The sequence below is a fragment of the Actinomadura scrupuli genome, assembly GCF_050971785.1.
Classification (GTDB): domain Bacteria; phylum Actinomycetota; class Actinomycetes; order Streptosporangiales; family Streptosporangiaceae; genus Actinomadura_E; species Actinomadura_E scrupuli.
In genome coordinates, this window is sequence record NZ_JBPCCU010000010.1 from 168214 (window position 1) to 225884 (window position 57671).

The 57671-nt window shown below is 66.4% G+C and carries 51 protein-coding genes (2 of these 51 only partly in view); 29 read left to right on the forward strand and 22 right to left on the reverse strand.

Annotated elements, in window-relative coordinates; genetic code table 11:
* On the forward strand, positions 1-656 hold the final stretch of the coding sequence (locus ACRYCC_RS35095; protein WP_433818207.1) for a helix-turn-helix domain-containing protein. 1621 nt of this gene lie to the left of the window's left edge; 656 of the gene's 2277 nt are visible here — the last part of the coding sequence; its start codon lies off the left edge, out of view; it ends in the stop codon at positions 654-656.
* Positions 657-679: 23 nt separating this feature from the next.
* Here the strand turns inward: ACRYCC_RS35095 and ACRYCC_RS35100 are convergent, their stop codons facing one another.
* The gene (locus tag ACRYCC_RS35100) at positions 680-3184 is read right to left on the reverse strand and encodes a CHAT domain-containing protein (RefSeq protein ID WP_433818208.1); all 2505 of its coding nucleotides are present in this window, start codon (positions 3182-3184) and stop codon (positions 680-682) included.
* A 44-nt stretch (positions 3185-3228) separates the two neighbouring features.
* Here ACRYCC_RS35100 and ACRYCC_RS35105 point away from each other — a divergent pair, with 44 nt between their 5' ends.
* Positions 3229-4188, forward strand: coding sequence for a TIR domain-containing protein (locus tag ACRYCC_RS35105; RefSeq protein ID WP_433818209.1), 960 nt, complete (start codon positions 3229-3231; stop codon positions 4186-4188).
* Between the two features lie 26 nt (positions 4189-4214).
* Here the strand turns inward: ACRYCC_RS35105 and ACRYCC_RS35110 are convergent, their stop codons facing one another.
* Positions 4215-5492, reverse strand: a complete 1278-nt coding sequence (locus ACRYCC_RS35110) for a glycosyltransferase family 4 protein (protein ID WP_433818211.1) — start codon at positions 5490-5492, stop codon at positions 4215-4217.
* Positions 5493-5646: 154 nt separating this feature from the next.
* Here ACRYCC_RS35110 and ACRYCC_RS35115 point away from each other — a divergent pair, with 154 nt between their 5' ends.
* Positions 5647-7971 carry an ATP-binding protein gene (locus ACRYCC_RS35115; protein WP_433818213.1) on the forward strand — a complete coding sequence of 775 codons (2325 nt, stop codon included), beginning with the start codon at positions 5647-5649 and terminating at the stop codon, positions 7969-7971.
* Here the strand turns inward: ACRYCC_RS35115 and ACRYCC_RS35120 are convergent.
* From ACRYCC_RS35120 to ACRYCC_RS35130, 3 genes are read right to left on the reverse strand one after another with little or no spacing between them, the layout of a single operon-like run.
* Positions 7956-8465 carry a hypothetical protein gene (locus ACRYCC_RS35120; RefSeq protein ID WP_433818214.1) on the reverse strand — a complete coding sequence of 170 codons (510 nt, stop codon included), beginning with the start codon at positions 8463-8465 and terminating at the stop codon, positions 7956-7958. The two genes, ACRYCC_RS35115 and ACRYCC_RS35120, sit on opposite strands and share 16 nt — an antisense overlap.
* The gene (locus tag ACRYCC_RS35125) at positions 8371-10824 is read right to left on the reverse strand and encodes a tetratricopeptide repeat protein (RefSeq protein WP_433818216.1); all 2454 of its coding nucleotides are present in this window, start codon (positions 10822-10824) and stop codon (positions 8371-8373) included. Before ACRYCC_RS35125 ends, ACRYCC_RS35120 begins: the two co-directional genes overlap by 95 nt.
* Positions 10721-11122, reverse strand: a complete 402-nt coding sequence (locus ACRYCC_RS35130) for a DUF2637 domain-containing protein (protein WP_433818457.1) — start codon at positions 11120-11122, stop codon at positions 10721-10723. The genes ACRYCC_RS35125 and ACRYCC_RS35130 overlap by 104 nt, the downstream gene beginning before the upstream one ends.
* A gap of 947 nt (positions 11123-12069) precedes the next feature.
* Between ACRYCC_RS35130 and ACRYCC_RS35135 the strand changes: the two genes are divergently transcribed.
* The 4 genes from ACRYCC_RS35135 (at position 12070) to ACRYCC_RS35150 (ending at position 17531) form a co-directional block, all read left to right on the forward strand.
* Positions 12070-13497 (forward strand): hypothetical protein, encoded by a 1428-nt coding sequence (locus ACRYCC_RS35135; RefSeq protein ID WP_433818218.1) that lies wholly within the window; start codon positions 12070-12072, stop codon positions 13495-13497.
* Positions 13498-14651: 1154 nt separating this feature from the next.
* Positions 14652-15536, forward strand: a complete 885-nt coding sequence (locus tag ACRYCC_RS35140; RefSeq protein WP_433818220.1) for an ABC-three component system protein — start codon at positions 14652-14654, stop codon at positions 15534-15536.
* Positions 15533-15799, forward strand: coding sequence for an ABC-three component system middle component 6 (locus ACRYCC_RS35145; RefSeq protein WP_433818221.1), 267 nt, complete (start codon positions 15533-15535; stop codon positions 15797-15799). Before ACRYCC_RS35140 ends, ACRYCC_RS35145 begins: the two co-directional genes overlap by 4 nt.
* Positions 15789-17531: an ABC-three component system protein gene (locus ACRYCC_RS35150; RefSeq protein WP_433818223.1), complete on the forward strand. Its 1743-nt coding sequence runs from the start codon at positions 15789-15791 to the stop codon at positions 17529-17531. Before ACRYCC_RS35145 ends, ACRYCC_RS35150 begins: the two co-directional genes overlap by 11 nt.
* Before the next feature lie 155 nt (positions 17532-17686).
* On the opposite strand, the gene ACRYCC_RS35155 is transcribed toward ACRYCC_RS35150, so the two are convergent.
* Positions 17687-18622, reverse strand: a complete 936-nt coding sequence (locus ACRYCC_RS35155; RefSeq protein ID WP_433818224.1) for a helix-turn-helix domain-containing protein — start codon at positions 18620-18622, stop codon at positions 17687-17689.
* A 172-nt stretch (positions 18623-18794) separates the two neighbouring features.
* On the opposite strand from ACRYCC_RS35155, the gene ACRYCC_RS35160 reads away from it, so the two are divergent.
* On the forward strand, positions 18795-19790 hold the full coding sequence (locus ACRYCC_RS35160) for a hypothetical protein (RefSeq protein WP_433818225.1): 996 nt from the start codon (positions 18795-18797) through the stop codon (positions 19788-19790).
* A 1216-nt stretch (positions 19791-21006) separates the two neighbouring features.
* Here ACRYCC_RS35160 and ACRYCC_RS35165 read toward each other — a convergent pair.
* Positions 21007-21666, reverse strand: a complete 660-nt coding sequence (locus ACRYCC_RS35165) for a hypothetical protein (protein ID WP_433818226.1) — start codon at positions 21664-21666, stop codon at positions 21007-21009.
* Between the two features lie 561 nt (positions 21667-22227).
* Here ACRYCC_RS35165 and ACRYCC_RS35170 point away from each other — a divergent pair.
* The 4 genes from ACRYCC_RS35170 (at position 22228) to ACRYCC_RS35185 (ending at position 28212) form a co-directional block, all read left to right on the forward strand.
* Positions 22228-24501, forward strand: coding sequence for a GmrSD restriction endonuclease domain-containing protein (locus tag ACRYCC_RS35170; RefSeq protein WP_433818228.1), 2274 nt, complete (start codon positions 22228-22230; stop codon positions 24499-24501).
* Positions 24502-24811: 310 nt separating this feature from the next.
* On the forward strand, positions 24812-25348 hold the full coding sequence (locus tag ACRYCC_RS35175; RefSeq protein WP_433818230.1) for a Crp/Fnr family transcriptional regulator: 537 nt from the start codon (positions 24812-24814) through the stop codon (positions 25346-25348).
* A 36-nt stretch (positions 25349-25384) separates the two neighbouring features.
* On the forward strand, positions 25385-26173 hold the full coding sequence (locus tag ACRYCC_RS35180) for a hypothetical protein (RefSeq protein WP_433818231.1): 789 nt from the start codon (positions 25385-25387) through the stop codon (positions 26171-26173).
* Complete coding sequence (locus ACRYCC_RS35185) at positions 26170-28212, forward strand: hypothetical protein (protein ID WP_433818233.1); 2043 nt, start codon at positions 26170-26172, stop codon at positions 28210-28212. The genes ACRYCC_RS35180 and ACRYCC_RS35185 overlap by 4 nt, the downstream gene beginning before the upstream one ends.
* Before the next feature lie 1329 nt (positions 28213-29541).
* On the opposite strand, the gene ACRYCC_RS35190 is transcribed toward ACRYCC_RS35185, so the two are convergent.
* Complete coding sequence (locus ACRYCC_RS35190) at positions 29542-31218, reverse strand: RICIN domain-containing protein (RefSeq protein WP_433818234.1); 1677 nt, start codon at positions 31216-31218, stop codon at positions 29542-29544.
* A gap of 37 nt (positions 31219-31255) precedes the next feature.
* Positions 31256-31849 (reverse strand): phosphatase PAP2 family protein, encoded by a 594-nt coding sequence (locus tag ACRYCC_RS35195; RefSeq protein ID WP_433818236.1) that lies wholly within the window; start codon positions 31847-31849, stop codon positions 31256-31258.
* 83 nt (positions 31850-31932) lie between these two features.
* On the opposite strand from ACRYCC_RS35195, the gene ACRYCC_RS35200 reads away from it, so the two are divergent.
* The 3 genes from ACRYCC_RS35200 (at position 31933) to ACRYCC_RS35210 (ending at position 33659) form a co-directional block, all read left to right on the forward strand.
* A complete protein-coding gene (locus tag ACRYCC_RS35200; protein ID WP_433818237.1) occupies positions 31933-32316 on the forward strand; it encodes a BlaI/MecI/CopY family transcriptional regulator in 384 nt (127 codons plus the stop codon).
* Entirely contained in the window at positions 32316-33239 is a 924-nt protein-coding gene (locus ACRYCC_RS35205; RefSeq protein ID WP_433818238.1) for a M56 family metallopeptidase, read from the forward strand. The genes ACRYCC_RS35200 and ACRYCC_RS35205 overlap by 1 nt, the downstream gene beginning before the upstream one ends.
* Before the next feature lie 288 nt (positions 33240-33527).
* Complete coding sequence (locus ACRYCC_RS35210) at positions 33528-33659, forward strand: hypothetical protein (protein ID WP_433818240.1); 132 nt, start codon at positions 33528-33530, stop codon at positions 33657-33659.
* A 27-nt stretch (positions 33660-33686) separates the two neighbouring features.
* Here ACRYCC_RS35210 and ACRYCC_RS35215 read toward each other — a convergent pair whose 3' ends face one another.
* Positions 33687-33887, reverse strand: a complete 201-nt coding sequence (locus ACRYCC_RS35215; RefSeq protein ID WP_433818242.1) for an integrase core domain-containing protein — start codon at positions 33885-33887, stop codon at positions 33687-33689.
* 111 nt (positions 33888-33998) lie between these two features.
* Between ACRYCC_RS35215 and ACRYCC_RS35220 the strand changes: the two genes are divergently transcribed.
* Positions 33999-34256, forward strand: a complete 258-nt coding sequence (locus tag ACRYCC_RS35220) for a hypothetical protein (RefSeq protein ID WP_433818459.1) — start codon at positions 33999-34001, stop codon at positions 34254-34256.
* A gap of 247 nt (positions 34257-34503) precedes the next feature.
* On the opposite strand, the gene ACRYCC_RS35225 is transcribed toward ACRYCC_RS35220, so the two are convergent.
* Positions 34504-35010, reverse strand: coding sequence for a hypothetical protein (locus tag ACRYCC_RS35225; RefSeq protein WP_433818243.1), 507 nt, complete (start codon positions 35008-35010; stop codon positions 34504-34506).
* Positions 35000-35818, reverse strand: coding sequence for a polymorphic toxin-type HINT domain-containing protein (locus tag ACRYCC_RS35230; protein ID WP_433818245.1), 819 nt, complete (start codon positions 35816-35818; stop codon positions 35000-35002). The genes ACRYCC_RS35225 and ACRYCC_RS35230 overlap by 11 nt, the downstream gene beginning before the upstream one ends.
* Before the next feature lie 77 nt (positions 35819-35895).
* Between ACRYCC_RS35230 and ACRYCC_RS35235 the strand changes: the two genes are divergently transcribed.
* Genes ACRYCC_RS35235 through ACRYCC_RS35245 form a run of 3 tightly spaced genes read left to right on the forward strand, consistent with a single transcriptional unit; the run spans position 35896 to position 40132 of the window.
* The gene (locus ACRYCC_RS35235) at positions 35896-38226 is read left to right on the forward strand and encodes a type IV secretory system conjugative DNA transfer family protein (RefSeq protein ID WP_433818247.1); all 2331 of its coding nucleotides are present in this window, start codon (positions 35896-35898) and stop codon (positions 38224-38226) included.
* Positions 38223-39155, forward strand: coding sequence for a replication-relaxation family protein (locus tag ACRYCC_RS35240; protein ID WP_433818249.1), 933 nt, complete (start codon positions 38223-38225; stop codon positions 39153-39155). The genes ACRYCC_RS35235 and ACRYCC_RS35240 overlap by 4 nt, the downstream gene beginning before the upstream one ends.
* Positions 39155-40132, forward strand: coding sequence for a C40 family peptidase (locus tag ACRYCC_RS35245; protein ID WP_433818250.1), 978 nt, complete (start codon positions 39155-39157; stop codon positions 40130-40132). The genes ACRYCC_RS35240 and ACRYCC_RS35245 overlap by 1 nt, the downstream gene beginning before the upstream one ends.
* A 100-nt stretch (positions 40133-40232) precedes the next feature.
* Here ACRYCC_RS35245 and ACRYCC_RS35250 read toward each other — a convergent pair whose 3' ends face one another.
* The 7 genes from ACRYCC_RS35250 to ACRYCC_RS35280 form a co-directional block, all read right to left on the reverse strand.
* Complete coding sequence (locus tag ACRYCC_RS35250; RefSeq protein ID WP_433818252.1) at positions 40233-40454, reverse strand: DUF932 domain-containing protein; 222 nt, start codon at positions 40452-40454, stop codon at positions 40233-40235.
* Positions 40370-40948 carry a DUF932 domain-containing protein gene (locus tag ACRYCC_RS35255; protein WP_433818253.1) on the reverse strand — a complete coding sequence of 193 codons (579 nt, stop codon included), beginning with the start codon at positions 40946-40948 and terminating at the stop codon, positions 40370-40372. The genes ACRYCC_RS35250 and ACRYCC_RS35255 overlap by 85 nt, the downstream gene beginning before the upstream one ends.
* 350 nt (positions 40949-41298) lie before the next feature.
* Positions 41299-41703 (reverse strand): hypothetical protein, encoded by a 405-nt coding sequence (locus tag ACRYCC_RS35260; RefSeq protein WP_433818255.1) that lies wholly within the window; start codon positions 41701-41703, stop codon positions 41299-41301.
* Positions 41700-41909, reverse strand: a complete 210-nt coding sequence (locus ACRYCC_RS35265) for a hypothetical protein (RefSeq protein WP_433818256.1) — start codon at positions 41907-41909, stop codon at positions 41700-41702. Before ACRYCC_RS35265 ends, ACRYCC_RS35260 begins: the two co-directional genes overlap by 4 nt.
* A gap of 52 nt (positions 41910-41961) precedes the next feature.
* The gene (locus tag ACRYCC_RS35270; protein ID WP_433818257.1) at positions 41962-42303 is read right to left on the reverse strand and encodes a hypothetical protein; all 342 of its coding nucleotides are present in this window, start codon (positions 42301-42303) and stop codon (positions 41962-41964) included.
* A gap of 138 nt (positions 42304-42441) precedes the next feature.
* Complete coding sequence (locus ACRYCC_RS35275; protein ID WP_433818258.1) at positions 42442-43563, reverse strand: hypothetical protein; 1122 nt, start codon at positions 43561-43563, stop codon at positions 42442-42444.
* A 1085-nt stretch (positions 43564-44648) separates the two neighbouring features.
* Positions 44649-45131, reverse strand: coding sequence for an ATP-binding protein (locus ACRYCC_RS35280; protein ID WP_433818260.1), 483 nt, complete (start codon positions 45129-45131; stop codon positions 44649-44651).
* 457 nt (positions 45132-45588) lie between these two features.
* Between ACRYCC_RS35280 and ACRYCC_RS35285 the strand changes: the two genes are divergently transcribed.
* Complete coding sequence (locus ACRYCC_RS35285) at positions 45589-46500, forward strand: restriction endonuclease (RefSeq protein WP_433818261.1); 912 nt, start codon at positions 45589-45591, stop codon at positions 46498-46500.
* Positions 46501-46504: 4 nt separating this feature from the next.
* Entirely contained in the window at positions 46505-46810 is a 306-nt protein-coding gene (locus ACRYCC_RS35290; RefSeq protein WP_433818263.1) for a hypothetical protein, read from the forward strand.
* Positions 46811-46886: 76 nt separating this feature from the next.
* On the opposite strand, the gene ACRYCC_RS35295 is transcribed toward ACRYCC_RS35290, so the two are convergent.
* A complete protein-coding gene (locus ACRYCC_RS35295) occupies positions 46887-48329 on the reverse strand; it encodes an NsdA family TPR-like regulatory protein (protein ID WP_433818264.1) in 1443 nt (480 codons plus the stop codon).
* A 748-nt stretch (positions 48330-49077) separates the two neighbouring features.
* On the opposite strand from ACRYCC_RS35295, the gene ACRYCC_RS35300 reads away from it, so the two are divergent.
* The 6 genes from ACRYCC_RS35300 to ACRYCC_RS35325 all read left to right on the forward strand — a co-directional run bounded on the left by ACRYCC_RS35300 (position 49078) and on the right by ACRYCC_RS35325 (position 51918).
* Complete coding sequence (locus tag ACRYCC_RS35300; RefSeq protein ID WP_433818265.1) at positions 49078-49413, forward strand: hypothetical protein; 336 nt, start codon at positions 49078-49080, stop codon at positions 49411-49413.
* 137 nt (positions 49414-49550) lie between these two features.
* On the forward strand, positions 49551-49811 hold the full coding sequence (locus ACRYCC_RS35305; RefSeq protein ID WP_433818266.1) for a hypothetical protein: 261 nt from the start codon (positions 49551-49553) through the stop codon (positions 49809-49811).
* Positions 49789-50310, forward strand: a complete 522-nt coding sequence (locus tag ACRYCC_RS35310) for a DUF6879 family protein (RefSeq protein WP_433818268.1) — start codon at positions 49789-49791, stop codon at positions 50308-50310. Before ACRYCC_RS35305 ends, ACRYCC_RS35310 begins: the two co-directional genes overlap by 23 nt.
* A 15-nt stretch (positions 50311-50325) precedes the next feature.
* Positions 50326-51177, forward strand: coding sequence for a helix-turn-helix domain-containing protein (locus ACRYCC_RS35315; protein WP_433818270.1), 852 nt, complete (start codon positions 50326-50328; stop codon positions 51175-51177).
* Positions 51178-51274: 97 nt separating this feature from the next.
* Positions 51275-51547: a hypothetical protein gene (locus ACRYCC_RS35320; RefSeq protein WP_433818272.1), complete on the forward strand. Its 273-nt coding sequence runs from the start codon at positions 51275-51277 to the stop codon at positions 51545-51547.
* A 44-nt stretch (positions 51548-51591) separates the two neighbouring features.
* Positions 51592-51918 (forward strand): hypothetical protein, encoded by a 327-nt coding sequence (locus ACRYCC_RS35325; protein WP_433818274.1) that lies wholly within the window; start codon positions 51592-51594, stop codon positions 51916-51918.
* Positions 51919-52179: 261 nt separating this feature from the next.
* Here ACRYCC_RS35325 and ACRYCC_RS35330 read toward each other — a convergent pair whose 3' ends face one another.
* Positions 52180-52773, reverse strand: coding sequence for a dihydrofolate reductase family protein (locus tag ACRYCC_RS35330; RefSeq protein WP_433818275.1), 594 nt, complete (start codon positions 52771-52773; stop codon positions 52180-52182).
* A 243-nt stretch (positions 52774-53016) separates the two neighbouring features.
* Positions 53017-54114, reverse strand: a complete 1098-nt coding sequence (locus tag ACRYCC_RS35335; protein WP_433818277.1) for an AfsR/SARP family transcriptional regulator — start codon at positions 54112-54114, stop codon at positions 53017-53019.
* A gap of 1354 nt (positions 54115-55468) precedes the next feature.
* Between ACRYCC_RS35335 and ACRYCC_RS35340 the strand changes: the two genes are divergently transcribed.
* Entirely contained in the window at positions 55469-56464 is a 996-nt protein-coding gene (locus tag ACRYCC_RS35340) for a hypothetical protein (RefSeq protein WP_433818278.1), read from the forward strand.
* 232 nt (positions 56465-56696) lie between these two features.
* Positions 56697-57671: the 5' portion of a S9 family peptidase gene (locus tag ACRYCC_RS35345; RefSeq protein ID WP_433818279.1), read on the forward strand. It continues 783 nt past the right edge of the window; only the first 975 of its 1758 coding nucleotides appear in the window; it begins with the start codon at positions 56697-56699; the stop codon falls past the right edge of the window.

The following is a 57671-nucleotide window of genomic DNA, read 5'->3' on the forward strand; positions in this document are numbered from 1 at the left end:
TCCGGCTTCATCGGCTCGCGCTGGCCGCGGCCGAACGATCCGCCGATGCCGCACATCGCGCGACGGGCAAGCGGTTGCTGGCCGACGGGCTGGCTCGCACCGGGCACGCCGACGAGGCGATCGGACTGCTGCTGGAGGCATTGACCGAATGCGACGCGCTGGACGACATCCGCGGCGGGTTCCAGACCCGGCTGTCACTCGTACGGGCCTACGAAACTCACGGCCGGTTGACGGACGCGTTGGAGCAGGCGGAGACGGCGCTCGCCCTGTCAGCGAACCTGAGTGACGTGCTGGCACGGGCCGACGCGCTCAACGCGCTGGCCAGAGTGGAGCGGCGAATCGGCCGGCCGGAGGCGGCACTTCCGCACGCGGTCCGGGCGGTGGGCCTCTACCAGCGGGTCGGCTTCTCCGAAGGGGAGGCCGACGCCCTCCGGACCCGGGGGCACATCGAACAGGACCTCGGGGGACACAAGCGGGCGATTCCGTACTTCGAGCGGTCGCTGCTGCTGGACCGGAAGGTCGGGGACCGGTTCTGGGAGGAACGGGTGCTGGCCGATCTCGCCGACGCCCAGGAACAGGCGGGAGATCTCACGGGCGCGGCCGCCAGCCGTCACGCGGCTCGTGCCCTTGGCGACGTCCTCGGTGACCGGCGGTGACGATGACCGGCCGGGGGCGACGCTCACCTCGGTCCGGCGCCGATACCGACGACGCACAATCCGGCCCACTCGTAGGGCCCGAGTTCGGGGTGGGCGTCGCGTACCGTGAGCTGCGCCCGCCGGAGTGCCGCGCGTACCGGATGCCCCTCGCCGATCAGCGCGAGCGCGACCTCGCACACCAGCACCGAGGCCGCCGCGCCGATGGCACCGGTACCCGCGATGACGGTGTCGGCCCCGCCCAGGAGAGCGCCGACCGCCAGACTCAGCGGGTCGGCGCCGTATCGGGTGGCCGCCGCACCACTCCAGCAGCCGTTCAGCACCACCAGGACCGGTAACGAAAGCCGCGCGAGTTCTTCGAGAGTGACGCGGCCCGGCCCGAACGCCGGCATGCCGCCGGGGCGGTCACCGAGTCCGCCGAGATAGAGCAGCGCTCCCGGGCCCACGCTCTCGATATCGGTCAGTGGCCGGTGCCCGCCCGGCCAGGCGGCCAGCGCGGTCCGCTCCGCGTGATACTCCGGCAGGTCCGGGTCGAGCAGGCTCAGGGCGGGGCCGTCGGTGGACCACCCGCCGTTTCTCCGGCGCAGCAGCCCGATGGTGCGCAGGTTCGGTGTGAGAGTCAGCTCGGCCACATCCGCCAGGTGGATGCCCTGGCGGCGCACGGCGGCGAGCGGCAGCTGCCACAGCCGCGGATCCGGGCAGATCACCACCGACCGAGGCCGTTCGGGAGTGCCCGCCCAGATGTCGTCCGCGGGCAGCAGGAGATCCCCCAGTCTTTCCCAGACGGCGGTCGAAACTCCGCGTTCGGGAAGCACGCCACCTTCGGCGAGCGCGGTCAGCAGGCCGGCCACGGCGGGATCCGCGTCGGTCACCGAGGTCCGCCAGCCCGTACGTGCCGTCCACACCGTGCATGAGCAGGACCAGTCCGATGCCCCTGGACGCCGCAGGAGCTGCGTGAACACGACCACGTCACCGAGCTCGGCGAGCTCGGCCGCGGTGGGGAGCTCGCCGGGAACGGGCAGCTCGGGCAGCCCTTCGGGGAGGGCGCCGGTGCGCAAGGCGACGCCGACGGCCTCCGCCACGACGAACACCCGGCTCATCGAGGCCGGATCGGCGGGCGTGTCCGTGATGGGCAGGTCGGTCAGCCTGGCGGCCATCTCCCCCGTGGACAGCACGTGGTTGAGCAGGTCGGCGCGGCCCGTCTCGGCTATCGTCGCGACGGCGGGCGCGTCACCGTCCGCCGTGTGCAGCAGCAGCGCGGCGGCGTAGAGATCTTCACGCTGCGCGTTCATCGCCCAGCGGATGGGCGGCCGTTCCAGCGAGGTGCGCTGCCAGTGTGCGGCGACCAGCGCCGCACCACATGCCACACGCGTGACCACCGGCGCCACCCGCGCCGACGGCGGCAACCTGAGCACGTCGAACAGAGCCAGCGTCGTCCGCGTCGCGTCGCGGCGAGCCGCCGACGCGGCCGTCTCCAACACACGCGACAGGTGCAGGGCGGCGCCGGAACCGTCGCCTGCCTCGATCAATCTCCGTGCCATGTGCCGATGCCATCGCAGGGCCTCCACCCCGGTGGCATCGGCGTACAGCGGCCGCGCCTGTTCCAGGATGCGTTCCACCGCATCGTGGTCGCCGAGCTCCTGGGCCACCTCGGCCTGTTCCAGCAGCACCTGTCCGCGGCGGTAGTCATCGCCCGCGGCGTGATACCGCTCGGAAAGCCGGTCCGCCAGCTCCATCGCCTCACGAGGACGACCGGCCGTCCTCAGCCCCATCACCTGCCGCAACCGGGCGATGGCGGCGTTCTTCTCACTGACGCCAGCGAAGATCGTTTCTGCGCGGGAGTAGGCACGGAGGCCGACGTCGGTACGGCCGACGGCCAGCTCCAGGGCGCCCTCGCGAAGCGCGAGAGTGCCGGCCACGAAACCGTCGGTCTCCCCCGGCCCCAGCATGCGGCGCGCGTCATGCACCAAGGCGAGTGCCTCCCGAAGGGACCCTCGTTGCCGGCTGAGCGTCGACCGCTGCAGCAGCGTGTGGATGTGCACGTCCCGCATTCCGGGCTGCTCGGCATAGCGGTCGCAGATCTCCAGTGCGTGGTCGGAGTACGTCAAACCCGCGTCGTATTCCGCGCTGACCTCGCACAGCGCCGCGAGCTCGCGCCAGGCGCGCGCGTGGAACGGGACGGTGACGCCGGTCAGCGGCATGCGTAGGAGCGTGCGAGCCCAGAGCTCCGCGGGCACGAATCGCGCCGCGACGCGGTGCTCGAGTGCCAGGAAGTACGCCGTCTCGGCTTCCCGCCGCAGGTCTCCCATCCGGCGCGCGGCGCTCCGCTCCGCGAGCAGCAGGCGCACGGCCAGCCGGTCCTCGTTCCGCAAACGAGCCACTTTGTACAGCTCGGCGTAGCGTCCGGCCAAACCCTCGTAGTCACCGGCCGTGAACCACCGGCGCATCTCCTCCAGCTCGGCGTGCCCGGCCAATGCGACCGCCGGATCGAGCAATTTGTCGAGCAGTGTCGCGACAGGACCGGATTCCACCAGTCCATGCAATCAGGTCATGACGCGGGTGGCATCATCGTCGGGTGACCGCCCGACCGACCACGAGCATCGTCGCCAGGTTCTCCGACCAGGTCGATGACCTCGCACGGGACGATCTCGCGGCGGCTCTGCGAGAGGACGGCTTCACCGTTGGAGCCGGGCTGCCGCTGGGGCATCGCGGCGCGGTTGCCGACGTCGTCTTCGCGGCTCTCAACTGCGGGTTCGCGGTCCCGGAGGTGATCACAGACCTCGCGGTGGTCGTACGGGAGTGGCTGCGCACCCGGCCTCGGTACACGACCGACGGCGGCCGAATCGTGGTCGAGATCGAAGATCGTGCCACCGCCGTCGTCGTCCGGATCACCGCCGACGATCCAGACGATGCCCTGCCGTTGCTGAGGGAGACGTTACGAGACACCGGCGGCGGGACGGCCAACGAGCCGATCGGCTGGCTGGGTACCTCGTGGGGCACGGGACGTCCTGAGGTCGAGAGGCGCCGCACCGTCTTCGTCGTGCACGGGCGGGACAAGCGAGCCCGTAAGGAATTGTTCGTCTTCCTGCGCGCGATCGGTCTGCACCCGATCGAGTGGGCACAGGCTCTCGCCGAGACCGGCGAGGGCGCCCCGTACGTCGGCCAGGTCCTCGAAGTGATCCTCACCGTCGGGCGCGCCGTCGTCGTGCTCATGACACCTGACGACATCGCCTATCTCAAGCCCGAGCACGGCGACGACGCGCAGGACCCGGACCTGACCCCCTGCGGCCAGGCGAGGCCCAACGTCCTGTTCGAAGCCGGCATGGCCTTCGCTTCGTTCGGCCGGCAGACCGTCGTGGTGCAATCCGGCAAAGTGCGCCCCTTCACTGACATCGATGGCCGTAACGTCGTGAGGCTCGACAACAGCCCCCAGAAGCGCAAGCTCCTCGCCCAGCGCCTCTCCGACATCGGGTGCGCGGTCGATCTGCGCGGATCCGACTGGTTGTCCGTCGGCAACCTGACCCCACCGGCCTGATCCTCCGCGCCGGCCCGTCGCGATCCTCATGCCGCGCCGTCCTCGGTCGGCGAGCACCGCAGCGCATCGAGCAGCGCCTCCGCGGCCGACGCCCAGGTTCGCCGGCCTACGAGGAGTCGCCGGAGATGGGCCGCGGCCGTGAAGGACGCCGCGGGATCCCGCAGCACGTCCACGACACGGTGCGCCCAGCGAGGCGTGTCGACGGTCTCTTCCAGGGTCATCGGCAGGACGACCTCGGCGGCCACCGACGGCGGCAGGACCTCCCGTAGCAGCATGCCGAGCCCGCTCCGGGCGCTGACCAAGGCGGGGACGCCGGCCGCGATGGCCTCGGCGCCGACCATGCCGAACGCCTCGGCCCGGGACGGCATCACCATCAGGTGCGCCCGGGCCAGATCAACCCGCAGCCGGCCCATGTCGGTCGAGTACGGGCGCACGGTGATCAGCAGATCTGAGCGACCCGCCCAGGCCCGGATCCGGTCACGCAGCGGTGCGCACTCGTCGTCCGGCGCCCCACGAACAAGGAGCTCGAGCTCGGGCGCGTCCCGGCCCCGCAACTCCATGGCCCGACCCAGGAACCGGGCGGCGAGGTCGAGACCCTTGTTCTGGTAGTCGGCCATCCGGCCGAGCACCAGAACCTGGACGGGGCCGCCCGGTGCGGGACGATGGCACGCCACGTCCGCCAGGTCGAAGCCGGGATCGAACCGCAGGGGCACGGCAGGGGCGTCCATGGCGTGGAGGTCGCGGACCAGTCGCTGGTGAAGCCGCGGCCCCACGGCGGCCATCCAGGCGGCGTCCGCCCCCAGGGCGAGCTCGAGAGACGTGCGTTCGTCCGCTCTGGCACCCGCGCCCTCGGTACGTCCGGGCCGCCACCATTCCGTCTCGTCCGGCGCCACGTGAAGGAACTGCAGGCGGGCCGCGGCGGGGAAGTGATTGGCGGCGACGAATCTGGCGGCGAACCCGGTGATCCGACCATGCCCGATGACCAGATCGGGCGTGACGCCCGCGGCGAGCGGCGGGCGTTGGAGGAGGGCGGTCCGCGCGTCGCCGCCCACCAGCGGAAGCGCGGGGAGAAGGTGAACGCCCTCGGTGGCCGCGTGCTCCCATTCGGCCGGGGAGACCTGAGGCACCACGCAGAAGACCGTCGCGCCGGCGTCCGCGAGCCCGGAGCACAGTCCGCGGTTGAAGGTGCTGATCCCGCCATGGCGGGAAAACCACTCATCGGCCAGGACGAGGATTGTTTTCCGTGGCTGTGATACCTGCCGCCCGGTACGGAGGATTTGGAGACTTCGTTTAGCGGTAGACATGGTGTCGAGAGTGGATGGCACCAGTCCCGACCGGCATCACCGTCCGGAGCCGTCCGGCCGCCGGACGCGGCGCTCGGCAGGCGAACACCGTCACCCGTCCGGCGAAAGGGTCCGGTGCCGGACACCGGCGGCGGGTCGTGGAGGAGCTGGTTGCATGCGAGCTGAGCCGGGGTCCCCGGGCAGGAGACGGTTCCGCACCGCCGTCGCACGAGGGGTCGCCGAACTCGGCGGGGATCGGGCCGCCGAGCAGGCCAGCGGCGTCAAGAAGGCCATCTGGTACGACGCCAAGACGGGACGCGCGATCCCCGGCGAGCCGAACTGGGCCCTGATGCGTACCGTGCTCGCGTCCCTCACCGGGCCACACGTCGGCGCAGTCGACTGGGACGATCTCTACCGGGTCGCCTGCGCGGAGGCCGGGCGCACCACCCGGCCGGCCACGGCATCCCGGCGGCGGAGTGATCCTGATCTCCCCCGGCGGCCCATACCGCGGCAGCTGCCACCGGGTACCAAAGGATTCACCGGGCGCGCGACCGCGCTGGCCTCGCTGGATCGGTGCCTCGACGCGCAGGACGCACTACCGATCATGGTGGTGACCGGTCCGCCCGGGGTCGGGAAGACGACGTTGGCGGTGCACTGGAGCCGTCGCCGGGAGCCGGACTTCCCGGACGGCGTCCTCTTCGCCGACCTGCGCGGGTGGGGTCCTGACCGGCCCGGCTCGGCCGAGGAGGTCCTGGCGGGGTGGCTGCGGGCGCTCGGAGTGGCCCCCACGGAGATTCCCGACGGCACCGACGGCCGCTCCGCGGCGCTGCGCACAGCGCTGGCCGGCCGCCGGCTGCTCCTCGTGCTCGACAACGCCGGTTCAGAGGACCAGGTCCGGCCGTTCCTGCCCGGGATCGCCACCTGCCCGCTCCTGGTGACCGGCAGGCGGAAGCTGCCGGGCCTGTCCATCCACCACGGAGCGGAAGGGATCCCGCTGGGCATGCTGACCAAGCCGGAATCGGTGCAGTTGCTGCGCGGCATCGTCGGAGACCGGGTCGACCAGGCACCTGACGTGGCAACCGGGCTCGCGGCGATCTGCGGCCATCTGCCGCTCGCTCTCCGGATCCTCGCCGAGATCGTACGGTCGCGCCCCGACGAGCCCTTGACGGCCTTTCTCTCCGAGCTCGCGAACAAAGAGGATCGCCTTGATCTGCTCAGCATGGACGATCCCCGATCCGACCCGCGGGTGGTCTTCTCCTGGTCCTATGAGCAACTCTCCGACGAGGTCGCCATGGTGTTCCGGCTGCTCGGGCTCTTCCCTGGCACGGCCTTCGGACCGGACGCCGTCGCGGCGCTGACCGGCGCCTCCAGGAGAGCCGCGTCCGCCGGCCTGAAGGAGCTCGCCCGCCGGCAACTCCTCCAGGGACCGGAACACGAGCGGTACCAGATGCACGACCTGCTGCGGCTCTACGCCGCCGAACTCGCCCGCGACGCCGAAGGCCCGGATGGCGTCGCGGCCGCGCTACTCCGGCTCATGCACCACTACCTGGACACGGCGCGCCGTGCCGACGAACTGGTCGTGCCTCAGCGGTATCGGCTCCCTGGCGCCGTCACCGCGGAGATCGTCACTGACCTCGACGGGTACGACCAGGCGCTGGACTGGCTGAACCACGAGTGCGCCACGATGGTGGAACTCTGCCGGGTGGACGGACCGGGGCTCGATCCGCTCCGCTGGCGCCTGGCGTTCGCACTGCGCGGCTATTTCTTCCTCACCAAACGTCTCGACCCGTGGATCGACAGCCACGAGGCCGCCCTGACCGCGACCGTCCGCATCGGCGACACGGCCGGCGAGGCGATGACCCGCAGCAATCTGGGAGTCGCCTTCCACGAGAACGGCGACGACGACCGTGCCATGGAGCAATACCGCATCGCCGAACGGCTCTTCCGGGAGGTGAACGATCCTCATGGAGTGAGTAACACACTCGCCCACCAGGCCGCCGTACTGCGCCACCGCGGTGAACTCCCCGAGTCCCTGGAGCACAGTCGCCAGGCCCTCGACTTCTACCGGGGGGCCGGCTCGCGGCGGAACGTCGCGATCACGCTACGCGGAATCGCGCTCGTCGAGATCGAGCTCGGCCGGTATCCGGAGGCGGAGTCGCACCTGGCGGAATCGCTGGCGATCTGCGCCGAGCTGGACATGCACATGGACGCGGCACGAGCGCACAACAGCCGGGGACGGGTACTCGGTCTCCTCGGGCGTCATGAGGACTCCGGACGCGCCTACCTGGAGGCGATCAGGGACAGTGAGCGCTGCGACAGCGACTGGGAGAAGGCGCTGGCCATGCAGGGGCTCGGGAGCACCGCGCGGGACCAGGGCGACATGGCTCAGGCCGCCGCCCACTGGACCGAAGCCCTCAGTCTGTTCCGACTGCTCGGATCGCCCAGGGCCCAGGACGTCGAGACCGCCCTGGCGGAGCTGGGCGATCAGTCGCCGCCGTAGTCGATGAGCTCACGGATCCAGTTCCATACCCACAAGGCGATCCCGACGTCATACTCGCCCACCTCTGGATGCCCCTCCTCCGCGGCGTCGGTCAACCCCTCCCACGCACCCTCGATGAGCAGCCCGGCGGACTCTACCTGCCCGTCGAGTTGATCCGCGAGGGCGAGCGCGTAGGCCAGATACACGTCCGCGCGGAGTTTGCGCGGATCCTCGTCTCCGTAAGCGTCGACGCATCGCTGCTGGTGGTCGATCGCGATCAGCAGCAGCTCGGCCTCCGGGTCGACGTGGTCACCGTCGAGCCGGACCCCGTCGCCGGTCACGCCGTCCGGGAGGTCGGCTGGTTCGGGTAAGACCGTCGGCAGAATCTCCCGAACGGCCTCAGTCTCGTTCAGGATGGTGTTACGCACCGTTCCCCTCGTCTGCGGATGGCCCGGGCCCGTCCCCAGCAAACGCTTCATCAGGATCTGCCGGAACAGCACGTCTGGGTCGTCCACGAAGGGCCTCCATGATCACTAACATGTTCTCCAGCGAGCCCAAGGTGTCCGGATGATCCGGACCGAGTAGCCGTTCACGGCGGTGGTACAGCTCGTCGGCGCACTTCAGTGCCTCCTCGAGCTCACCGAGCGCATAGTGACTCAGGGCGAGCCCGTTCAGGGCGTCGAGAGCGCCCGGATCATCGGCCGGCGCGATCCGCCTCCACTGGGCGCGGGCTCTGCGCCACAGGACGTGCGCCTCCTCCTGGTGGCGCCGTCGCGCTGCCGGGCCGTCCCCGCGATGGCTCTCCGCGATCGCGAGATTGCTCAACGCCTGCAGCGTCCGCCGGTGCGCCGGGCCGAGGTTCTCATCGGTACACCGTGCCTCGTAGACCTCGAGCAACATGGCGAAGGCCCAGTCGTACTCGCGGAGGCCGAGACGTGCGACCGCCGCGTTCTCCAGCGCCGTCATGGTGTCAGGGTGATGCGGTCCGCGGTCGCGGGCGAGCCCGGCCCAGGCCTCGTCCGCCAATCCGGCCGCCACCGTGTGATCACCAACGCTGTCATGCGCCGCGCCAAGGGCCACCAGAAGCACATAGCGGGTCTCGGCGTCCAGCGACTCAAGCCCCTCGCACTGCCGCCAGAGCTCGCCGAGCGCGGCGAGCGCGTCACGGCCCAGACCGGCCTCGAGCTGGGTCCGTCCCGCTTCGACGACGAGATGGCGCTCGTTGAGACCGATGTCCCAGGCGTCGCCGCCCGTCATCAGCCCGGCGACGGCTCGCACGTGCGGGAGGTGATTCAGCAGGTGACGGTGCGAGTGACTACGGCGCGTCCGTTCCACCAGGTCGGTGAGCTCCTCGATCGCCGCGAGCCGCAGCAGCCTCCGGCGCTCCTCGACCGCGACCACGACCCGCAGGGCCCGGGCCACCAGGGCGTGCATCAGGTAGCCGCCGTCGGCGGAACCGAGCATTCCCCGATCGAGGATGGGGGCCACCTCGTTCTCGGAGACCTCGGCCCCGGACGACCGGCGCACCATGCCCGCCAGCAGGTCATGCGGGATGACCGTCGGGCCGAGCACGCTCGCGGCGCACAGGACGTCCCGGCCGGCGTCACCGAAGGAGTCGAAGCTCCTCAGCAGTGCGCGCGTGAACGGGCGCGCGCATCCCACCGGGAGTTGTCCCTCGAGTTGGGCCGCGTTCTCCAGCCGGTCGAAGTCCGCCGAGGACAGGTCCGCCAGGAGGTCCTGGTAACCGCGGAAACCCGGAAGGGTCGTGAGGCCGGCCGCGATGGTCAGGCCGAGCGGCAGGCCGCCGAGCAGCTCGACGATGGCGGACACCGCGCGCCGCTCGGCGCGGCCGGCCCGGCGGAAGGTGGTCAGCACGGCTTCGGCGGGCGCGCCGTCGAGCGGGCCCAGTGCCAGGTTGAGCGGCGCATCGCGAACCACGGTCGCGCGGGTCGTGACGATCGTCTTGCCACGACCGGTCGGGGCGCGTAACCGGGCGAACAACTCCGGGCTGGTCATCGTCGGCAGGTCATCGACGATCCACAGGTAGTCCTCGTCGAGCGCGTCGAGACCGGCCTCCAGCCCGGCCGCGTCCGGCAGCCCGAGGCTTTCGGCGATCACCTGCCGCTGTTCCTCCACCCGGTCCATGATCCGGCCGTCACCGGGCAGTGATCTGCCGTCGCTTCCGCCGAGTTCGAGGATGAAGATCCCACCCGGGTGGTCACGGGCGAACAGCTTGGCGAACTGCATGCTGAGCGCGGTCTTGCCGACACCGCCCGTACCGTTGATCACGGCGACGGGGGGTCCTCCGTCCGCGGCCCGTACCCGCGACCGCAGGGCGTGATGGAGTCTCCACACCTCGGCGAACCGTCCACGGAACGGCCCGGTGGAGCGTTCGCCCGGGATCCAGCGCGGCCGCGGCCGGCCGGGCATATCGCCGAAGACGCCATCGTGTCGCTCGACGTTCTCGATGATTCCCGCGACCAGTTCGTCCTGCGGTATCCCGTGCATCGGCAGCCGGATCCAGCTGAGCCGGTACGGCTCGACGTCGTCCGGCGAAACGCCCTGAGCGATGGCCATGACCCGGGCCGATTCGTCGCCGTCCAGATAATAGGACGCGAGCAGCGCGGTATGGAGTTCCTCCCGGCAGTGCGGGCTTATCGGGAACCGCGGGGTGATCAGCGCGACGAGGGTACGGGACCGGTTCAGCGCGTCACGGATCGAGTCGCCCAACGGCGCCCAGATCGGGCCGTCGATCGCGTCGAGAAAGACATCAAGGCCACGCGAGACCAGCGCTTCGTACAGCGCCCGAGCGGCCTCGGAGTCCTCCCACTTGTAGCAGAGGAATACGTCGTGGATCCGTTGCCGGGCATCCATGCACACGATGGTAGACGCGACCGCCCGGACCTTTACAGGACCTGGACTGACCTCTCACCACGCCGGTCCGATCACCGGTCGCCAACAGCACGGACATCAATGCCGTAACCACCATCCCATCCACACTCAGCGGGATCAGCGTGCCGCTCCACCGTGCCTCGCCGTGCCGGAGCGCGAGTTCACGCATGTGACCAAAACTCACGGCAGCCGCGATCACCGCGAGCAGCACAACGCTGATCACGGTCACGAGGTGGATACAGCGGTCAGGAGAACGCAGCGGATCTCGTTGGTTCGCCACGGTCAATCATCCGCTCCCCAGGAGGAACGACCCGGTGAGTACAAAGGGATGTGCGTTTGGTTCAAGTCCCCCCACCGACTTGGACCCCCATCCAGACCGCAGGATCACTCCACGTCGAATTGGCCAGCTATCGTGATCATGCAGCCGCCGACATGGCCCAGGTCGAGCACGGGTCTGCCTGGCTCCCCGTTGACGAGGCGAACCCGCGCAAGCGTCACTTAACGGCAGATTAGAGACGCCCTCAATAGAGCGTGCATCTCGCCGGAGCCCAACGTTTCGCCGGTCTGAGAAGCGCCTTGGGGGCTGTGTGCGGCACTTGGCACGGCGTCACAAGCCAAGGGCTCGATTCGCGAGAGCAAGATCACTCGCCAAGTGTGCTCGGCGCTGCCGCTCTCATACTGGCCGAGGTCGGCCATATATGAGCCATCACAAGACATGGATCCTTTGAGGCCGATCTACTGTTGGAATCATTCGTCAGCACGGGCGGAACGGGAACTATGGAAGACGACAATCGGTCATCGAGGCCTGGCCGGCGCCGAGTCACCTCAGAGATGGCCGTCCAAGCAGCACGTACTGCGGGACTCGAGCCGTTGGAGCCCTACCCCGGTAATACCAAGTCCGCTTGGCGGTGCCGGGCAGTCGCGTGCGGGCACGAAGTGATCACGAACTACAACAAGATTCAGCAGCGCGGCCTTCAGTGCAGGGAGTGCAGCAGGGCGGTGCTCGGTAAAAGCCGCCGCGTGCCGGCCGAGCAAGCAGGCGCTGCCATGACCGCCGCTAGCCTCGAACCTTTGACGCCATACCCGGGTGCTCACAGTCCCTGGCCCTGCCGGTGCACCCGGTGCGGTCACGTCGTGACGCCTGCCTACAGCTCGGTCCGAGCAGGGCAGGGAGGCTGCTCCTACTGTGGAGGTAATCGGGTCGACCCGGACGAAGCGTTCGCCCGGATGCGAGAAGCCAAGCTGGAGCCGCTGGTTGAGTATCCCGGAGGGGCAGCCCCCTGGAAGTGCGTCTGCCTGGGCTGCGAACGGATAGTGACACCCAGCTACGGCAGCGTGCGGTCGGGCCAGCGCGGCTGCAAGTTCTGCGCCCAGGTCCGCGTTGATCCGGAGGCCGCCGCCGATGTGATGCGGGACGCCGGGCTGGAGCCCATGGAGCCGTATCCAGGGCAGAACAAGGCGCCCTGGCGATGTCGGTGTCTGGGCTGCGGAGCCATCGTGTCACCTCGGTACAACACGATCCAGCAGGGCACCGCCCTGGGCTGCAACCGCTGCGGCATCGAGCGCCGCGGACTCGCTCGGCGCATCCCCGAAGACCAGGCCGTTGCAGCTATGCAAGCGGCAGGTGCGGAGCCCCTTGAGCCGTACCCGGGCTCCATGCGTTCGTGGAAATGCAAGTGCCTGAGCTGCGGCCGGGAGATCTCACCCACCCTCCACAACGTGAAAGCCTCCCAGAACCCCTGCGGCTACTGCTCAGGCACAAGAGTCGATGTCCAGCAGGCGATCCAAGCCATGCGCGACGCAGGGGTGGAACCCCTGGAAGATTTTCCTGGATCAGACGAACCGTGGCCCAGTCAGTGCCTGCGCTGTCACCGTAAGGTGGCACCCCGCTATAGCAGTATCAAGCAAGGACAGACGGGCTGCGCCTACTGCGCCGGCAGATTGGTCGACCCCGCCGAAGCAGTCGAGCTCATGCGCGAAGCCGGGGTGGAACCCCAAAAACCTTGGCCCGGCTCGGACACCGACTGGCCATGCGTATGCCTCACCTGCAATCGCGCCATCTCTCCCCGATACAACAACGTCCGCCGCGGAAACGCCCCCTGCGCCTACTGCGCCGGAGCGGTGGTCGACCCAGTGCTTGCGATCAAGCTCATGCAGGACAAGGGCTATGAGCCGCTGGAGCCCTATCCCGGCAGCGGTGTTCCTTGGGAGTGCCGACACCTACCCTGCGGCGGCATCGTCTTCCCAAGGTATTCCGGCATACGGGCTGGATACGGCGGCTGCACCACCTGCGCCAAATACGGATTCACCGACAGCGAACCCGCCTACATCTACCTCGTCCACTCCGCCGATCACCGCGCTTACAAGCTCGGCATCTCCAACAGAGGCGACTACCGCTTGGCCGAGCATCGACGCTACGGCTGGCACCTATGCACCATCGACGGCAAAGCCTGCCTATGGCCCGTGACAGAGGGACGTATCGCACGGAAGATCGAACGGGCCATCCGCGACTGGTGGCGTCTCGACCTCACCGCCCCACCAGCAGTGGGAAGCAACGACATGCCACAACGCGGGTACACGGAGACCATCTCTGATTCATTCCTCAGCGCCGAGGAGATTGCCCTCAGAGTCCGCGAGCTTATCGAGGGATTCTGAACTAATTCTGGCAGAGATGCTCCAACGGGCCGGGAGCAAGCCGCTGGTGCAGGTCGCCCCTCCTTTACAGATTTCCGCTATATCGTCCGCTGGGATGGTGATCAACTCGACTTAGTGCCCATTCCCAGAAACGAGTCTCCATGGGCGGTAAGCCCATATAGATATATGTTTTAAGCGTACAGCCAGGGCGCCTAGCATCTATGAGATGCTTGCGGCTATGATGCTCTTACTGGAGTGAGCGTTCGAGGTGCTCTAGTATGGGAAGCGCCGTGATCAGCGGTAAACTTGGCCGGTAATCGGTCTACAGACATAGAGGAAGGCCCCCGCGCCCGCTCCTGGCAGAGTATCTGAGCGCGAAGGCCCCCTCGCTACCGGCCCTGTTGCCGCCTCGTTAGACGAGGGGCCCAGGGCCGGACTCTTCTCCGGAGATCACCTCCCAGGCCCAACGGATCACCAAGATCGTAATCCGCGCGAGTCCAGTCAGTGCCGCCAACTTCTGCCAGCGGTCCGGGGGCTTACTCCTTCCCCCACCATAACGGCGTTGTCGGGACATCCACCACTTCCCCTCGGTGCGGCCGGCGACCGGGTGTCGGCCGACTCGCGAGATCGCCCGACTTGCACCGAAAGACACCCCCAAAGATATACCCCGGCCCTTGAGGATGACAATTCAACACCCAGCAGGAGTTACTCCCAAAGTACCCGTTACGCAGCGTAATCACCGGTTTCTGAACAGAGGTGATCAGGGTTTGGTGTTCACGCTGGTGGCCTGGTTAGTCGAGGAAAACTGACGAATGCCAATGGCAGCGGTTGGAGTAGTTGCAGGTGCGCGTGGGTGGTCGGGGGGCCAGCCGCCGCATGATCATCCAACGGGGGGCTGCCCCAGGCGTCTACCGCGGTTGACACTCGCTGAGAGGGCGCGAGTGATCGATGGGCAGCTTCGTCCGGCTGTGATCTTCTTGCGGATCGCCGAACATGACCGTCGACGGCGTGCGAGGAGGGGGCTTGCACATCAGCACCTACGGAAGCGGGCTGTTTCGATACGATCGCCAGGCGAAGTTTGATCGGCCATACCGGGGAGCGGCATGCAAACCTGCGTCCTAGAACTATGGCAGCGCCTGCTCGTCCGGGACATGCTCAGCGCGAGACTCAACTCCTTGTACGGCAACGGGTTCGAGGAGTTCTTCCTTGACCTCATGACCCAGCGCGACCCCGGATTCTTCGACATCCGCACCCGCGGCCGTCTCGGAGACCGCGGTGCAGACGGGCTGATGATCGACAAGCGCAACCTGTTCGCCTGCTACGGGCCGCAGACCATCGAAGAGAAGGAGATCATCAAAAAGATCAACGGCGACCTGGCCAGCGCCCAGCGGCAGCGTCCCGGCGCCTTCGATACCTTCACGTTCGTGCACACCGACCGGCGCGGCATGGACCCGGTTGTGTCGATCGCCCTGAGCAAGGCCAAGACTTCCTTCCCTGACCTTGCCTTCGCTAACTTCGGCTACCGAAGATTCCTCAACGAGATCCTTCGGCTCGAGCGGCACCAGATCGAAGACCTGTTGGGCTGTCAGTTCCCTGCGAAGAAGGTGGTGACAGGGGTCGCGCTGCGGGACGTGCGGCCTCTGCTGGAGCACCTTGCCGAGGAACGCAAGCCACACTTCGGTCTAGGCACCATCCCCGTGCCGTCACACCAGAAGATGGAGTTCAACGCGTTCTCAGCGGATGTGATGACCCAGATGACTCTTGCCATGACTTATGTGCCGTGTGTCGAGACCTACTACACCAACGTCGTCGACCCGGTTGAGCGCGATGATGTCGCGGCAACGTTCCGCGAGCACTACCTGATGCTGGCCGACCTCCATGAGAACCCAGATCAGATCCTGGAGGATCTGATCTTCCATATTCTCGGCAACGAAGCCAGGGGCTTCGCTGAATCCTTGAACGCGCTCGTCGTCCTGATGTACTTCTTTGGGGAGTGTGACATCTTCAAGATGCCGCCAGCGCCAGTGCCCGCCGTCCCCGTGCCGAGAGCGAACCGATGATCGTGCCCACGAAGGGAGTCGCGCCTCAACGAGCGCTGCTCGCCGTGGGAGCTCAGATCATTCTCGCCACCGGCACCCAGCCTGTCACCGTCACTCAAGCCTGGAGGCGGCTGCTGGCGTGGCGGGAAGAGCACCGGCACCAAGCGCCCGTTCCATTCTGGTGGTTCGCGTTGGCGCTCGATGTGCTGTACGCGATGGGCCTGGTCGACATGGATGACCGCAACGAGCTCCTGATGTTCCGCCCTCGGGCAGATGCTGCGTAGTCTCGGGGCCGACGATGAGCGGTTCAAGACTCTTCGCTTCCAAGCGGGCCTGAATCTCCTAATCGCTGACCGCACCGACCGCTCTGCCGACACCGACAGCCGCAACGGCGTCGGAAAGTCGAGCATGGTCGAACTCCTGCACTACCTGTTGGGAGCCAGCACACAGAAGAAGTCGCTGTGGAGCGAGGAAGCCCTAGCCCGCCATCGTTTCCGACTAGACATGGACTGGCCTGGACAGAGTGAGGCCATCACCATCGAGCGCCGGCCAGCCTCACCCAAGGTCTACCTCCAACCTGACGTGTCACGGCGCGCCGACACCGGCTTGTTCGGTGAACAGTTCGCAGCGGAGATCACCCTCAAGGACTGGCAGTGGACCATCGCACGTGATCTCTACCGGGTGCCTTCTCCGGAGGCACCGGTCAGCGGGCGCACCTTGACCTCATTCGCGATTCGCCGCGTCGATGCAGGCGGCTTCCTGCAACCCACCAGCACCTTCTCCGGGCAGTCACCCCACGAGGCAATGATCTGCCTCAGCCACCTGTTCGGCCTCGACGTCGGTCTCGCTACCGAATACCGGACCCTTTCCCAGCAGGACGCGACACGCAAGAAACTCGTCGAGGCGGCCAAAGATCCCGTCTGGGGCAAGATCGTCGGCCGGTCCGCCGAACTACGCGGCGAGATCAGCGCCGTCGAACAGCGCATCACCGAGCTCCGCCAACAGATCGAGCAATTCCAGGTCGTGCCGGGCTATGAGGACCTACGCCGTAAAGCCGACGCACTTGACCGTCAGATCCGCGAGCTCCGTGATCTGGATGAAGTCGAACGTCACAATCTCCAGCAGATGATACGGGCCACCACAGACGCCGAAGAACCCGATGATCGCTACCTGGAACAGGCTTACCAGCAACTGAACGTCGTCCTAGGCGGCGAGGTGAGGCGCCGTTTCGACGACGTACGCGCCTTCCACCAGACCGTCGTCCGTAACCGCGACAAACAACTCCGCGAAGAGACCGACCACGTCGAGCGACGGCTGGCCGAACGCGAACGCGAACGCGAACGACTCGGGCAACACCTCGCGTCACTCCTGCAAACCCTGAACGCAGGCGGCGCCCTCGACGCGCTGACCGCACTCCAATCCGTCCTAGCCCGGGAACAAGCAACACTCGAAGCTCTAAGAAACCGCTTCCAAGCAGCACAAACGCTAGAAGCCAGCAGACGAGAGATCGAAAGCCGTCGCCTAGCTCTGGAATCGGCGATGACCGACGACTTGAACGACCGATCGGAGATCACCTCCGAAACCAGTCGGCTGTTCAACGTCTTCGCCCGCCAACTGTACGGCCACTCCCACCACCCCTACCTGGCGTTCGAAGCCCGCAAACAGCGTCTAGAGATCGAAGCCAAGATCGACGCAGACGGCAGCCGCGGCATCCACAACATGGTCATCTTCTGCTTCGACCTCACCGCCGCAGTGATCGCCCACCGCAACGGCCGTGGTCCTGACTTCCTCGTCCATGACAGCCACCTCTACGACGGTGTCGATGAACGCCAGGTCTCCGCAGCTCTCCAACTCGCCGCCGACGTCATGAACGACGAAGGCATGCAGTACATCGTCACAATGAATTCCGATGATCTACACAAAGCCGAAGCTAAAGGCTTTAATCCCGATCCTTACGTGATCGAGCCAATCCTCACCGACCAACCCGACGGCGGCCTCTTCGGCTTCCGCTTCTAATCCACCTCCACTATGTGTGGCCCTTCCCCGTCGAAACGCCACACGGTACGGCTGTGAGTGGGTCACGCCAAGCTGATGCGGGAGCTCACCCGTCCGCAAGCACAGCAACCGGACATCCGTGAGGACACGCAAGTAGAGCCGTTCGGCGGTTCGGCCTATGCGCATGCTGATGTGAGCTTTTCTTGCATGACATAGCCGGAAGTCCCTCGGCCGGTGACCGTTCCGTAGTAGCGGTAACGCATGGTGGGATGCGTATTCGAGGTGTCTCGGATGAAAATGTCACCGGGGACAACTTGGTCGATACTTTCGCCGGCCTCGTTGCGCATGTCGCCTACCCGATCGACCTTGTAATGGTTGCGCTGGCACGTTGCCGTCGCGGTGGTTGGCGGGATGGGGCGAGTCGGTGGGGGCGGTTTCGGCTGGGGTTCTCGTTGGGCGGATGGCTCTGGTGACTGGGTGTGGGGAGCAGGCGGGCGAGTCGTTCTTGACAAAGGGTGAGGACTGGACAAGGCCGTTGTGCTGTCGTGGCCGGGATGGGTGGAGGCGGAAGCCACGGTAGGACGACTGCGGTCACCGGGCGGCAACACGAAGTTGATGACCGCGGTAGCCACGCCGAACACTACGATGACACCGATCAAGCTGGCGCCTATGGCGCGTGCTCGCCCGGACCGCGCCTGCGGAGGGGCCGCAGCAGGTCCTTCTGTCTGCTCAGGCGGCGGGATCGGCGCCGGGTCCTGCTGCGGGGTCAGCGGCGACGCAGCAGTGTCCGTGGTAGCGGGCAGGTCGGCGGCGGGGGCAGCCGAGACCTCGACTGCCCCCGCTACGGGCTGCCTGGCGTCTTTCAGCTCCCTCAGCAAGTGCTGAGCACGGTCGGTCAGGTCGGTGGGCGCTGAGCTGGAGACTTCCAGCAAGGCCCCCAGGGCCGCCTGGGGGATTCGACGTTTGTCGTTCTGATAGGCGGACCAGGACTGAGCCGAGTAGTGGGTCTGCTCGGCCAGCTCCGCCAGTTTCAGCCCGGTGGCTTTTATGAGCGCGCGGACCACCCCTGCTACCTCTTCGCGAGACGGCTCTTGTCCATTGGCGCTTGCCATGCGCTCTCTCCTTCCGCATCGGAATCCACAGATATATAAGCGCGAGACGCCGCAGGTCAGCAGGTGTGGATCCCGGGATGGGTCCCGAAGGCTGCGGGACGCGCAGCGGCCGAGGATCCTCGCTGATCGCGGGCGAATCGCCCGCTGCGATTCATCCAGAAAGAGAGATCCCATGCTCGGCAAACGCACCAGTAACCTCGCGCCTCGTATCTCGACGCCCCCGAACTCCCGTGTGCGTACCCGGATCATGCTGGGTGTCGGCACTGCCCTCGCGGCCATCGGCGGCCTGCTCGGCACCGCTTCCCCGGCCGCTGCCGGAGGCCCGCTGCTCCGCGCTGATGGGAACGACATCGGGAAGCGCTGGACAGTCTGCGCCCAGGATCTGACCGTCCGCTCGACCCCAGGCGGTCCGGTGATAGGTACGCTCACCGGTCCCCGAGCCGATGGCCCCGCTCAAACCTTCACCATCACCGACGCACACGGCGGCGAGTGGATAAGCGGCCACGCCTGGGGCCGGGTCAATCAAGACGGCTACGTCCAGAACGGCTGGTTCTGCGCGGACAACCAAGCAGGGACAACGGCCTCCCCTGCCGCTCCTGCGGTTCCCGTGCCCGCTACCTCGTCGCCTCCATCGACCGGCCGCCCTGCCGCTACCGCCCCGCCCGCTGCTGCTGCTGCTGCTGCAGCAGCAGCAGCAGCAGCCGAGTGCTCCTCCCCCTTCTACGCCTCCGCCACGCCGACGAAGGACATCGTCGCACCCATTCCCATCGCCGATAATGGCTGGCGCAGCTATTCGGTAGGAATCAGCTCCTACCTAAAACGCTGTGGGGGTTATGTCTATGCTCGCCACTGTGTCTACATCGACACCCGTAACCTGCCGCGCGGTCACAAAGTCTGGTTGACGGTGTCAACGCAACGCAGCGACGGCAAGTGGGCCCGAGCCCACAAGACACCCATTCTCCAAATCGCTGGAAAGCAAGAGATTCAGGAGGTTTGCCTACGACAACGGCGCGGCGTCGTAGTCCAGGGCCAACAACTAACGATCACCCGGGTCCGCGTGTGGCATACAGCCACCACCCCCAGCAGCGGGGCACTGATCCCCAAGAGCTCTACGCTCGAGGGCATCTACAAGTCCTACTACGGGCCTGAAGCCAAGCCCGGCCACTAGCCAGATCTCCAGCGTCTCACGTTCGGGTGTCCCGGCACACGCCGGGACACCCGAACACCACCTGGATAACGACCGCTCCCGATGGGCCAGCTCGTCGGCCTAGTCTATGAGAGGGACCCGGAGCCGTGGCAGTATCAGCAGTGATCATCTGTATGCTCGTCGGTGGCGGCCTCATGCTGGTCGGCGCCATGGTCGGCTTCCTGGTCGGCCGTTATGCACCCGCGCGACGGCGTACACCCAAGCCGGTGGAACCAATCTGCGGATGTGGCCACAACGTGTCCTTTCATGACCTGTCCGCGAGTAGGTGTCACAAGCGGGCGAAGCTCATTCAGTGCACGTGTCGGCAATATACCGGACCGGTCTCGATCGATTTGGTCTACGCACCCGAGCTCAATGGCTGAGTGAGCGCGTACGCCCGATCAAGCTCACGCCCAGGTCATTCGCTCGACAATCAAGATGCGGCTAGTTCAACTCGCTGCAGGACGCTCAGTCAAAACAGATAGAGCCGGGCCGCCACGCCATAGCCATTCCCGCCTTCGCCACCGCTGATACCATCTGTCAACGGTCAGGTGCGTGTGGCTCTGACCCACTTTGCGTGATCGGTTCGGTCGGTCCCCGCGCAGGACGCGGATGCGGAGCAGGTCAGGATTGGCGCGCCAGCATTCGTAAATGAACTCGCTGGACGAGCCCGCAGGAGACGAGGCAGGTCTCGATGATGCAGTTGTTTGCTGGTAGCGATTCGGGCCGCGCAAAAGAACGACGCGCAAGCTCAACGAGCGGACGCGCCGGAGATAACCTCGGTGATTTTAACTGACCCTGACGCGGTATATGTCACCGATTGGGTAGCCGGGCCATGTGCGTTCGGTAGTGATCCCCCCGCCGACCTGAACCCCCATCCAGACCACAGGGATCACTCCACGTCGAATTGGCCAGCTATCGTGATCATGCAGCCGCCGACATGGCCCAGGTCGAGCACGGGTCTGCCTGGCTCCCCATTGTCGAGTCGAACCCATGCCGTTTCTTGACCACCGATTGAAGATCGAGCTTTTTCCTGTGGCTGGCGGATCGCAAGGCAGGGGCTCTTGATGGGCTCCGGGCCAGCTCAGCGGCCTCTGTGTCGGGATTCCGTCTGATGCTCGCGCTCGCTACGCGGCGGAGTAGTGCGTTGTTCTCACCCCTGCTGACGAGGCGACCGGAAATCCCACGTGCGACCGGCCTATGCCGGGTAGCCGAGAAGGCGCGTCCAGGGTCCTCCAACGCGGGTTCGGCTCGCGCTGTGGCCGGGCGGCAGGTCAAGGACATCAACCAACGTCGGATCTTCGTCCACGGCGTGGTGAAGGTGTCCGATCTCGCCGGTGCTGCCCGCGCCCGTAGCGCCGATGAGCTGCCAGAGCCCATCGTCAGCGTCGTTCCCGACCAGCAGGACAGGCTCGCGACGCTCGAAGACCTCGATGGTCTGGATACAACGGGTGCCCAATAGCCAGTGCCGCATCCACCACGCCCGTCGATCACGCTCCATGACGCGGTCTGCGACCCACCACACGAACGGGAGATCCTCGTGGGTGCGAGCCTGGTCCGCCGCGAGGTCCGGGCCGCCCTGTGGTACGTGCTCGAACGGTTCGTCAGCGAGAGAGAACGCGTGGCCGCCCTTGTGCTCGAACATGACGGCGTGAAACGTGCCGCCGCCTGGATTGCCGGCGCCGATCCCGATCGAGAGCTGGGCGATGTGAGGCTCCGACCCGGTGGTCCAGCCAAACGCGTACGAGGCCAGTTCGCCCTGAGGGCCGACGAACTCGCCGAATGCACGGCGATCCATGCCCATGGCCTCGGCGGTCGGCACCTCGACGAACGAACCCTCCAGAACCTGGATATCCACGCGGCCAACCTAACCGATAAGGATCATGCCCGGGCCGTGGGAGAGACGTGCGGCACCGCCGGCACGGCCGCGCTCCAGTATCGCCAGCCACGCCGTGCCTATCGCGCTGATACCGGTGTGCGCGTGCAGTCGCGCGTCTTCGGCTGCCGCCGCGAGCAGGGCGCACAGAATCACGCCGATCAGCGCGAGAACCAGGTGCCGGCGATGAGGCCGTCGTCGAAGCGGTAGACGTGTGTGACGACAGCATCAGCGAGGTGACACGGGCCCTGACCCGCACGACCTGGTGGACGGGTCACGGCAAGCCCCGACCATCGTGCTCCTGCGCAAAGCCGCACCACAGGTGTCAGTGCTACGGGGGAGGATCAGGACGAGCTTTGCGCCGTCAAGATCAGCGACCTGCCAGCGGTGTGCGCGACGCTTGGAATGGACGTCCCCGCCGTTTGGTAGGAGCCACTGGCCTTCACGATTCTGTGGCTTCACGTGCTGGATAGCGTGTAGAAGTGGTGAACTACGCGAAGCGTTGTCTGTTCACGTCGAATGTCTGCCCGAGGAGCTCCGGCCGTGCCGCCCACTCTCTACCGTGATACCGGGTACTCCCTGAATCACCTGATCGAGGATATTAAGGTCGGTCGCATCGGTCTTCCGGACATCCAGCGCCCGTTCGTCTGGTCGGCCACCAAAACCCGAGACCTATTCGACTCGATGTACCGCGGCTATCCCATCGGCACCTTGATGTTCTGGGAGACCGGCGCGGAGGTCGGCACCCGCCAGATCGGAACGGAGTCCTCCAGCCGGTCACCACAGCTGCTCATCGTTGACGGCCAACAGCGCCTGACCTCCCTGTTCGCCGTGCTCACCGGCCGGCCCGTGCTGACCAAATCGTTCGAGCAGCGCCATATACGGATCGCCTTCCGCCCTGAGGATCAGACCTTCGAGGTGGCGGACGCTGCCATTGATCGCGACGCGCACTTCATCCCGGACATCACTGCGCTCTGGGCGAACGGTTACAAGACCACGGTGCGTCGGTTCTTCGAGCGGCTCAGCAAGGCTTCCGATCAAGAGATACCGAACGCTGACAAGGATGAGCTTGAGGAGCGCATCGATCGAGTCCGTGACCTGCGCGATTTCCGGTTCCAAGTGGTCGAGTTGGGCGCCGCGGCCAATGAGGAGCAGGTCGCCGAGATCTTCGTCCGGATCAACTCCGAAGGCGTCAAGCTCAATCAGGCGGACTTCATCCTCACTCTCATGTCAGTGCATTGGGAGAAGGGGCGCCGCCAGCTCGAAGACTTCAGCCGTGCCGCGGTCGATCCCACGGTGACCGGGCCGAGCCCCCGCAACCCGTTCCTGGACCCCAGTCCGGACCAGCTCCTGCGGGTTGCCATCGCGGTCGCCTTCCGCCGTGCCCGGCTACAGCACGTCTACAACATCCTGCGCGGCAAGGACCTCGAGAGCGGCCGGGTCAGCGCGGAGCGCCGTCAGGAGCAGTTTCAGCTGCTGGCTGCAGCGCACGAGAAGGTGCTCGACCTGACCAGCTGGCACGAGTTCCTTAGATGCGTGGCCACGGCCGGCTTCCGTAGCCGCAAGATGATCACCTCGGACAATGCCTTGCTGTTCAGCTACACGCTCTGGCTGATCGGTCGGCACGACTTCGGCCTTGAGATCCCAGATCTGCGCCCGGCCATCGCGCGATGGTTCTTCATGGCACATACGACCGGCCGCTACACCAGTTCCCCCGAGTCTCAACTGGAATCTGATCTAGGGCGCATCGCAGGCCTACGAGCCGGCGACGGCACCGCCTTCATCGCCGAACTGGACCGCATCGCCGCCGCGAACTTCACTGGGGACTACTGGGACATCTCGCTGCCGAACCGCCTCGACACCTCCTCATCCCGCTCCCCTGTGCTCTTCGCGTACCTGGCCGCGCTGAACATTCTCAACGCCGAGGTCCTGTTCAGTGATCTGCGGATCAAGGATCTCCTCGATCCCTCCGGTGCCGCACCGTACTCCCTGGAACGTGACCGCTTGTTCCATCGCAAGCACCTCGAGTCGCTCGGCATCTCCGGCACGCGTCAGATCAACGCGATCGCGAACATGGCTTACGTCGACTGGCCGCCAGCCGAACGCAACAACGCCGACGCCCCTTACGATTACCTGCCCCGCATCGCGGACAAGATCGATCCGCAAACACTGGCCCACCAATCCCGGTGGCACGCTCTTCCGGTCGGCTGGGAGCACCTGGACTACCCGACCTTCCTCGAGCGGCGCCGCCTGCTCATCGCCCGGGTCGTCCGGGACGCCTTCAACACGCTCGCTGGCGAGCGCAAAACGTGGGTGCCGACGACTGCCGAGGATCTGATCGCCGCAGGCGAATCACAGACCATGGAGTTCAAGTCCAGCGGACGGTGGAACGTCCACACCAATACGCACGACCCCAAGCTCGGGCAGATCCTCGTCAAAGCGGTGTGCGGTTTCCTCAACGCCGAGGGCGGCATCCTACTCATCGGCGTCGACGACAACGGCCAAGTGCTGGGCATCGAAGAGGACTTCACCACGCTCGGCACGAAGCAGAACACCGACGGTTACGAACTGTTCCTCAGGCAGCTACTCGACGACACCTTGTCCGCCCCGACCGCGCCGACCGTACGCATTCGATTCCCCGAGGTGGCGGCAAAGACGATCTGCCAGGTCAGTGTCGCCGCATCCGGACGACCCATCTTCGCCAAACCGGCCAAAGGTGGCGCAGACGCATCCGAATTCTGGGTACGCGTCGGCAACGCGACCAAGCAGCTCCACGGTGACGACCTCATCAAGTATCAGGAGGAACACTGGGGTTAAAGCGAGTCGGGAGCGTCGGCTCCCCTCAGGCCCCTCAGATCACGGTGGAGCCATCGTTCTCAGGCAAGTCCTGAACAGAATGGTCGGCGGCATCGGCATGAGATGCTCCGGTCTGTGTGACTTCACCAGAACCGGGGGGACATCACTTCGCCGACGCCGGGGCATCTCACTTTGCTGACGCGATCGAATGTGAGAGACATGGTGAGTGAGTGTCTCAGCGGAGGCTTGGGCCCGTCTGGTCTCCGTCGGCGCCGCCCAACGCCGTAGACGGGGCTCTGTCCTGCTGAGGCAGGGAGATCCCGCCACTCATGTGCTCGCGCTCATCGCGGGACGGGTGAAGGTCTTGCGGACGTCACCCGACGGAAGCGTTGTCGTACTCGCGGTACGGGGGCCAGGCGAACTCCTCGGTGACATTTCGGTGCTCGGCGGTGACGACCGATCAGCCACCGTCATCGCCCTCGATCCATGCGAGGTACGCCTCATTCCCGCCGAGCATTTTCTCTATCTGGTCCGATCGCAGGGATGGGAAACTCAGTTTCTACGGCATGCGATGAGCCGCATACGCGAAGGCGAAGCATGGCGCGCAGAACTCGCCACGCTTCCAGCCGGCCCGCGGCTGGCGAGAACGCTGCTGCGCCTGGCGGCTCCGCGTCCAGCGAGGTCGGCCGATGTCGGTTTGAACCAGACGGAACTCGGCCAAGCCGCCGGTCTTTCCCGCAGCACCGTGGCCGCTGAACTCGCGCGCCTGCGTGAACAGGGCATCATCGCCACGACCGGTCGCCGGATCGTCATCATCGACCTCCACAGGTTGCGTGCCCTGGCCGATTCGGGCCACGGCAACGTCTGATTTCAGACAGTCATCGCGCAGAGTCCTGTGCATCGTGTGAAGGACCGCGCGCTGAAAGGAGACGTGACGTTGCCATCGTTCCAAACGTTGCTCGTCGTCGACGCCGAAGGGTTCAGCCATCACCGTGACGCTGAACTGCCCGGCCTGCACACCGAGATCCGCCGTGTCCTGGCATGTGCCTGCGAGCTGAGCGGCTTAAGCCAGGCCTGGGAGAACGTACGTTTCATGCAGAGCACCGGCGACGGCATCCTGGCCGTGCTGCCCCAGGCCGCGATGGTCTCTCTCATCCACCCGTTCGCTGACCGTCTGCAGGAAGCCCTCGCCGAGGCAGCACCACGGCTGCGGGCACGCGGGTTGCGACTCCGGCTGAGGGTCGCCCTCCACGTCGGCCTCGTCGACGACGAGCACCCGGTCACGGCGGGCATCTCGACCGCCACGAACGACGTCAGCCGATTGCTGGATTGCGAACCACTGCGGGCGGCACTGCGCGACAGTGACCCGGACCTCACTCTCGCCGCTTTGATGATCTCCTCCGAGGCGTTCGAAACGTACGTTCGCGGTGGCCGCACCGGGCTGCAGCCGAGTCAGTTCACCCAGGTACGGGCGAAGGTCAAGCAGTTCGACCGACCGGCTTTCCTCTACGTACCGGCGCCTTCCCACCGCGACCACTCAGACGACGAGTCCACGCCGGATGTGGCTCTTCCTGCCCCGGCACCCAGCCCGACCGGGGGCATGTCCTTCGGCGACGTGAGAGTGACCGGGGATGCCGCGCAGAACATCATCGGCGCCCAAGCCGGCGGCGACATCCGGCAGGAACGGTCGTGACCCCGCCACCGCACGGGCCTACAGCCGGCGACGTCAACGTCACCGGGGACGCCGCGCAGAACATCATCGGCGCACAGGTCAGCGGTAACGTGATCCAGAGCATGATCACCTACGTGCGTGCGCGTCCGGCGATGTACCTCAGCTCAACTGAGACCATGGACCGAGTGGCCTGCTACGTGCCCCCCGACAATCACGATCAAATCGTGAAGGTCCTTGACGCCAATCATGCGGTCGCGCTCGCTGGCCCACCGGGATGCGGTCGTGAGACCACTGCCATCGCCGCCCTTCACCAGTTGCGTCCTGGCGTCCCGATCCGCTGGTTCTCCGCCGGCGAGGAGGATGTGGAGGAGATCGGCGCGTCAAGCGCCTGCAGCTACCTGATGCGTGCCGAAGACGAGAACCTCACACGCCTCATGAGCTGTGTCGATGCCGTTCGCGACGCGGGCGCTTACCTGATGATCGTCGCAGATGAGACCGGGCAACATCAGCTCGGCGCCTATCTGCCATGCATCACGGTGAAGCCACCGCACCCCGTGCAGGTCTACCGGCACCGGCTGACCCGCCGCGGTCTCACGCACACCGATTGGCCGCATTGGGATGAGGCACCAGTGCTGTTGGAACACGCGCTGCCCGCGGACGCGCGCCGCCTCGCCGACCTGGTCGAGCAGATCGAAGGCCGAGACGGCGACATCGCCGCAGAGCGTACGGAAGTGGCGCAGGCCTACCGAGGCTGGTCAGAGGAACTGCGCTCCTGGTTCCATGAGCACCCGGAGCCCCATGAGCGGGCACTTCTCATCGCAGCCACCGCGCTCGCCCCGATCGAGGACACCAACATCTATTCGGTGGCATTATCGCTGGCGCACCAACTCAAGATCACCGTGAACGGTGCTGGCCTGGCATGGTGCCCTGTAACGGACCTATGTGCACTGCTGGATGCTGAACGGGAGGGCGACCGGATCGTCTTTCGACGGCATGGCTTTGCCCCCTCGACACTGCGACACGTCCTAAGAGACTATCCACTGGCCCTCTCAGATCTGCTCTCCTGGCTGAGGGCGCTGCCCACCAGCGAGGACGCACCACCCCGCCTGCACAACTCACTCGTCGGGACCTTCGCGGACGCGGCCGCCGAGCATGGAGAGGCCGAACAGGTCGTTGAGGCCGCACGGACGTGGGCCGACGCGGAGCTGCCTGACCTGGCATTCATCGCGCTCTCCCAAACCTGCCTGCATCCACGCGTCGGCGGGCGGGTACGCCGAGCCCTGTACGAATGGTCGATTCGACCGCGTACACCGCAGACCCTAAAACTGACCATCACACGGGTCTGCGAACCGCTGGGCCAGACGCACCCGACGATCGCTTTGACCCGGCTCAAGCACCTTGCCACGCACGGCAACACCCAGGTCATAGGTGAGGTGATCAGCGCCGCGCTAGGCCTGGCCAGGAGGGGCCAGCGTCAAGAGGTGCTCACAGCGGCACTCACGTGGAGCGCGGGCACCGACACCGAACGTCTGTCTGCCACCGCCCGGCGTCGCCGGATCCAGGCGGGCGCGACGCTGTTCCTGGAACTGGCAAAGCCGATCGCGGCGTCCGGCCTACCGGAGGTACTGGACGGTGCGGAAGCCGTCGACCCGCTTGCCTGCGTACCCGCGTGGCGAGCAGCCCTCAACGCCCGAGCCGCCATGCCCCGACAGTGGGACACTTCGCTCGAGGAGACCGTGTATCACTGGCTGGACGCAGCCGTACACCAGCCCCAACTGCGCGGGCGGATCGTGCGGGCCTTCGTCGAGGCCGCGACACCAAGTGCTGCGCCACACGGCTTCGCGAACGGTCCCCGACCGGCCAGCACAGCACAGATCGGCGCCAAGATGCTCATCGACCTGGTGCGGCGGTGGGCAGCGACGGGAACCATGGATCCGGAACGCAGAAGGATCAAGGAGGACATCGTCCTGCCACTCACGCATCCGTGGTGGCTACGGCTGTTGAAAGTCCTGTACGTACACCTACGGGCGCTGACCGAAACGTCCGAGCCACGGAGATGAACCCTCGGCGAGGCCGTTGATAAGCACGGAGCACTTCCGTTCTCACGCAACGGCGAATTGACCAGCTATCGTGATTATGCAGCCGCTGCCATGACGCCGGTCGAGCACGGTTCTGTGTGGCTCCCCGTTGGGGGTTCGAACCCGTGCACAGGCAAGACCATCAGCCGACCCGCGCGGAACGGCCTGCATTGACGGAGCGGTCACCCATGTCCGCTCGTGCGCCACGGAACGACCCGGCAGCAGCCGGCACGAAAACCGACTGCCTCCCTGGATCAAGATCCAAGGTGACCCCATACCCGCACAGCGGGGCGACCAACGCCGCTCATCACATCGTGCGGCGCGAGTGCCTTATACCGACCGCTCGGACGCAACAGCCACCGCCCCCCGACCGGCCGTGCCCAATGAATATCGACGGCCAGGACCCGCCCCACGGCGCCATGATCAACCCCGGCCCGCCCCCACGAGCGAACATGGAGCAAACACGGGAAACAAATCACCAGAAACCCGACACGGACATATCGCGCAAAATTTGAAACATCCCAGGTCAGAATAGGTGGGGCGGGCGGGACTCGAACCCGCGACCGATGGATTATGAGACCCGCTGCAGCCGTACCGATCGGTGCCGTGCGCTGATCGGCGGTGTTGTTTCGTGTCGCGCTGCGCGGGTTTCGCCGAATTTCCGTGCCGATCGCTGCCGGACGGTGCCGCGATGATCCACGGCGTACGAGCAAACATCGAGCAAACATGATGGCGGTATCGCCCGGGGGAACGACCGGCGGTTTGGTCCCATCAATCGTCGCCGTTCACATATACGCCAACCGGATGAACTCACCACAACCCCGTCCTGATCAACATGACACCGCCACGCGAACCCAGCCCCATCCACGACAGCGTACGGCGTGAACGCTTACGCCGATCGGCCAAGTTCACCGTTGGTGAGCGCCCCGGGCTCGCGAGAAGCTCTGCGATCCTCCCTCATGCATAAACCGACCGGCAGCCTACAACCTACTCCCCGACCAGCGAGATCAGGGCAGAGGATCGCTACCACGGAACTAGGAAAACCATTTTCCGCCGCGGTCGTTCTTCTCACGCCACCGCTTACTTACCCCTATTCCACCTGTAGTAATTAATATGCCAACTGCAATGAGTGGCGGCAGGAGAAGGTAAATTCCGATGACCACCGAAGTCACTCCGGTGGGGGCGAGCCAGCGGAACCAAGGCTCCCCCGGACTCGGAGCGAATCCCACGCAATGAAGCCGATCAGGGTCAGGAATATCGGATATCCCACGATCGGGATTCCGTGCGGCGTGAGCTGAATTGCCGTGGTTGTCAATGTGGAATCCCTCCCCACCATGAACCGTTCCCCGCAGGGGCTCCGCCCCACCAGGTCAGGCCAAATCCGTTGGCTTGATTAAGCATACGCTGACGGGCCGCGGGCGCCCATTCCGGGTCTCGCATCTGCCAGATTGTCAGCGGCTTTCCCATCGTACCGACCTGAGGAGATCGCGCTGATCGAAGTCTATAACAAGCATAATCAAGTCCTATATCACCACCATATTTCAGCAGTTCAAAAGGGTCGTTGTAGCCTTGATTATCAATCATTGTTGAGGTGCGGACCCCGAAGGTGAAGCCGAACCCTGCTCGAACGAGCCAAGGGCAGAGAACTTCGGCGCCGCCGACGCAAGCGAACAGTCCGGCTACGGCCAGGCCCCGGCCGATACCAGTTTGGTGTTCCCATACCCAGTCACCCATGAGCCAATGCCCAATGGACTCGCCGGGGGCTGGCCAGAGCGAAGCGCCGGTAGGATCGGTCATATAGCTCGGAGCGTCTGCCGCGTATGCGTAGGCTTGGTGGGTGTAGTTCTCGAGAGGGTCGCGTGTGGTGAACTGGCCGATGTTTGAGTTGTAGTTGCGGGCTCGCATGTCATACAAGCCTGTAGAGAGATCCTGGTATTGACCGGTGTAGTTGAGCGGGTGGCGCGGCGGACTGGCGGCCAGCCCGGTCGCGGTGGTGGCTCCATAGGTGTCATACGCGAGTCGAAGCTGCGGGGCACCGTTACTGGTGGTGACGTCTGTGGTGCTGCCGAGCCAGTCATGGTGATCGAAATATGCGCCGGCGGAGGTTTTGGAAGACAGCGGTTCGCCGAGAGGGTCGTAGTGGTAGTCCGCTAGCAAGGAACCCGATGCGGTGTTCTCTGTCGCGAGCATCGGAAGAACGTTGTTCGTGTCCCAGCGTTGCTTGCTGGACAGGCTCCCATTGACGAAGGTGGCGGCTCGATTGCCGCTGAAGTCGTAGGAATAGGTATAACTCATCGAGCCTGAGGTGACCTTGGCCAGTTGGTTCTCAGCGTTGTAGGCGTATGTTGTGGAGCCGGCTGCGGTCTGGTTACCGCTGTTGTCGTAGCCGAAGCTTGTAGTTGAGGAACCGCTGATCTGTTGTATCAACTGGTCGGCAGCGTCGTAGCTGTAGGTAGTTGTCAGCCCGTCTGCGGTTCGGGTCAGTCTATTGCCAGTTCCGTCATAGGTGTAGGAATCGCTGGCGGGTAGTGCGCTCGCCGGCAGTGTCCAACGTTCGTTGGCCGCTACCGTGCAGGTCCAGAGGTCAACCTGCGTGCCGTTGGTGGAGGAGCTTCCCGGGTCGTCCAGGCACTTACCTGATTGCGGGTTTATCAGATATCCAGTCGGACTGACTTCCCACTTCTGTGCACCCGCTCCTGTGCAGGTAGAAAGGTCTACCGGTGTGTTGTTGGCCGTGCCGCCTCCCTTGACGTCGAGGCACTTGCCGAAGATGCGGATGGTTGAGTCGTTGTAGACGGTCCAGGTCTGCGAAGCCGACCCGGTGCAGTCCCAAATCTGCACTTTGTTTCCGTCAGCCGTGCCCTGCCCGTTATCGTCAAGGCATTTCCCGGAGACCTCGGCCGGATCCGGCCGCCCGCAGCAGACCTCACAGGCGCTCAATGTGACGTGAGGGGAGGCCGAACGGGCTTGATCCCGGGACGGCCGCACGCCTGCCCGCGCGGTCGGTGCCGAGACCTGGTACCGCTCAGTGCGTTGGTGGCTGCGGGCCCGCGGCGAGGAGTGGCCGTAGCGGGGTCTGGGACAGTTTCGTGACCACGGGCAGCACCAGGCGGCGTGTGAGCGCCCACAGTGCGGCGGCGACGGCCCCGCCCAGGAGCAGTCCGGCGAGGACGTCCGCCGGGTAGTGCGCGGCGATGTAGACACGGGTGAAGGCCATGAGCAGGGCGGCGGCTGCCGCGAGGAGGCCTAGTTTGCGGGAGACCAGCCACAGACCGACGGCGGCGGCACCGGCCATGGTGGCATGGTCGGAGGGGAAGGAGAAGTCGTTGCTGCGGTCGGCCAGAACCAGAATGGGCGGCAGGGTGGTGTACGGACGAGCCTCCTGGACCGTGTTCACGATCGGCTGGTTGATCGCGACGGCCAGCAGCACCGCCGCGCCCGCACTCAGAGCGGCGGTCATCTGGCGGGCATCTCCGGCACGGCGGGCGATCCACCAGCCGGCCACCAGCAGCACGGCGAACAACGCGATCCCGTATTTGGCGTAGGCAAGGGCAGGCGTATGCAGCCATGGCGTGGCCTTCGCGAAGCCGTTGACGTGCTCGAACATCCACCGGTTCACACTGGCCCACCCATCTACTACGATTACTGTAGTAATGAACGGTACTACAAATATGTAGTAGTTGGACGGAGGGTAGGCCACCGGTGAGCACCCGACGCCAAGGGCGTCCCCACAGGGGTCTGGAGCAGCAGGTTTTCGCGGTGCTTGCCACGGCCGCTGCGGCGCTGACGCCGGGGCAGGTCCGCGACGAGCTCGGCGACGACCTGGCCTACACGACGGTGATGACGGTGCTGGCCCGGATGCTCGACAAAGGCCTGGTCACCCGGGAACGGACCGGCCGCGCCTATGCCTACACCGCGGTGGTCGACGAAGCAGAGGTCGCCGCCGCGCAGATGCGGCGGTTGCTGGACGCCCGCGACGACCGGGGTGCCGTGCTGACCCGCTTCGCCGGCGCCCTGTCCGCGGAGGAGTCCCAGTTGCTGATCGATGTGCTGAGCGGCGCGGACGCAGAGCAGGGTCGGCCGTGATGGCTTTGGCGGTCCTGCTCTGCATCGGTGTGAGCATGCTGTTCGCAGCTGCAGCGCCTGCGCTCGGTCGCAGGCTCCCACCTGCCACGGCGGCCCGGCTGCTGGTTCCGGCGAGCCTTGCTGTCGCCGCCAGCGGTGTGTTCGTGCTCGGTGTGGTCACCTTCACCTGGGTCGGCCAGTTCCCGGAAATTGCCCGCTATGGCCCATGGTCACCCGTGTCACTGCACGCGCGAAGCCCCTTCCCCGCTTGGCCCGCCGCCTTCAGTGGGCTGCTGGTCGTGCTGGCCACCGGCTGGGCCGCTCGGATCGTCTACCGCAGGACGCGGGCAGTGCTCCATGTCCACCGCGCCTGCCGGCATCTTGCCGTCGCAGGACACCTCGTCGTCGTGGATGATGAGCGGCCTGATGCCTTCACCACCCCCCAACCGGCCGCCCGGATCGTCGTCACCACCGGCCTGCTCGGTGCCCTGACCAGCCAGGAGCGGCGTGCCCTCCTGGCGCACGAGAGCTCCCACCTGGCCCATCGGCACGCCTGGTGGAACATGGCAGCCGACCTGGCCGCCGCGATCAACCCGCTGCTGCGTCCCACCGCCCGCGTCATCGCCCACGCCGTCGAACGATGGGCCGACGAAGAGGCCGCCGACGCGGTCGGGGACCGGCGGCTCGTCGCCCGCACCCTGGCCCGCGCAGCCCTCCTGCAACACCAGCCCGCCTCTGATGGTGCGGTGGCCGCCACCGGCGGCAACGTGGTCAACCGGGTGCGCGCGCTGCTGGCCCCCGCCCCGACCCGCCACCCCAGCGCCCTGGCCGTCCTGCTCGCGCTCCTGCTCACCACCGTCCTGACCGCCGCAGTCGTGCAGCACACGGGCGAGTCCCTGTTCGAACACGCCGCCACCCGCACCCACCCGGCCCGCCATGCGTGACCGGCTGATCGGTCTCGACTTCCGGGATACCGCTAAGGCTCCGGCTAAGGAACAAGCTGGGCGCCCCCAGCCAAGGGAGCCGAGCTCCCGGCAGATCCGAGTGACAGCGGTGCGGCGTGCGGGCCAGGATCGGCGCATGCGCCTCTTCTCGTCCCGCGTTATCAGCTACGCAGCCCAGCAGATCCCTCAGGCGTACAGCACGGGGGAAATCGAGACCTTGTTCACGGCAGCCGGCTTGGGCTCGTTTTTCTCGCCGACGTACGGGAAGTCCGCGATGGTGGCACCAGCATGCGGCACGCCACTGCAGCTTCGGACGACGGCGACAAGGCGGCGGCCGACGGGCTGAACGAGTTGGTCCTGGCCGTGGCCCGCAAGCTTGCGCCTCCGTACGCCGACGACGAGGTGGAGCCGGGCACGTGAGGTGCCCCGGGTTGTGTGAAGTCCGGTCTACCTGGCGCCGGTTGGCGCTGGGGTGGTGATCGAACGGTAGTAGGTTGCCTCGTATTCGGCAGGTGGCATGTTGCCGATCGCTGAGTGCAATCGTCGGTTGTTGTACCAGCCGATCCATTCGACGATGGCGTATTCGACCTGGTCACGGGTCCGCCAGGGGTGGCGGTGGATCAGTTCGGCCTTGAAGGTGCCGTTCAAGACTTAGGCCATTGTGTTGTCGTAGAAGTCTGCTACTGACCCGAACGGATCGCCGACGCGGGCATCAAGGTCCTGCTCACCGGTGCCCAGATGTCGAGAATGAACGCGATTATGGAACGATGGGTACAGACCTGCCGCCGCGAACTCCTCGACCGGACCCTTATCTGGAACCAACGCCACCTGCTCCATGCCCTGCGCGAGCTCGGAGCCTTCCTGAACGAGCATCGACCTCACCAAGGCATCGCGGTTGCTCGCCCTCTGAATTCGCTGCCTCCGCCGATCACTGATACCGACCGAATCGCTCGCTTGGACGTGCGCAGACGTCAACATCTAGGTGGAATCCTCAACGAGTACGAGCATGCCGCTTGACCTTCACGCATGAGGTTTTCGGCAAGCCGCCGCTCCGACAGGCCCTCTCCAACTGCGCATCCCGCCGAATCGCCGCATACAACTCGACCTTGGTCTTCGGCATCACCCGAACCCACAACGCCGGGAACCCTTCGAGCCTCCCAACCGCCCCCAACAAGGTGAGGCCAAATACAACCAGCCGCATACCTACAGTCACAGGGTGGAGCCAGCAGTCCTCGGTAGGCGGAGCCAAATGTCGTCCTTCAACTCACCCCGCTGAAACTCCACCATCCGAATGCCAGCTGCCAACGAAAAAGTATTCAATCTGCCGATCTGCGGCGCTATCAGATAGCCCTGCACCTTCGGTCAATGACAGCAGATTATGGACGCACCGGGTGAAAGAATAAACGTCTTCCCCAAGCAACGTATCAAGCCCCATAATCAGTACAGCAACGGCTGTCCTGTCGCCAGAGGTCAGGAAGTCCCAAAGCCTGTCATTGAACGCTGCCCAACCCCCCGCACCGGATTGAGGAAATTCAAGTTTCTTTGTCAACTCGATCAAGAAGACCTGCTCCGGGGGAGCCTCGCTGTGGTTGTAGTGGACCTCCACGATATGAAACCCGGCACCTGCAAGCTTCGCCTGCAGTTCAGGCGTTCGACTTTGGTCAACCAGGTACGGGCGTGGCTTCAACCACGGCAACAGGTCTTGCAAGTCAATCCACGGGGAGGGTACACCCTTAGCCCATGCGGGCAGCTTTGGCTGTTCAGCATCCACAGAACGGACCCCTTATCCGAATGAAGCCATCGGTATAATGACGCGAATAATAAATCTCACCCCGGAGACCAAACACCAGACGACCATCCGGCCGCGTACCTCCAGGCGCCGTCGGGAAGATATCCGTTTCGACATAGTATCTCGGCGCCTGTTGAGGCAGACCTTCACCGCCATAGATTCCGTCACCGATCTTGCTCTTGCCCTGACGCACACCTGGCGGAAGGGTTCCATCTTCGTCCATCTGGCGGACAACATTCTCGATGTAGGGATGCGCATCCTCAGGAATCCCATCCATGCGCAGGTGGGGGCACCCACCTGAATTATGCACAAGGACGGGTGTATGGCCTGCTTCTACATAGAAGGTGTGAACGTCGGCGATGGTGAGGTCGCGGACGGTTGGGTGTCCAGGATACGTGAGTGCGCTGGTGACGCGCATGCTGGTGCCGTTGAGTGTGCGTAGGTGCTGACCGGGGTGGAGTCGGTCGGCGCGGACCCAGTGGCGGGTGTCTTTGTCCCAGAAGAGGTGGTGTTCGGTGGCGATGACCACGCCGGCTTGGTGGTCAGGGGTGTCGATGGTGATCTGGACGAGGTGGTCGTAGGTTTCGCCCCCGAAGGAGGCGAGGACCGTTTTGGGGCTGGTCTTGCCGGTGGTGGGATCTGTGGCGAGGACTTCGTCGCCGGCTTTGACGTCTTCGATGGATTTGGTACTGCCGTCAGCTAGAAGGACCTTGGTGCCGGAGATGAAGCTGTTGACGCACCTCCCAGGTCCTCTCATTGCACGTGGTGCCTGAGTTCCCGCGTCGGCCAAGGCCAGAATGTCGCCGGACTCGTAGGCGGCCCTATTACGGTCCGCGCCTTATGGCGTGCGGGTTCGGCGGAGCCGCCATGTTCGCCTGCGCCCGGTCGCTGGTGTGGCGTTGGCGTCACTCCCGTCTCACCCCGGGCGCCCGGCTGGTCGAGGTGGCGGTACCACCGCAGGTGGAGGAGGACAGTGCTGCCGCCTGGTGGTCGCATCTGGTCGGGTTGACCGCCCCCGCGTGGAAGCGTGGGCTGTTCGGTCAGCCGCATCTGGCCTTCGAGTACGTCGCCGACGCCGCCGGGATCCGCGTACAGATCTGGGTGCCAGGCACCCTCCCACCCGGTCTGGTCGAGAAGACCGTCCGATCAGCGTGGCCCGGAGCGACCATCACCACGCGGCCTGCCAGCCCACCACTTCCGCTGGCCGCACCCACCGCCGGAGGGCGGCTCACTCTGGCCCGCCCCGATCACTACCCGCTGACCGGCAAGCATGAAGCCGACCCGCTCCGCGCATTACTCGGTGCGATGTCGGGCCTGGGCCGAGGCGAACACGCCGTGGTCCAGGTGCTGGCCCGCCCCGTCACCGGCCGCCGCCTCGGCAGGGCGCATCGGGCCGCCTCGGCGTTGCGAGGTGGCCGGTCCGCCTCCTTACAAGGCCAGATCTTCGACCTGATCACCCCGGGCATGTCCGGGACCGTGCACCCCGGCGAGCTGGCGCGAATGTTCCCCGAGCGTGCCGAACAGGTACGAGGCATCCTCGCCAAGGCGGCCCAGCCTCGGTTCGAGGTCCAGATCCTTTACGCGGTCGCCACCAGCAGCCATTTCGGTCGTCAAGCGAAGGGCTGGCTGCGCGGTCACGCCCATGAGATCGCCTCCACCTTCGCCCTCTACTCCTCCGGCCACCAGTACCTCCGCCGCAGGCACTTGAGGTCACCAGCGCTGCGGCTGGCGGCGAGGCGCCTGGATCGCGGCTACCTGCTCTCGGGGCCCGAGCTGGCCGTGCTGGCGCACCTGCCCTACGACGTCGACGCGCCCGGCGTGACCCGGGCGGGGGCGCGTCCAGTCGCACCGTCCCCGGCCGTGCCAGCCGCCGCCTCATCGTCCGTGCGGGTCCTGGGGGACGCTGACACCGGCTATCCCCGGCCGGTGGCGCTGACCGTCACCGGGGGCCGCCAGCACCTGCACGTCCTAGGCCAGACCGGCGTTGGCAAATCCACGTTCCTGGCCAACCTGATCCTCACCGACGCGCACGCCGGACGAGGTGCCCTGGTCATCGACCCGAAAGGCGACCTGATCGCAGACGTCCTGGACCGACTGCCCGAACGCGCGATCGGCCGTACGGTCGTGTTCGACCCCACTGAAGCGGGACCACCGCCGTGCATCAATGTGCTCGCCGGGGCCGATCCGGGGTTCGCAGTCGACTCGATCGTCACCATCTTCCACCGCTGCTTCTCCTCCTCGTGGGGCCCGCGGCTGGATGACCTGATGCGCTCGGCATGCCTCACCCTGACCCGGGTCAATGGGGCCAGGGCGACGCTCGGTGATGTGCCCAAGCTGCTCACGGACTCCCCGTACCGGACTCGCATTCTCGCCAAGCTCGATGACGAGCTGCTGAGTGGGTTCTGGGCCGCCTACGACGACCTGTCCCCTGCCGGGCGGTCCACTGTGATCAGCCCGGTCATGAACAAGCTCCGGGCGGTGCTGCTGCGTCCGTTCGTTCGCGACGCTCTCTCGGGGGCCGAGTCGACGGTCGACCTCGGCCGGCTCTTGGACGACAGCGGCCTTATCCTGGCCCGTCTGCCCAAGGGAGTCCTCGGTGAAGACGCCGCCCGCCTGTTCGGGTCACTGCTGCTCGCCCATACCTGGCAGGCGATCACCCCGCGCTTCCGGTTGGCGGAGGCGGACCGGCGGGACGCGGCGGCGTACGTGGACGAGGCGCACAACTTCCTGAACCTGCCCGGCTCCATCAGTGACCTGCTCGCCGAAGCCCGCGCCTACCGGCTCTCCCTTGTCATCGCCCACCAGCACCTCAGCCAGCTGCCCAAAGACCTGCGCGACGCGGTATCAGCGGATGCCCGCAACAAGGTCTACTTCACCGCTTCACCCGAGGACGCCACCGACCTGGCCCGCCACGTCTCGCCGTTGCTGACCCCGCATGACCTGTCCCACCTGGGCGCCTACCAGGCCGCCGGGCGGATCGTCACCGGCAACGAGCAAACCTCGGCGTTCACCTTCCGTACCCGGCCCCTCCCGGACGCGATCCCCGGACGGCAGGAGGCGGTCCGCGCAGCCTCTCGCCAGGGGTTCGCCACCAGGAAGACGGCACGGCCCTCCAAGCCGATACGGCCCAAGGCCCTCACCGATCCCCGCACCGCCGGGCGGCCCGGCACAACCGACCACCGAAGGGACTGTTCATGACTCGCACCGCCAAAACGACCAAGAACCGGATGCGGCGGATCAGGGGCACCAGGCCCAGGGTTTCACCCGAGCTGATCGCCGACCTCGCGCACCGGCTCACCGGCCGGGACCGCGCCGTACTGGAACTGGTCTGGGAGCACCGGGTACTCACCACGCACCAGATCACCGAGATCGTGTTCCACAACCCGCACAAGGCCCGCCACCGGCTTCTGGAGCTCAAACAACTATCCGCCCTGGCCAGGTTCCAACCGTGGGCCCCGGTCGGCAGCGAGCCCATGCACTGGGTACTCGGACCGGCGGGTGCCCACATCCTCGCCGCCCAGCGCGGCATCGACGTCACCGAACTCGGCTACCGCCACGACACCACCCTGGCAATCTCCCATTCCGTGAAGCTCGCCCACCAGGTCGGCGTCAACGACTTCTTCGCCAAGCTGCACGCCTACGCACGTCGGCGCAGTGACGATGCCGCTGTCACGCAGTGGTGGCCCGAGCGCCGATGCGCCGCCTTGTGGGCTGACCTGGCCCGCCCGGACGCCTACGGTCGCTGGGCCGAGCCCACCCCAGACGGTCGCCTCGCTGAGGTGGACTTCTTCCTGGAACATGACACCGGCAGTGAAACCCTCTCCCTCGTGGCCGGCAAACTCTCCGGCTACGCTGCCCTGGCCGAGGCCACCGGCATCTCCACACCTGTGCTGTTCTGGCTGCCCAGCCAGGCCCGCGAGATCAACCTGCGGAAGGTCGTCGGAATTCCTGAGGTGCCCGTGGCGACCGCCGTACAGACACCCGGCACCGCCTTGGAGGGGCCCGCCGGATGTGTATGGCTTCCCCTCGGATCCACCGGACCACGAAGGAGGCTGATCGACCTGGTCGACGCCTGGCCCAGTGCCGGCCCCAGACTCCATGGCCCCGACCACACCAAGGCGAGGTGATGGCGCTGCTGCTCGGCACCGTCGGCATGGTGGTGCTGCTGGTCGCGGTCGTCTTCGGCGGAGTGATCGGCGCCCTCGTCACGGGCAGCGGGAGCGGCTGGTCATGCGCGGCTGGCCCGGCACCCGCCGCTCACGCCGCCTCGGACATCCCAGCCGACTACCTGGCCTGGTACCAGCAGGCCGGGGCGTTGTATGGCGTGCCATGGCCGGTCCTCGCCGCTATCGGGAAGACCGAGTCCGACCACGGCCGGGGGAAGGGCTCAGGAATCCACTCCGGCGCCAACGACGCGGGGGCGATGGGGCCGATGCAGTTCCTGTCCACCACCTGGAAGGCGTACGGAGTCGACGGGAACGGCGACGGTAGCAAGGACGTCCACGATCCCACCGATGCCATCTTCGGTGCTGCCCACCTGCTGAAGGCCGACGGGGCGCCCGAACACCTGGATGCGGCGATCTTCCAGTACAACCATGCCGCCTGGTACGTGAAGACCATTCGGGCGCTCGCCACCGGATATGCAGGCGGGATACCGCCCGAAGCCGTGACAGCGGCAGGGTGTGCCGCCGGGGCGTTGCCGCCGAACGTGGTCGCCGCGAAGGTGATCGCCTATGCCCGTGCCCAGCTCGGCAAACCCTACGTGTGGGGAGCGCAAGGCCCGGACGCCTTCGACTGCTCCGGGCTCACGATGATGGCCTACCAGGCCGTGGGCGTCAGGCTCCCGCACTACGCGGCCAGCCAATGGAACAGCCTCTCCCATGTGCCTCCGGGCCAGCAACAGCCCGGCGACCTGGTCTTCTTCGAGATGAAGTCCGATGGTCCAGGGCACGTCGGGATCTTCATCGGGAACGGAGAGATGATCGAAGCTCCCAACCACACCGCCCCGGTACGGGTCAGCACCGTCAACCGACCGGACCGGGTCGGGTACGCACGTCCTTCTGTTGGGTTCTCGAGTCCTGAAGACTCTTCAAGCACGAACTGAAGCTCGATTGCCAGCGGGCGGGGTCTGGTAGCGGCGCAGTTGTCCTGGGGCGAAGACCGAACGGCCCGCTGGAGGCGGGCCGCCGGGCTGGTGCAGGTGGTCAGGGTGTGCGCAAGAGTTCGAACGTGCGGATTTTGATCTTGGCGGTGGGGTGGTCGTCGGTCAGGGCCCGCTCGGCGCGCACCAGGTCGGGATCGCGTTTGCCCGTGACTTTGGAGTGGTGATCGAGCATCGCGGTCACGGCGTTGTAGGCCGCCCAGCGGGTGCCCCGGATGTTACCGAGGTCGGGGGCGGTGCTGAACAAGGCCTCCAGGGTGCGCATCGCCTCATCGTGGTTGCGCTTGGCCAGCACGCCCGGGTCTGCGGCAGCGGCAGGAGGGCGCCGGTGAACTGGCGGAACTCCTTCACCTCCATCGGTGTCGCGAGGAGTTGCTCTGCTTCGGCGGCGAACGCCTGACCGTGCTTCCAGCTCAACTTCAATGCCTCCCGGGCTTCGGCGATGCGTCCGGCGATGTGCCCGGTGTGGCGCACCTTGAAGATCGACCGGTGGTTGCGCAGGGCGGCGCGTTCGGTGTTGGCGCAGACGACCCTTACGGGAGTGGCGACCGTGGTGAAGGATCCCCAGCCGTCGTGGCGGGAGAACGCGGCGATGTAGAGGTCGACGGCATCGATGCCGCCGACCATCAAGTGGTCAGGCAGCTTCATGGTGACGAACACCCGCCGTCCCGAGTTGAGGGATCCGCCGGTGTGGAAGATCGCTCCGGACTCGTCCACCAGGGCTTGAAGGAAGTCGGCGACCTCCTCGTTTTGCACCACCTGTAGTCCCGGCCCACCATGCCCAGGCGATCCGGGGCATCCGTGGCGGGGTTGGTCCGCACGATCAGGAAGTCATCGGGCGCGTGCACGGTCTGGCCTGTGATGGGGTCGGCGACCGATCCGACAGGTACCTTGCGGACGTCCCACCCGTCCAGACGGGCGTTGGTGAGCAACTCTGTCGCGGTCATCGGGCCGGGTGCCACGTAGCCGAGCCGGTGCCAGGGCGCCTTCTCCGCGACCGCAACGGCGGCGGTACCGTCAGCCAGGATTTCGATCTCATGCATGGTCGTGCCTTTCGTCTGTGGTGAGTGATCCGGTGTCAAGCGATGATGGAAAGCAGGAGCTGCTCCTCAACGGCCTGACGCGGACGGGCCGTTGATCGCGGCGAGGAGTGCGTCGTAGGAGTCTGCGCGGGCGAGGTCGGCTGTGTGATCCCCGCATAGGTCGCCGTCGGCCTGCTCGCAGCCGCGACACCACATGGGCAGTTCACGCAGGACCTCGGTGGCCTCACGGAAGACGGCGGCCAGTGCCTCGGGGCGTTCGAGGATCGGCGTGGCGGCGGTCACCGAGTCGCGGGCTGCGGTTACAAGAGCGTCGGTGGCCTGGTCGTAGCTGATCGAGTCGGTGTCTGGGTCGGTGGCGTCGAGGCGGGCGAGTGCCTCGGCGAGTCTGCGTAGCCCACCGATCATGGAGTCGGCGGCGGCCTCGCCCGGTCCCGTTCCGTCCCCCGCCAGGCCTGGTTCCCAGCGGATCACGAGGTCCTCCTGGCGGTGATCGCGTCCAGGTGTGCAGTGTCCTGGTAGAAACTCCGGGTGATGGCGGCCACGGCGACGGTCAGTGCCTCGCCGTTGTCGAGCCGGGTGATCAGGTGCGCTTCCGCGTCACCGCGTGCTTGATGGGCTTGTTCTTGGCGGTCACGGATATACGACTCGTAACAGACATCGATTGTTCTCCTTCTCAAGCTGCGGGGTCCGTCGGCACGGCCGGGCGTGCTCTGAACGTCACGGAGCCGGTCAATAGATGTCGCCACCGCGTAGGCGGCAGGCGCGTTCATCGGACGCGTCGAGCAGGATGGCGGGCAGCCGGTCCACGCCCTCGGACAGGGCTCGGTGGATTCGGTGCCAGCCGTCGATCACCAGGCGGTTGCCCGGGGCCGGGATGTTCGGCAAGGGGACGACCAGCAGCGGGCGGGTGAGGTCGACCGTCGCGGCGTGTTCGGGTGCGATCCGGATCAGGGACAGCAGCCCGGCGAGTGGCCGCACCTCGGCCGTTCCAACCGGATAAGCCTTGGCGAGACGGGTGGCTGTGTCGATGTCCCAGGCCCAGCCGAGCAGGGCGAACATCTCATCGGCCATCGGTGTTCTCCTCCTTATGAGTAGGCCCTACCGGGGGCACGCGCAGCTGGGCGGGTTCCGGACCGGCCCCCTGGTCGCGAGCGGCGCCCCCATGGGGCCGGGGCGGGCCCCTGTCTGCGGGCCCGCCCAACGTGCCCGTCAGGCGGTCTCGTAGGTGTTGGCGGTGACGGTCGAGATGGCGCGGTAGCGGTTTGGGTGTTCGCAGGTCAATTCGGCCTCGCCCTGCTTGACCAGGCTGTCCAGGGCATTGGCGACCGCCCCGGCGGACCGGCTCAGAACTTTCGCGATCTCACCGGGGGTGAAGTCCTTGCCCAGGTGGGTGGCCAGATGAGCGGCGACCGAGGGACGTAGCGGGCGGGGTGCCGTACGGGTCCCGCTCCCCGCCGCGCGGGCGGTAGAGGCGGTGCCGGTGGTGGCCGTACGGGCCGGGTTGGCCTTGGTAACGCGCCGAACGGTGGCGGTCTCGGCATAGATCGCCTCCAGACCGGTCGTGACGGCGTCGGTGTCACCGGCGATCACCGCTGCATACGTGGTGGTCACAGCGGTCAGGAGATCGGCCAGCGCCCGCCGGGTGGCCTCAGTGGTACGAGCCCGCTGGAGTTCCGCTACGGCCTTGGCCCGCCGGGCCTCCTCCTCGGCCTGTGCCCGTTGGAGTTCGGCCTCCGCACTGGGCCGCCGCTCCTCCTCCGCCTCCAAGATCCGCATGGCGTCCTGGATCGTCTGACCGGTCACCGCCGGGGAGGGCGAGACAGTGGCGGGCGACGGCCCCGGATCCGCCACGGCCGCCTCCTCGTGGCTGGCCTCCTCAGCGGCAGTGTCCGAGCCGAGTGCCGGACCGGCGTCACCCGCCGGGGGAAGCTCGGTGACAGGCGGGCTGGTGAGTCCGGCGTCCGGGGTAGCGCTGTCATCCGAGGCCGTGTCGGTGGCGGAGGTGCCCGCGTCGTCGGCCGTGCCATGACCGGCGGCCCATGTATCCCCGAGCGGCCTACCACCCTCGGTGCGACCGCCGGAGGTCCGTACGGCGTGACCCGCGTCCGCCATGGCCGTGAGCGCCTTGACGGCGGTGGCCCGGCTGACCCTCGCCGCGGTGGCGATCATCATGGTCGTCGCGCCAGGGTTCGCCATCAACGCGTCCCATACCGCGCCTGCCGCCCCGTCCGGCCGGGGACCGCCCGTGGTGGCGGTCACACCGTCTGAGCCGTCAGCGGTCCCCTTGCGCGCGGTCGCGGTGATGGCGGGGCGGGTGTTCGTAGCGGTCATTTTCGTCTCCCTTTTCACTGTTCCAGATCCGGCGTTCCGTCGCCGTTTTTGTTTCCGTGATACGACCATTTCTCGACGTGCACGACGAGGCAAGCACCGTTGCCGAATTTCTCTATCACCGCAGCGGCTGGAGAGGCTTACCTCAGTAACCGGCGCAAACTGATTACCGAAAATAAACCTGCGCCGGACTTGACTTTCCACCGGGTACCAGTTCATATAATGAACAGAATTCACCTGTCGCAGGAGTTGCGGATGCCGACCTTTTGCGAGGACGACTTGACATCCCACTACCAGAATCTCAATTGAGAAAGGACAAGAAAACGACAGACGCCGAGATCGGTGAATGGCGGAGGCTATTGACGATCTCCTCGACCAGGTGGCCTTCGAGTTGAGCGTTCGCCTCGCGGGTCTCCACTCCTCAAGTCCGGGCCCATGGCGTGGTGCACCGCGTTGCGAGGGGGTGAGGTCAGGGTTGGCGAGTACGGGAGGGTAGGAGGAAGACCCGAGGGTACGAGGAGACCAGGGACAAAAATGACGCCGGTCAGACCGCACGCATGTTTCGTCTCGCCTATTCAGGCGATTCGGACCCACCAGCGGCACCCCCGAGAATCCCCCTGACCTGCACAGACGATGCAGAGCCGGGATACCGCTCATAGGAAGCGCCCCCGGCGGTCCCACGATCGGCACACCCGACATCCCTGCGCCGGGGACCCTCCGTTCCCCGGCACGATTCGGGTCTTGAGCGGCAATCGGTGTGTACCGGCTGTAAGACCGTTGACTGAGCAGCGCGTGGGTGACCCGCCGAGACTGTGGTTTCGCCCCGGCCCCTCCCCCGGGGCGAAACCACAGTCATCCCGTACGCCACCGACCTGACAGCCAGGCTGGCGGCGATGCTCAGGCCCCAGGCTCTCGATCCGAGCGAGCCTCGAGGCAGTCCCGGATTTCTTCGGCAGAGGAGGCCCAGATGATTGCCCGCGTGCCGAACGACGCGGTCCACCGGCGGTGGATCACCTGGAACTCCCAACCCGGCCAGTCCGATCGCAGCCCTGCCAGTAGTGCCGCCTCATCAGGCGGGTCATTGGCGATCACGACGTTTGCTGCTTCAGATCGGTGCCGAGCGCGAGTTGCGCCCAGACCGTATGGCCGTCGGCGGGGTTTCCGAAGAAGCCCATCCTGGCGGCAAGCTTGGACACCCCCAGCAGACCCCTGCCATGCTCTTCAAGGCGCCCACCGGCCTGTCCGGGCAAGGTACGCGGAACCCCACCGCCGCCCAGGTCGTGTACGGCGATGAGCGCGAACTTTCCGAGCATGACCTCGACACCGAACCAGCCGCCGTGGCCCCCTGATTTCGTGTGCACCAGCGCGTTGCTGATGTACTCCGCAGCGATCCATTCAGCGTCCTCAGCTCGCCCAGTCTCCGCCAGCAACAGTGCGGGGAATTTCCGTGCGGGCGCCGCCTGGTCCATCCTTCCCGGATAGGCCCTGCGCCACGTCATAACGCCGCAGCTTTGTAGCCACCGTTCGGACGAACCAACGAGGCCTTCCCGTGCAGCCATGATCTCGACCACCTCCTAGACGTTACCGTCGGCCGCCGCAATGACCGTGAAATGGCGCGGCAGCCTGGCGGTCAATAGAGGATCGACTCTTGCCAGGTGGTCAAGTCGCAGGAGAATACGCAGAACTGGGCGAACAGCAGAGAGGACATCTCTCAATAAGGCTCAGTTCAATCGATCTCAGGAAGCTCAGCATTCATTGGCGATCGTGTCGGTGGAAAGCTTGGCGAAGGGATTCGACTCTCTCGATCGCGCTCATCGAACTGCCCAAGCTGGCCCCCACCGTCCTCGGCCACCGAAGCCCGACTGCGAGCGGACACCCAGGGCATTCTCGCTGGGCTCGCGTCGTCGTCGGCGAACACGACCCGGGACACTCCGCGTTGCAGGTTCTCACTCTCCAGTAGCGTCTTCGCGTGTGCCTGCGAGTTCCCTGAGAGACTCAGGCGACACCCTGGCGAGCCGAGGAGGCAATGTGCCGGTTCCGGATTATCAGACGCTCATGGCTCCGGTCCTGCACATGCTGTCCGATGGGCGGGCACGGTCGAAGCGCGAACTCATCGACCTGGTGACGGCCCACGTGGGGCTGACCGAGGAAGACCTGCGAGAGCTGCTCCCCAGCGGAGTCACGGTCGCCGACAGCCGGGTGGACTGGGCCGTCACCTACCTCGTACAGGCTGGCCTTGTACGCCGTCCACGCCGTGCGGTACTGGAGATCACCGACCGCGGACAGAAGGTGCTCAAGGCGCACCCCGATCGGGTGGACAACGGGGTACTGGAACACTTCGAGGAGTTCCAAGCGTTCAAGAACCGCTCCCGCGACCGCAGCCGGTCACGATCAACCCCCGCCCAGGACAACGTTGAAGCACCCCCGCGCGAAAAGATCGCAGGTGCCGTCGAAGAGGCCAACGAGGTGGTCGCCACCGAGGTGCTGGAGCGAGTCCGCCAGTGCGGTCCGGTCTTCCTTGAGCAGTTGGTGCTGCGGGTCCTGACCGCCATGGGGTACGGCGGGCCGACCGGCTCGGCCAGGCATCTGGGCGGCTCAGGAGACGGTGGTGTCGACGGAGTCATCCGCCAGGACCCGCTCGGCCTCGATCAGATCTACGTACAGGCCAAACGGTACGCGGCCGACCGGACCATCGGCCGGCCCGACATCCAGGCGTTCGTCGGCGCCCTCCACGGCGCGCAGGCCGACCGGGGGATCTTCGTCACCACCAGCCACTTCACCGCAGACGCGACCGAGTACGCCGAACGGGTCAACGCACGGCTGGTGCTCATCGACGGCGCCACCCTGGCCCAGTTGATGGTCCGCTACAACATCGGGGTCCAGGATCAGGAGACGTACGTGCTGAAGCGCATCGACGAAGACTTCTTCGACGAGACCTGAGCCAATGGAGATCAGTGGCCTTCCGCCGGAACGACTTGACCGGCTGACGGCGCTCGCCACCGAGTTGCGGCCGATGCTGTCCGAGGCGGGCGGAATGCCAAAGATCCAGCGGCTCCTGGCCGAACGCGATTTGCAGGTGATGGACGCGATCATCGTCACGAGGGCACTACTCGGTGCCGGGCCCGGCGCACTCGGCCACGCCAAGACCATCGTCATGACCAGTCCTCACCGGAAGACAGAACGTCAGCACCACGAACGCCTGGTCGACGAACTGCTGACGGCGATCGATCAGCTCGACACCGAGCGATGAACCGACCTGTCACCTGTGTTCGCGAGCACCAGGCCAAGGGACTTCGGATACCGGCCCTGGGACCGCCTCCTGCTGGTCATACGGTTGCCGCTGTCAGTGCGCGGGCGGCTTCGTCGAAGCGCTCGCAGAACTCGGCATCGGCTGGCGTGCTGGCAGCCACCCGCACTGGTCGCAGTTCGTTGAGCACACGCACGGAGGTCAGGCGCCCGCCCAGATCGGGCAGGATTCTCAAACCCTCCGTGATCGCTGCCTGCTGATCACCGACGGCCGAGAGCGTTGCCGCCAGCCGGGCTCGGTGGTAGGCGCGATTCCGGGGAGACAAGCCCTGATCCTCCAGTATCAGGCGGTACAGCCGAGCAGCCTGTTCTGGCTCGCCCAACTGGGTTCTGCCCATCGCCTCGTACGCGGTGATCTCTGAGTGACTGACGAACGCCGTCCAAGGACGGTCATCATCATGCCGACCGCGGTCGAGCTCTTTATGGGCCAGAGTGATGGCCGTGCGGAATGCGACGTCGTCGCCCAGCTGGGCGTACGCGCCGGCCTGTCTCAGTGCAATCAGGGCGTGCAATGTCGGGGAGGGTGCATGCCGTGCCGCCTCCGCAGCGCGGTCGGCGAACCGCAGGGCTTCCCGAGCCGTCCCACGACGGCCGGTGATCCTCGCCAGATGAGTGGCCTGCTGCGCCATATTCGCGTACACGTGCACTGACACGTCGCTGTCACCCGAGCCGCCGGCGAGCAGTTCGGCCTCACCATAGATGGTCCGCGCGAGCCGCTGGTTGCCGGCGTCATAGGCCAGCCAGGCCGTCACGATCCCCAAGTCCGTGGTGGCCACCAGGAGCTGGCGTCCAACCGCGGCGGTGTAATCGGATTCGTCGAGCATGGTCCTGGCCCGCGCGAAGCACCGCAATGCCTGACGTAGCAGGCTCGCTCCGCCTACTGCCTGGTCCTGGCTTTGCAGCCGTCCGTGAATCGCCTGAACGTATCGCACATGCGCCCGGTCGGCCCGCTGCGGCGGTGGTAACAGCGCACCCATCGTCAATCCAGACGCCATCGCGTGGAATTCCCGCCGATCGAAATCCACCGCATCAGCTCCCCAGAAACCGGCATCGTCGTCGATTCCCAGAGTGACATCCACACGGCCCAGAATGAGCGGCAACAATGCCTCACGCGGAACGTCAAGTGTGTCGCAGACCCGGAGGATCTCCTCCACGTCATGAAACGTCCTGCGCTGATGCCGCTCGATCTTGGTAACGACCGATTGGGACCAGCCGAGCAGGTTGCCGAAGTCGAGCTGGCTCAGGCCGGACGCTCCGCGCAAGATGGCCAGGACCGCCGACATGTCCGCGCGGGCGAGTGCTTCCCGCAGCGGCACCGAATCCCACATCCACATCGGGGTCACACCTACCGAGCCGCGGGCCGCCACCAGACATGACCCGCAGAGCGGGTCGGCGTTGTAGCGGCTGAGTCGAGCGAAACGGCACGCCGGGCAGACCCTCACGTCGTTCGCCTGCCCATTCATCCGGTGCCCCTCTGTCGTGCTCTCCCTGGCCGCAGGACCCGAGAAGACCCCGCCTCACCGTAACCACAGGTCAACCACCCCGTAGGCCGATGTGGCCTAACCCATCGTGATCCGATCAGGACGCTTTGGCGTTGGGCCGCTGCCCGAAGCGGGCGATGCTCACAGCAACGATCGAGCCTGCGACGAGGGGACATTCGGTGACCGGGCACAGGTACTCCGACAGCGCACACATCAGTCGACCCAGCCCATCGCGCTCGGCGCCCATTCGAGGTTCGTCCCGACTGGCGGTCTCTACGAGTAAGCCAAGGTCGCTAGACGAAACGACTGAACGACGTCCGCAGTGGGCTATGGCACCGACCTGCTCTCGCAGCGTACCGAGCAGACCAACCGGGAACCGGGGCTGCGATCGTAGGCATGCCGACCGCGCCGGTCTTGGCGCGTGCCCCTGTTCCGTCCGGCCTGGGACCGGCCGGACGCCCGGACGTGAGCGACCACATCCCATCGGCCGAGGGATGCGCCGGGGTAGCGCCCGGCCGTCGCCGTCCGGCAGGTCGTACGGCCGACGCCCTTCCCCCGTTCGGCGTCGGCCGTACGACCAGTACTCCACGGTCGACCTCCCGGCCGGAGGTGGCCGGCCACCCGCCGTGCCTGGAACACAGCAAGGTCATCTGCAGGCGCTCGCCCGTGCGGCCGAAGCAGGGGCGCGCACGAGATCAACGGCGGACGGCGAATGAGAAGGAAGGCGACCATGAGCTTTGACGCGCCCCGGCACCGCGAGGGCACCGCCTCGATAGACGTGCCGGCGTCGGCCAACCCCCGGGTCACGCATCTCGAAACCCTGGCCCGGGCCATCGGCAAGAAGTACCCGGCCATCAGGACACGCCTGGACGTAGCCTCGCCGGGCCGGCCGGCGAGGCTACGGACCGCCTACAGGGAGACCTTCGAGAGCATCGAATGCGACTTCACCGATGACGGCTGGTACTACTCCTGGAGTCTCGGCGACAACACGATCGGGCCGGTCAGCGACCCCACCGGAGCGGCCTGCACCATCGCGAAGCTGCTCGGCCTCCGCGTGCGCATGTAACCCAGCCCTGGCAAGGACGACCCCGGCATGCCATCCCGCTCTTCGCTGAACCTTGCCGTATCCGCCTTCGACACTGTCCGCACAGCCAGTGTCTGACTGCCCCGACTCGAACCCTCTTGACCGGCCCTCTGGGCTGGATGAGGCTGACCGAAGCAAATCCGTGCACACTTGGAGGCATTATGCGGTTCCTCGGTAAGGACCCGGACTCGCCGGAGGGCAAGTCCCCGACGGTGTGGGATGACGGTGACGACTACGTCCTGCAGGGGTTTCGGATCACCGATGCAGCGACGATGGGCGAGGTCGGCGAGGTTCCCCCGCATGAGGTGGTGATCAGGTTTCCTAAGCGCATGATGCGGTTCTTCCCGGAGGTGAACGGTGGCGGAGCAGCCGACGTTTGAAAATCTGTTTCGTGCCGCCGAACGGTCGGCGGTCCATCTGGAGATGCGCGACGGTTACATGACCTCCGATCCTGCCTTTGTGGATTGGCAGGCGGGCCGCCGGTTCGACCCGGCCGTACGGTGGCGGTCGTGGTTGGAGACGGTACGGAAGGTCACCGGCCGCGGGGTGCAGGTTCGGCGGGCCCGCATCGTGTCGGAGCCGCTCAGTGCCTATATCCGGTTCGAGTACGAGGTCACGGACGGGCTCAACGTCGCCGCCGGTGAGCAGGTGCGGTGGCTGCCTCGCCGTCGGGCATCGGATCTGGCTCTGCCGGGCAATGATTTCTGGCTGTTCGATGACGAGACCGTGTTGTTCAACCATTTCAGCGGCGACGGTGAGGTGCCCGCGCGCGACGATGAGGAGGTCACCGTCGATCCGGCGGTGGTGAAGTTGTGCGCCAGCGCGTTCGAGGCAGTGTGGGAACGGGCCACCCCTCATGAGGAATACCGGCCGATCTGACGGCACACTCGTCCCGTGCCCTCACCATCGTCTTCGAGTGTCCAGCAGGCGCGGCAGGCTCTCGGTCTGCGCCTGCGCGAGATCCGCAAGGACGCGGGGATCACAGCACGGACGCTGGCCCGCTCGGCCGGCTGGCACGAATCCAAGTGCTCCCGCCTCGAACACGGCAGGACACCGCCCTCCGACGCCGACATCCGTGCCTGGTGCCTGCACTGCGGGGCGGAGGACCAGGTAGCGGACCTGATCGCCACTGCCCGTGGCATCGAGGGCGCCTACATCGAGTGGCGGCGGATGGAGCGCTCAGGGCTGAGGCGAGCGCAGGAAGCGGTCCTGCCCCTGTTCGAGCGGACCCGCCATTTCCGTGCCTATCAGTCGTGGGTGGTCCCGGGACTGCTGCAGACCGCGGCCTACACCACGGCGGTGCTGAACACGATCGTCACCTTGCGCGACGTCCCGAACGACGTCGCCGACGCGGTGGCCGTGCGCATGGACCGTCAACGGCTCCTGCACTCCGGTGACCGCCGCTTCGCCATGCTGATGGAGGAATGGGTCCTGCGAACACGGATCGGCGACGCCGAGGTGATGACGGGCCAGCTCGGCCACCTGCTCGCAATGGCGTCACTGCCGTCGGTCAGCCTGGGGATCATCCCGCTCGACACTCCGCGCGGGGCCGCGTGGCCCGTGGAGTCGTTCACCCTGTACGACGACGCACAGGTCAACGTGGAACTGGTGTCCGCCTGGCTGACGATCACGCAGCCACACGAGGTGCAGGAGTACGCCGGCACCTTCGCCGAACTGTCGCGCATCGCGGTATTCGGAGCCAAGGCCAGGGCGCTGATCACTGGAGCGATCGACGGCATGAGCTAGCTCGTGCAAGTCTGTGCACATTTATTGAGGCCGCCAGGATCGCGAACCTAACGTCACAAGTGACAGACTCCCGGTTACCGCGAGAGGACACCGGCCCGTGATCGGACGGCAGCCCCAGGTCTCACCGACGTTCTTCTCATGGGCGGTGAACGCCCCTGAGATCCCACAGGCGGCGTGCGGGGTGTCCGACAACGAGTCCAGGGTGTTCCGGATGGTGTCCGAGGCGTTACTGGAGATCGGCGAAGCCACCAGTGCGGAAATCACCACGTGCTGGCTGTCGTTGGTGACCGGCGACTACGTGTACGGACCGGTGATCGCCCGCGCGCACCTCGACGCGGGGACCTCCGCTGTCGTGTGGACGGATCTGTAGCTGTGGGCACGCAGCCTCATTCGCGCCAGGAAACGGGAGACGTCATGGGCGACCTGTCACCGTTGGGCGAGGCGATGATGAGCCGCGCGGTGCTCGCTCAACTTAACCTCGCCGGTCTCATGGCCGCCCATGGGATCTCGCGGCACGAGTTGCCACTGCTGCTTGAGGTTCCGGGTGCGGTCAGACACAGCATCGATGATTGTCACGGTGCCCTGCTGGCCGTTGCCGAAATGCTCGCCACCCGCGACGGCGTGGAGTGCTGGACGGCCCTACCCACCCAACGCAAGAAGCTCTATCAGGCTCTGGCCTACGAGGCAGTTCTGAGCACACCAGTGCCGACAGTCCCCCACGCCAGCGTGTCGCCACCGTAGACCCCGCCCGCACGCGTCCTGCACGGCGTCCTCGGCCGCCGCGAAGTCGTTCCCGCGACGAACGAGGATGCCGAGCACCTGCGGCGCCAGGACGCGGCCGACGCCCTTGTTCACCGACCCTGTGGCCGGGGCGTCGCTCATCACCGGCCGTACTTCGATCCGCTCACCTGCCCGGCTCTACCGGGCGCGGACGAGAGGTAGGCCGCAATCTCGTGCGCGCCGCGGCACCAAGCCCTGGATGCTCCGCCGGCCATCGCCGGGTCATCCCGCGGCGGCAGCGTAGGTCGCAAGGATCGCGCCCGTGCTGGTCACCTGGCTGTCGGTCAACCGCAGCCGTCGAAGCGCGCCGTCGTCGCGGAACAGGCGCTTACCGCCGCCCACCACCACCGGGTCGATCATCAACCGCAGCTCGTCCACCACTCCCAGGACCATCAGGCTCTGGACGAGCCCAGGACTGCCGATCACATGCAGGTCCTTGCCCTCCTCCGCCTTCAGCGCACGCACGGCCGCACCCAGGTCACCCCGCATCAGCCGCGAATTCTGCCAGCCCAGCGGCTCATCGAGAGTCGTCGAGGCGACGTATTTCGGCAACGCGTTCAACGGCTCGGCGAGCATCTGCTGCTCCTGCGGCGCGTTCGGCCAGTGCGCAGCGAAGATCTCGTACGTGCCGCGCCCCAGCAGATAGCCGCCCGCGCCGCGCACGTTCTCGATCACCCAGTTCAAGGACAACTCATCGAAGTAGCCGCTATGCCAGCCACCATGCCCGAAACCACCGCTCACGTCCTCATCGGCATAGCTGGGAGACTGCACCACACCGTCCAGCGTCATCCACTCATTCGCGATCAACTTCCGCATCCCGGCCTCCTACCAGTCGTCGTCCGCCGCTCCGCGGTTCGCGCCACGGAACAGCTCTGTCACCCCTAGGACGGAGCCAGGCGCCCGTCCTCGACATGACTCGCGAACCTGATCAGGGCCTGGGGTCGAAGGGATTCGGAACGGAATCCGGCGACAGCGCTGCCGGGTCACGGCCTCCGGCTCCTGATTCAACTTCGGGAAGTAGCCCAGCCGCTGGTGGGACTTCAATGCCTCACGGCTCGGTCATGCCTGACGGGCCAAGGTCTCGTACAGCTCGATGGTCATCCGTTCTGGCCTTTTCGCTCGGGGGCCCAGGTGGCTGATCAGTTCCTCGTAGCAGTGATGGACGGCCTCGGGACGTCCGAGGCCGGCGTAGGCCTGCATGCGCCGGCGGTAGAGGTGCTCTGCGGTGGAATCGATGCTGGTGGCCTTCTCCAGATAGGACACCGCGCGCTCTGGATTGCTCTGCAGTCGTGCGAGTTCAGCGAAGGCCTGGACGATCTCGCGATCGAGTGTCCGGGAAGCATTGAGCGCCCAGCCGTATGGGCTCTCGGGTAGGTACGGGCCGGTGCGGAGCTCGACCGCCTTGGTGAGGGCGGCGGCCCGCTGGGCTCCGGTCGCCTTGGCCGCGGCGGCCAGGTGGTCGCGGAGTTGCCAGACGTCACAGGTGTAGATCCCTGGGTTGATCCGATACCCAGAGATCCCGATGTTCTCGATGACGTACTTGCCGTGATCGTACGGCCGCCCAAGCGCGTCGCAGAGCTTCGCGCGGGTGTCTTTGATCAGTGTAGGAAAGCGGTGGTCACCGGCATCCTGGTCCGGCCAGATCTTCGCCTCCGCTGTCCGCCGGGAGAGCAAGGCCGTCCTGTGCTCTGCCAGCAGGCCGAGCAACGCCCACATGTCCTTGTTGCGACCGGCGCATTGCTCGGTGCCGCCTTCTACGACGTAGCGCCCAAGCAAGCGGATCAATCCGGCCGGTGCCTGCCTCGACTGCACGTCCAGCGCCCGGCCCGGCTGGGCTTCGGCTTCCGGGGCTCGGAATACTTCTGCGGCGCGGGGTCTGCGGGGGTCGGCTCGCGGCGCGGTCACGTCGGAGGCATGGTCCAGGCTGAGGCTCGGCCGATCTTCTTCGAGTAGGAGTCCGGTGATTCCGTACGGTCTGCCCAGGGCGAGTACGGCCTCGATCCGCTCGCGGGCGTCGCCCGGCGTGGCCACCAGGAGCAGCGGAGGCGGCGCACCGATGTCGGGTTCGCCGAGCAGCTCGGTCTCCTCCTGGCGGCGGACACGGTCGATGATCTCGATCTGCACGCTGAGCAGCGCCCGATCGAGATCGTCGGTCACCGTTATCCGCACACTCGGATCCGCCGGCCAGGGCCAAGCTGCGGCTCGGCGGAGCCGGGGAACGTCAGCGTGCGGGACGACGACCTGTGTCGAGGTCGTCGGCGCGCTGAACAACGGGCCGTCGTGGTCGCGAGCGTCCTCCGTTGGGTTCTCGTTCCGTATGGGAAGGGTGGATGGGGTGCGGGTGGGCTTTGGACGCCGCATCCGCTGAGCCCTTTCGGCCGGTGTCGTCCGTGAACGGTTCCACGGCATCGCGAGCGGCCGACGGTAGAGCAGACCCAGCAGGGCAGCGGACGCGAGCAGGGCGAGTAGCAGGTTGAGTGCGGTCATGGGCTTGGTGTCCTCGTGTGTGGTCGACCGGGCGGGACCGGCCGTCAGCGGTCTTGGTCCGGCTGGTGCTGGTGATGTGGATACGACGGGATGCTGTACGGCCGTGAACGGCCAAGGGAGTGTGCTTGCGCGGGGCGCCTTGGTCGGCGTGCTGCTCGCGGGCTTCTGGGATACGGCTTTGGCGTGCTGGTGCTCATCACTTGCACGGTGGTGATGATGTGGTGGTCTGGAGTCTCTGGGTAGCGGCCGGTGATACGACCAGCGCTTCTGGACTGCACGCTGCGGATGGGGCGCGCTGATCGGCCAACGTCGGTGCGCACGCCGGTGGGTCTCTCGCCCGTGGTGCCTGTGTCGATGGCTGCGCCCGTGGTGTGGTGAGTGCCGGGCGACGGGCCGGGCGGCAGGCGGCTGGGCGGGCGCTGGCCGGGATGACGATACGACTGTGTACGGATGCCCGGGTGGCGCGGCGTACTGTCTGATCATGTACGTGCGGCCTTGGGCGTCGCGGCACAGGTAGATGCTCCAGGCCGCTGACCGGTACTGCCAGCAGCCCGCCGCGACCGCGAACCTGCTCCCGGCCGCCCATGAGCGGGCGGCGGTCGGCGGGGCCGTCACCAGCCATACCACCAGCACTGCGGCGCCGGTCCTCCCCCAGACCCGCGACCCGGTGAACACCGCGTGCGCCCGCCGCCATGCAGGCGCGGTAGCCCTCCGGCCACGGCGTTCCTGCCTCATTGCCTTCATCGAAGTCCCCCAGATGGTCGCCATCTGGGACTCATCACAACGGGTAATCGGCCGTGTTGAAAGGAGCACTTTCGCTCATTGAGCGGTTCCGATCACCCGGGCAGGAGCTACGTCCCAGGTTGCCGTGGTTTGGAGGGGGTGATCAAAACTGCTCAGCGACACAAAATGCTCACCCGTGTCGCGGCCCAGTGACCCACGACGCCTCAGCATTCCTGCCGAGAGTGATGTGGTGACTACGATGGGCGATCGAATCGTCGGTGAGTCGCCTGAGGGGGCGGGTGTGAGCGAAGAAGACGCGGGGTCGGCGTTGAAGCTTCTCGATGGGGTGGTCGAGGAGGAGGTCCTGACCGGATACCTCAAGCTGCTGGCGGCCGACGGATGCCCAGGGCAGGACGCGGAGGCTTTCCTCGGTTCGGCGGACCTGGTCCGTGCTCTGACGATCCGCGGCATGGCGTACCTGAGCCCGGCTGATCCCACGAACCCGCCGCGGTTGATCCCCGCGCCCGCGGATCTGGCGTTGGAGGCCGTTCTGGCGGAGCTGTGCGGGGGGCTGAACGATAGCCACGAACGGCTGATCAGCGGTCACCAGCGGCTGCGGGCTCTGCGGCAGGGTGACTCCCGGCCGAGTGGTGGTGAGCATCCGGCCGTCCAGGTCGTCACCGACCGGGACGAGATCACTCGGCTGTCCTACTCGCTGAGCAACACCGCGGTACGGGACCTGATGACGTTGGACAACTGCCTGCAGGAGACCCCGATCGACGAGACGACGGCCGTGCCGCCACTGCCGCGCTTCAAGGGCAGTATCCGGTGCCGATCGATCTATGAGACCGCCTGCCTCGAGCATCCCGTCGCGGCCAAGGTGATCGAGGTGTCCGTGCAGGCCGGCGAGGAGGCGCGGGTGCTGCCCCGCGTGGTGATGAAGATGAAGCTCATCGACGACACCACCGCGATGCTTCCGCTGACCGCCACGGGCATGGGGGGCATCGTGATCCTGCGCTCTGCGGTGATCATCGAGTGGATCCGGGAGTACTTCGAGCTGCAGTGGGAACGCGCCCTGCCGATCGGTACCAAGGCGGTCGACGGCCCGCCGCTGAACGAACTGCAGAAACAGATACTGCGCCTGCACAGTCAGGGGCTCCGGGACAAGGCGGTCGCCCGGCGCACGGATACCAGCGTGGCGACCGTACGGCGGCACGCCGCCATCATCAGCAATCTCCTGGGAGCCGAGACCCCCTTCGCCGCTGGCGTGGCAGCTGTCCGCCGAGGCTGGATCTGATGGCCCCCGAGTCGCCTGCGCGCCAATGAGCAGCAGCCCGCGGCCCGCACAGCGGCGCACCAACGCCCTTGATGACTTCGCCCACGCCAAGACTCGTCGTACCGCCGACCCTCAACTAGGAGCAGACCTCGTGACCGTGAATCGTGAAGCCACCTTCCCGTCAGCGCCTGCTCCAGCGGATGTAGCGCCGCCCTACCGTGACTTCGTTCCCCGGCAGCGGTTCCAGACCGGCTTGGCGGTTTCCCCCGACGGCACGCACGTCGCCTACTCCAGCAACGCCTCCGGACAGTTCGACCTGTGGGTGCACCCGCTGACCGGCGGAACACCGCGGCGGCTGACCCACCACGACGGCCAGACCGTACGGCAGATCACGTGGGCGCCCGATGGCGCGAGCCTGGTCTTCACCGCCGACACCGCGGGCGACGAACAACACCAGATCTACCGCGTCCCCACCAGCGGCGGACCTTCCCAGCCGATCACCACCGCTTCCGGCCAGCACGAGATCACCCGCGCCTCGTTCGACCCGCACGGACGGTTCCTGGCCTACACGGCCAACGACCGGGACGAGGCCGTACAGGAGCTCGTCATCCATGACCTGGACACCGGCGAACGGCAGCGGCACATCCCACCCGAGGGCATGAGGTACATGCGGTGCCTGATCTCCCCGGACGGGCGATGGCTGGTCGTCGCCGGAGTGCGTTCCAACACCGAGGTCGACTGCCGTGTTCTCGACCTGTCCTCCCCAGGTGCTGTTCTAATGCCCGTCACCGGTGCTCTGGCGGGTGACTACTTCTGGCCCAACGGTTGGTCGGACGACTCAGCCGGGTTCTACCTGACCACCACCAACTGGGGAGAATTCATCTCGGGCGCCTACCTGTGCCTCAGCGATGCGAGCCTCCAACCCATCGCCACGCCCGACTGGGAAGTCGAACAGGTCACCGCCCGAGGCGACACGCTGTTGTGGTCGGTGAACGAGGCCGGAACCTCACTTCTGCACGCCTCCAGAGCAGGGCAAGAGCTCACGCTGCCGCCACTGCCGCATTCGGTGATCACCGCGATAGACCTGGCCCCGGACGCCTCGCTGGCCGTCCTCCAGCTGGACGCCGCGACCCGCCCGACAGAGATCGCCGTCCTGGACCTGGCCGCCGGGACCTTCCGGTACCTCACCGACACCCGGCCACCCGGACTGCACACCGTCACGCCCGTG

Excerpts from the sequence above, each read along its gene's own strand:
- ACRYCC_RS35110 (WP_433818211.1), bottom strand. The coding sequence starts at position 5,492 with ATGTCTACCGCTAAACGAAGTCTCCAAATCCTCCGTACCGGGCGGCAG.
- ACRYCC_RS35115 (WP_433818213.1), top strand. The coding sequence starts at position 5,647 with ATGCGAGCTGAGCCGGGGTCCCCGGGCAGGAGACGGTTCCGCACCGCC.
- ACRYCC_RS35125 (WP_433818216.1), bottom strand. The coding sequence starts at position 10,824 with ATGGATGCCCGGCAACGGATCCACGACGTATTCCTCTGCTACAAGTGG.
- ACRYCC_RS35135 (WP_433818218.1), top strand. The coding sequence starts at position 12,070 with ATGCGAGAAGCCAAGCTGGAGCCGCTGGTTGAGTATCCCGGAGGGGCA.
- ACRYCC_RS35145 (WP_433818221.1), top strand. The coding sequence starts at position 15,533 with ATGATCGTGCCCACGAAGGGAGTCGCGCCTCAACGAGCGCTGCTCGCC.
- ACRYCC_RS35150 (WP_433818223.1), top strand. The coding sequence starts at position 15,789 with ATGCTGCGTAGTCTCGGGGCCGACGATGAGCGGTTCAAGACTCTTCGC.
- ACRYCC_RS35155 (WP_433818224.1), bottom strand. The coding sequence starts at position 18,622 with ATGGCAAGCGCCAATGGACAAGAGCCGTCTCGCGAAGAGGTAGCAGGG.
- ACRYCC_RS35160 (WP_433818225.1), top strand. The coding sequence starts at position 18,795 with ATGCTCGGCAAACGCACCAGTAACCTCGCGCCTCGTATCTCGACGCCC.
- ACRYCC_RS35205 (WP_433818238.1), top strand. The coding sequence starts at position 32,316 with ATGGCTTTGGCGGTCCTGCTCTGCATCGGTGTGAGCATGCTGTTCGCA.
- ACRYCC_RS35210 (WP_433818240.1), top strand. The coding sequence starts at position 33,528 with ATGCGGCACGCCACTGCAGCTTCGGACGACGGCGACAAGGCGGCGGCC.
- ACRYCC_RS35220 (WP_433818459.1), top strand. The coding sequence starts at position 33,999 with ATGGAACGATGGGTACAGACCTGCCGCCGCGAACTCCTCGACCGGACC.
- ACRYCC_RS35235 (WP_433818247.1), top strand. The coding sequence starts at position 35,896 with ATGTTCGCCTGCGCCCGGTCGCTGGTGTGGCGTTGGCGTCACTCCCGT.
- ACRYCC_RS35240 (WP_433818249.1), top strand. The coding sequence starts at position 38,223 with ATGACTCGCACCGCCAAAACGACCAAGAACCGGATGCGGCGGATCAGG.
- ACRYCC_RS35245 (WP_433818250.1), top strand. The coding sequence starts at position 39,155 with ATGGCGCTGCTGCTCGGCACCGTCGGCATGGTGGTGCTGCTGGTCGCG.
- ACRYCC_RS35250 (WP_433818252.1), bottom strand. The coding sequence starts at position 40,454 with ATGCGCACCCTGGAGGCCTTGTTCAGCACCGCCCCCGACCTCGGTAAC.
- ACRYCC_RS35270 (WP_433818257.1), bottom strand. The coding sequence starts at position 42,303 with ATGGCCGATGAGATGTTCGCCCTGCTCGGCTGGGCCTGGGACATCGAC.
- ACRYCC_RS35275 (WP_433818258.1), bottom strand. The coding sequence starts at position 43,563 with ATGACCGCTACGAACACCCGCCCCGCCATCACCGCGACCGCGCGCAAG.
- ACRYCC_RS35290 (WP_433818263.1), top strand. The coding sequence starts at position 46,505 with ATGGAGATCAGTGGCCTTCCGCCGGAACGACTTGACCGGCTGACGGCG.
- ACRYCC_RS35295 (WP_433818264.1), bottom strand. The coding sequence starts at position 48,329 with ATGAATGGGCAGGCGAACGACGTGAGGGTCTGCCCGGCGTGCCGTTTC.
- ACRYCC_RS35300 (WP_433818265.1), top strand. The coding sequence starts at position 49,078 with ATGAGCTTTGACGCGCCCCGGCACCGCGAGGGCACCGCCTCGATAGAC.
- ACRYCC_RS35305 (WP_433818266.1), top strand. The coding sequence starts at position 49,551 with ATGAGGCTGACCGAAGCAAATCCGTGCACACTTGGAGGCATTATGCGG.
- ACRYCC_RS35325 (WP_433818274.1), top strand. The coding sequence starts at position 51,592 with ATGGGCGACCTGTCACCGTTGGGCGAGGCGATGATGAGCCGCGCGGTG.
- ACRYCC_RS35330 (WP_433818275.1), bottom strand. The coding sequence starts at position 52,773 with ATGCGGAAGTTGATCGCGAATGAGTGGATGACGCTGGACGGTGTGGTG.